The sequence below is a fragment of the Streptomyces sp. 3N207 genome, from assembly GCF_052246355.1.
In the GTDB taxonomy this organism is placed as follows: domain Bacteria; phylum Actinomycetota; class Actinomycetes; order Streptomycetales; family Streptomycetaceae; genus Streptomyces.
The window spans coordinates 1-56189 of sequence record NZ_JBQQBV010000033.1 but is presented as its reverse complement, the minus strand read 5'-3'; the positions used below and the strand labels follow the sequence as shown (position 1 = coordinate 56189).

At 68.7% G+C, this 56189-nt stretch carries 51 protein-coding genes and 8 pseudogenes (1 of these 59 running past the window's edge); 35 read left to right on the top strand and 24 right to left on the bottom strand.

The annotated features are described in order from the left end of the window. Nucleotides 1–664: the 3' portion of a DUF6973 domain-containing protein gene (locus tag ACTWP9_RS33595; RefSeq protein WP_443250110.1), read on the top strand. The gene continues 602 nt to the left of window position 1, outside the view; only the last 664 of its 1266 coding nucleotides appear in the window; its start codon lies off the left edge, out of view; the stop codon is at nt 662–664. 307 nt (nt 665–971) lie between these two features. Here ACTWP9_RS33595 and ACTWP9_RS33590 read toward each other — a convergent pair whose 3' ends face one another. Next, nucleotides 972–1103 carry an ATP-dependent DNA ligase gene (locus ACTWP9_RS33590; protein WP_443250109.1) on the bottom strand — a complete coding sequence of 44 codons (132 nt, stop codon included), beginning with the start codon at nt 1101–1103 and terminating at the stop codon, nt 972–974. 506 nt (nt 1104–1609) lie between these two features. On the opposite strand from ACTWP9_RS33590, the gene ACTWP9_RS33585 reads away from it, so the two are divergent. The 7 genes from ACTWP9_RS33585 to ACTWP9_RS33555 all read left to right on the top strand — a co-directional run bounded on the left by ACTWP9_RS33585 (nt 1610) and on the right by ACTWP9_RS33555 (nt 6619). Beyond that, the gene (locus tag ACTWP9_RS33585; RefSeq protein WP_443250125.1) at nt 1610–1810 is read left to right on the top strand and encodes a hypothetical protein; all 201 of its coding nucleotides are present in this window, start codon (nt 1610–1612) and stop codon (nt 1808–1810) included. Further along, a complete protein-coding gene (locus tag ACTWP9_RS33580; RefSeq protein WP_443250108.1) occupies nt 1735–2457 on the top strand; it encodes a competence protein CoiA family protein in 723 nt (240 codons plus the stop codon). The genes ACTWP9_RS33585 and ACTWP9_RS33580 overlap by 76 nt, the downstream gene beginning before the upstream one ends. A 642-nt stretch (nt 2458–3099) precedes the next feature. Continuing rightward, the gene (locus ACTWP9_RS33575) at nt 3100–3618 is read left to right on the top strand and encodes a hypothetical protein (protein ID WP_443250107.1); all 519 of its coding nucleotides are present in this window, start codon (nt 3100–3102) and stop codon (nt 3616–3618) included. 217 nt (nt 3619–3835) lie between these two features. Next, the gene (locus ACTWP9_RS33570; protein ID WP_443250106.1) at nt 3836–3964 is read left to right on the top strand and encodes a hypothetical protein; all 129 of its coding nucleotides are present in this window, start codon (nt 3836–3838) and stop codon (nt 3962–3964) included. Beyond that, a complete protein-coding gene (locus ACTWP9_RS33565; protein ID WP_443250105.1) occupies nt 3954–5117 on the top strand; it encodes a methyltransferase domain-containing protein in 1164 nt (387 codons plus the stop codon). Before ACTWP9_RS33570 ends, ACTWP9_RS33565 begins: the two co-directional genes overlap by 11 nt. A 204-nt stretch (nt 5118–5321) precedes the next feature. Further along, the gene (locus tag ACTWP9_RS33560) at nt 5322–6218 is read left to right on the top strand and encodes a hypothetical protein (RefSeq protein WP_443250104.1); all 897 of its coding nucleotides are present in this window, start codon (nt 5322–5324) and stop codon (nt 6216–6218) included. Beyond that, entirely contained in the window at nt 6167–6619 is a 453-nt protein-coding gene (locus ACTWP9_RS33555) for a hypothetical protein (protein WP_443250103.1), read from the top strand. Before ACTWP9_RS33560 ends, ACTWP9_RS33555 begins: the two co-directional genes overlap by 52 nt. 206 nt (nt 6620–6825) lie before the next feature. Here ACTWP9_RS33555 and ACTWP9_RS33550 read toward each other — a convergent pair whose 3' ends face one another. From ACTWP9_RS33550 to ACTWP9_RS33535, 4 genes are all read right to left on the bottom strand, one after another. Further along, complete coding sequence (locus ACTWP9_RS33550; RefSeq protein WP_443250102.1) at nt 6826–8121, bottom strand: hypothetical protein; 1296 nt, start codon at nt 8119–8121, stop codon at nt 6826–6828. Nucleotides 8122–8650: 529 nt separating this feature from the next. Beyond that, nucleotides 8651–9322, bottom strand: a complete 672-nt coding sequence (locus ACTWP9_RS33545; protein ID WP_443250101.1) for a hypothetical protein — start codon at nt 9320–9322, stop codon at nt 8651–8653. A 556-nt stretch (nt 9323–9878) separates the two neighbouring features. Beyond that, nucleotides 9879–10262 (bottom strand): GNAT family N-acetyltransferase, encoded by a 384-nt coding sequence (locus tag ACTWP9_RS33540; RefSeq protein ID WP_443250100.1) that lies wholly within the window; start codon nt 10260–10262, stop codon nt 9879–9881. Nucleotides 10263–10404: 142 nt separating this feature from the next. Further along, a complete protein-coding gene (locus ACTWP9_RS33535) occupies nt 10405–11175 on the bottom strand; it encodes a methyltransferase domain-containing protein (protein WP_443250099.1) in 771 nt (256 codons plus the stop codon). Nucleotides 11176–11203: 28 nt separating this feature from the next. Here ACTWP9_RS33535 and ACTWP9_RS33530 point away from each other — a divergent pair, with 28 nt between their 5' ends. Then, nucleotides 11204–11674 (top strand): MerR family transcriptional regulator, encoded by a 471-nt coding sequence (locus ACTWP9_RS33530; RefSeq protein WP_443250098.1) that lies wholly within the window; start codon nt 11204–11206, stop codon nt 11672–11674. Nucleotides 11675–11875: 201 nt separating this feature from the next. Further along, nucleotides 11876–12922 carry a S66 family peptidase gene (locus ACTWP9_RS33525; RefSeq protein ID WP_443250097.1) on the top strand — a complete coding sequence of 349 codons (1047 nt, stop codon included), beginning with the start codon at nt 11876–11878 and terminating at the stop codon, nt 12920–12922. On the opposite strand, the gene ACTWP9_RS33520 is transcribed toward ACTWP9_RS33525, so the two are convergent. Beyond that, a protein-coding gene (locus tag ACTWP9_RS33520) for an IS5 family transposase (protein ID WP_443250096.1) occupies nt 12906–13738 on the bottom strand; the annotation gives its coding sequence in 2 pieces (ribosomal slippage) (nt 12906–13381 and nt 13381–13738; 834 coding nt in all). The genes ACTWP9_RS33525 and ACTWP9_RS33520 overlap by 17 nt on opposite strands. 478 nt (nt 13739–14216) lie before the next feature. Then, complete coding sequence (locus ACTWP9_RS33515) at nt 14217–14726, bottom strand: hypothetical protein (protein ID WP_443250095.1); 510 nt, start codon at nt 14724–14726, stop codon at nt 14217–14219. Between the two features lie 263 nt (nt 14727–14989). Between ACTWP9_RS33515 and ACTWP9_RS33510 the strand changes: the two genes are divergently transcribed. Together ACTWP9_RS33510 and ACTWP9_RS33505 are read left to right on the top strand one after the other, a co-directional pair. Further along, on the top strand, nt 14990–16249 hold the full coding sequence (locus ACTWP9_RS33510; RefSeq protein ID WP_443250094.1) for a helix-turn-helix domain-containing protein: 1260 nt from the start codon (nt 14990–14992) through the stop codon (nt 16247–16249). Nucleotides 16250–16266: 17 nt separating this feature from the next. Further along, on the top strand, nt 16267–16752 hold the full coding sequence (locus ACTWP9_RS33505; protein ID WP_443250093.1) for a hypothetical protein: 486 nt from the start codon (nt 16267–16269) through the stop codon (nt 16750–16752). Between the two features lie 392 nt (nt 16753–17144). Here the strand turns inward: ACTWP9_RS33505 and ACTWP9_RS33500 are convergent, their stop codons facing one another. Further along, nucleotides 17145–17351 (bottom strand): hypothetical protein, encoded by a 207-nt coding sequence (locus ACTWP9_RS33500; RefSeq protein ID WP_443250092.1) that lies wholly within the window; start codon nt 17349–17351, stop codon nt 17145–17147. Between the two features lie 416 nt (nt 17352–17767). Here ACTWP9_RS33500 and ACTWP9_RS33495 point away from each other — a divergent pair, with 416 nt between their 5' ends. The 4 genes from ACTWP9_RS33495 to ACTWP9_RS33480 all read left to right on the top strand — a co-directional run bounded on the left by ACTWP9_RS33495 (nt 17768) and on the right by ACTWP9_RS33480 (nt 21584). Further along, nucleotides 17768–18310, top strand: a complete 543-nt coding sequence (locus ACTWP9_RS33495; RefSeq protein WP_443250091.1) for a hypothetical protein — start codon at nt 17768–17770, stop codon at nt 18308–18310. Nucleotides 18311–19421: 1111 nt separating this feature from the next. After that, nucleotides 19422–19928, top strand: coding sequence for a haloacid dehalogenase-like hydrolase (locus tag ACTWP9_RS33490; RefSeq protein WP_443250090.1), 507 nt, complete (start codon nt 19422–19424; stop codon nt 19926–19928). A 382-nt stretch (nt 19929–20310) separates the two neighbouring features. Further along, the gene (locus tag ACTWP9_RS33485) at nt 20311–21348 is read left to right on the top strand and encodes a methyltransferase domain-containing protein (RefSeq protein ID WP_443250089.1); all 1038 of its coding nucleotides are present in this window, start codon (nt 20311–20313) and stop codon (nt 21346–21348) included. A 29-nt stretch (nt 21349–21377) separates the two neighbouring features. After that, on the top strand, nt 21378–21584 hold the full coding sequence (locus ACTWP9_RS33480) for a hypothetical protein (protein WP_443250088.1): 207 nt from the start codon (nt 21378–21380) through the stop codon (nt 21582–21584). Between the two features lie 255 nt (nt 21585–21839). Here the strand turns inward: ACTWP9_RS33480 and ACTWP9_RS33475 are convergent, their stop codons facing one another. The 4 genes from ACTWP9_RS33475 to ACTWP9_RS33460 form a co-directional block, all read right to left on the bottom strand. After that, nucleotides 21840–22127 carry a hypothetical protein gene (locus ACTWP9_RS33475; RefSeq protein WP_443250087.1) on the bottom strand — a complete coding sequence of 96 codons (288 nt, stop codon included), beginning with the start codon at nt 22125–22127 and terminating at the stop codon, nt 21840–21842. A gap of 22 nt (nt 22128–22149) precedes the next feature. Beyond that, nucleotides 22150–22869 carry a hypothetical protein gene (locus ACTWP9_RS33470; protein ID WP_443250086.1) on the bottom strand — a complete coding sequence of 240 codons (720 nt, stop codon included), beginning with the start codon at nt 22867–22869 and terminating at the stop codon, nt 22150–22152. A gap of 176 nt (nt 22870–23045) precedes the next feature. After that, complete coding sequence (locus tag ACTWP9_RS33465; protein ID WP_443250085.1) at nt 23046–23306, bottom strand: hypothetical protein; 261 nt, start codon at nt 23304–23306, stop codon at nt 23046–23048. A gap of 520 nt (nt 23307–23826) precedes the next feature. Beyond that, nucleotides 23827–24300 carry a hypothetical protein gene (locus tag ACTWP9_RS33460; protein ID WP_443250084.1) on the bottom strand — a complete coding sequence of 158 codons (474 nt, stop codon included), beginning with the start codon at nt 24298–24300 and terminating at the stop codon, nt 23827–23829. Between the two features lie 262 nt (nt 24301–24562). Between ACTWP9_RS33460 and ACTWP9_RS33455 the strand changes: the two genes are divergently transcribed. Then, nucleotides 24563–24970 carry a peptidase inhibitor family I36 protein gene (locus ACTWP9_RS33455; protein ID WP_443250083.1) on the top strand — a complete coding sequence of 136 codons (408 nt, stop codon included), beginning with the start codon at nt 24563–24565 and terminating at the stop codon, nt 24968–24970. A gap of 460 nt (nt 24971–25430) precedes the next feature. Here ACTWP9_RS33455 and ACTWP9_RS33450 read toward each other — a convergent pair whose 3' ends face one another. Beyond that, nucleotides 25431–26009, bottom strand: coding sequence for a hypothetical protein (locus tag ACTWP9_RS33450; RefSeq protein WP_443250082.1), 579 nt, complete (start codon nt 26007–26009; stop codon nt 25431–25433). A gap of 79 nt (nt 26010–26088) precedes the next feature. Next, nucleotides 26089–27843 carry a hypothetical protein gene (locus tag ACTWP9_RS33445; RefSeq protein WP_443250081.1) on the bottom strand — a complete coding sequence of 585 codons (1755 nt, stop codon included), beginning with the start codon at nt 27841–27843 and terminating at the stop codon, nt 26089–26091. Nucleotides 27844–27926: 83 nt separating this feature from the next. Here ACTWP9_RS33445 and ACTWP9_RS33440 point away from each other — a divergent pair. The 3 genes and pseudogenes from ACTWP9_RS33440 (at nt 27927) to ACTWP9_RS33430 (ending at nt 29912) form a co-directional block, all read left to right on the top strand. After that, a pseudogene (locus tag ACTWP9_RS33440) lies at nt 27927–28773 on the top strand (IS5 family transposase). A 12-nt stretch (nt 28774–28785) separates the two neighbouring features. After that, nucleotides 28786–29016 (top strand): hypothetical protein, encoded by a 231-nt coding sequence (locus ACTWP9_RS33435; protein WP_443250080.1) that lies wholly within the window; start codon nt 28786–28788, stop codon nt 29014–29016. Nucleotides 29017–29054: 38 nt separating this feature from the next. After that, nucleotides 29055–29912 carry a hypothetical protein gene (locus tag ACTWP9_RS33430; RefSeq protein WP_443250079.1) on the top strand — a complete coding sequence of 286 codons (858 nt, stop codon included), beginning with the start codon at nt 29055–29057 and terminating at the stop codon, nt 29910–29912. Between the two features lie 150 nt (nt 29913–30062). Here the strand turns inward: ACTWP9_RS33430 and ACTWP9_RS33425 are convergent, their stop codons facing one another. Next, nucleotides 30063–30734 (bottom strand): hypothetical protein, encoded by a 672-nt coding sequence (locus ACTWP9_RS33425; protein WP_443250078.1) that lies wholly within the window; start codon nt 30732–30734, stop codon nt 30063–30065. 1135 nt (nt 30735–31869) lie between these two features. Here ACTWP9_RS33425 and ACTWP9_RS33420 point away from each other — a divergent pair. The 5 genes from ACTWP9_RS33420 (at nt 31870) to ACTWP9_RS33400 (ending at nt 35482) form a co-directional block, all read left to right on the top strand. Then, on the top strand, nt 31870–32502 hold the full coding sequence (locus tag ACTWP9_RS33420) for a hypothetical protein (protein ID WP_443250077.1): 633 nt from the start codon (nt 31870–31872) through the stop codon (nt 32500–32502). A gap of 80 nt (nt 32503–32582) precedes the next feature. Next, nucleotides 32583–33665 carry a hypothetical protein gene (locus ACTWP9_RS33415; RefSeq protein ID WP_443250076.1) on the top strand — a complete coding sequence of 361 codons (1083 nt, stop codon included), beginning with the start codon at nt 32583–32585 and terminating at the stop codon, nt 33663–33665. A gap of 92 nt (nt 33666–33757) precedes the next feature. Then, the gene (locus tag ACTWP9_RS33410; protein WP_443250075.1) at nt 33758–34060 is read left to right on the top strand and encodes a hypothetical protein; all 303 of its coding nucleotides are present in this window, start codon (nt 33758–33760) and stop codon (nt 34058–34060) included. Nucleotides 34061–34288: 228 nt separating this feature from the next. Next, nucleotides 34289–34711 (top strand): hypothetical protein, encoded by a 423-nt coding sequence (locus ACTWP9_RS33405; protein ID WP_443250074.1) that lies wholly within the window; start codon nt 34289–34291, stop codon nt 34709–34711. Nucleotides 34712–34828: 117 nt separating this feature from the next. After that, nucleotides 34829–35482: a hypothetical protein gene (locus tag ACTWP9_RS33400; protein WP_443250073.1), complete on the top strand. Its 654-nt coding sequence runs from the start codon at nt 34829–34831 to the stop codon at nt 35480–35482. A 572-nt stretch (nt 35483–36054) separates the two neighbouring features. Here ACTWP9_RS33400 and ACTWP9_RS33395 read toward each other — a convergent pair. Further along, the gene (locus tag ACTWP9_RS33395) at nt 36055–36669 is read right to left on the bottom strand and encodes a hypothetical protein (protein ID WP_443250072.1); all 615 of its coding nucleotides are present in this window, start codon (nt 36667–36669) and stop codon (nt 36055–36057) included. Nucleotides 36670–37676: 1007 nt separating this feature from the next. Here ACTWP9_RS33395 and ACTWP9_RS33390 point away from each other — a divergent pair. The 3 genes and pseudogenes from ACTWP9_RS33390 to ACTWP9_RS33380 form a co-directional block, all read left to right on the top strand. Then, nucleotides 37677–37967 (top strand): annotated as a pseudogene (locus ACTWP9_RS33390) (GmrSD restriction endonuclease domain-containing protein); the annotation flags it as partial. A 162-nt stretch (nt 37968–38129) separates the two neighbouring features. Further along, nucleotides 38130–39692 carry a hypothetical protein gene (locus tag ACTWP9_RS33385; RefSeq protein WP_443250071.1) on the top strand — a complete coding sequence of 521 codons (1563 nt, stop codon included), beginning with the start codon at nt 38130–38132 and terminating at the stop codon, nt 39690–39692. Between the two features lie 20 nt (nt 39693–39712). After that, nucleotides 39713–41293, top strand: a complete 1581-nt coding sequence (locus ACTWP9_RS33380) for a hypothetical protein (protein ID WP_443250070.1) — start codon at nt 39713–39715, stop codon at nt 41291–41293. A gap of 105 nt (nt 41294–41398) precedes the next feature. On the opposite strand, the pseudogene ACTWP9_RS33375 reads toward ACTWP9_RS33380, so the two are convergent. Both ACTWP9_RS33375 and ACTWP9_RS33370 read right to left on the bottom strand, forming a co-directional pair. Then, nucleotides 41399–42465, bottom strand: a pseudogene (locus ACTWP9_RS33375) (IS110 family transposase). Nucleotides 42466–42699: 234 nt separating this feature from the next. Further along, entirely contained in the window at nt 42700–44043 is a 1344-nt protein-coding gene (locus ACTWP9_RS33370; RefSeq protein WP_443250069.1) for a family 43 glycosylhydrolase, read from the bottom strand. Nucleotides 44044–45048: 1005 nt separating this feature from the next. Here ACTWP9_RS33370 and ACTWP9_RS33365 point away from each other — a divergent pair. From ACTWP9_RS33365 to ACTWP9_RS33355, 3 genes and pseudogenes are all read left to right on the top strand, one after another. After that, a pseudogene (locus ACTWP9_RS33365) lies at nt 45049–45768 on the top strand (IS6 family transposase). 89 nt (nt 45769–45857) lie between these two features. Next, nucleotides 45858–46097: pseudogene (locus ACTWP9_RS33360) on the top strand (SDR family NAD(P)-dependent oxidoreductase); the annotation flags it as partial. 39 nt (nt 46098–46136) lie between these two features. Further along, the gene (locus tag ACTWP9_RS33355; RefSeq protein WP_443250068.1) at nt 46137–46409 is read left to right on the top strand and encodes a hypothetical protein; all 273 of its coding nucleotides are present in this window, start codon (nt 46137–46139) and stop codon (nt 46407–46409) included. Between the two features lie 36 nt (nt 46410–46445). Here the strand turns inward: ACTWP9_RS33355 and ACTWP9_RS33350 are convergent, their stop codons facing one another. After that, nucleotides 46446–48596, bottom strand: a complete 2151-nt coding sequence (locus ACTWP9_RS33350; protein ID WP_443250067.1) for a tetratricopeptide repeat protein — start codon at nt 48594–48596, stop codon at nt 46446–46448. Nucleotides 48597–49019: 423 nt separating this feature from the next. On the opposite strand from ACTWP9_RS33350, the pseudogene ACTWP9_RS33345 reads away from it, so the two are divergent. Both ACTWP9_RS33345 and ACTWP9_RS33340 read left to right on the top strand, forming a co-directional pair. Next, a pseudogene (locus tag ACTWP9_RS33345) lies at nt 49020–49249 on the top strand (transposase); the annotation flags it as partial. Nucleotides 49250–49321: 72 nt separating this feature from the next. After that, nucleotides 49322–50257, top strand: coding sequence for a sigma-70 family RNA polymerase sigma factor (locus ACTWP9_RS33340; RefSeq protein ID WP_443250124.1), 936 nt, complete (start codon nt 49322–49324; stop codon nt 50255–50257). Between the two features lie 29 nt (nt 50258–50286). On the opposite strand, the gene ACTWP9_RS33335 is transcribed toward ACTWP9_RS33340, so the two are convergent. The 5 genes and pseudogenes from ACTWP9_RS33335 to ACTWP9_RS33315 all read right to left on the bottom strand — a co-directional run bounded on the left by ACTWP9_RS33335 (nt 50287) and on the right by ACTWP9_RS33315 (nt 54025). Beyond that, nucleotides 50287–51165, bottom strand: a complete 879-nt coding sequence (locus ACTWP9_RS33335) for an RNA polymerase subunit sigma (protein WP_443250066.1) — start codon at nt 51163–51165, stop codon at nt 50287–50289. A gap of 259 nt (nt 51166–51424) precedes the next feature. Next, nucleotides 51425–52171, bottom strand: coding sequence for an SDR family oxidoreductase (locus ACTWP9_RS33330; RefSeq protein ID WP_443250065.1), 747 nt, complete (start codon nt 52169–52171; stop codon nt 51425–51427). A 74-nt stretch (nt 52172–52245) separates the two neighbouring features. Then, nucleotides 52246–53358: pseudogene (locus ACTWP9_RS33325) on the bottom strand (FAD-binding protein); the annotation flags it as partial. Nucleotides 53359–53379: 21 nt separating this feature from the next. Beyond that, a pseudogene (locus ACTWP9_RS33320) lies at nt 53380–53428 on the bottom strand (hypothetical protein); the annotation flags it as partial. Nucleotides 53429–53533: 105 nt separating this feature from the next. After that, nucleotides 53534–54025, bottom strand: a complete 492-nt coding sequence (locus ACTWP9_RS33315) for an Ohr family peroxiredoxin (RefSeq protein ID WP_443250064.1) — start codon at nt 54023–54025, stop codon at nt 53534–53536. A 206-nt stretch (nt 54026–54231) separates the two neighbouring features. Here ACTWP9_RS33315 and ACTWP9_RS33310 point away from each other — a divergent pair, with 206 nt between their 5' ends. Both ACTWP9_RS33310 and ACTWP9_RS33305 read left to right on the top strand, forming a co-directional pair. Next, on the top strand, nt 54232–54594 hold the full coding sequence (locus tag ACTWP9_RS33310) for a helix-turn-helix domain-containing protein (protein WP_443250063.1): 363 nt from the start codon (nt 54232–54234) through the stop codon (nt 54592–54594). Between the two features lie 428 nt (nt 54595–55022). Beyond that, nucleotides 55023–56024 carry a hypothetical protein gene (locus ACTWP9_RS33305; protein ID WP_443250062.1) on the top strand — a complete coding sequence of 334 codons (1002 nt, stop codon included), beginning with the start codon at nt 55023–55025 and terminating at the stop codon, nt 56022–56024. Nucleotides 56025–56189 lie beyond the last annotated feature (165 nt).

The window sequence follows — 56189 nt, the reverse complement described above, 5'->3', positions numbered from 1 at the left end:
GCAGGACCTGGACCGGATCCTGCGCGACTATCAGGTCGACCCCGACCCGGGCGGCCTGGTCGAGTACCCCCGCAACTGGATCCTGCACGCAGGCGCCCTGGTCCTGGACATGAACGAGAGTGTCACCGCGCAGGAGGCGGACATACTCGACGGGCTGGGACTCAACGGCCTGAAAGACTTCAAAGACGTACAGGGCAAAGCGTTCGACACCGCCGACGATCGGTTCGCGCCCGAAATACGAAACGGCAAGCCGGACCTGAACGACAACCACAACGACGCCTTCCACCACACCTACTGGAACGCGCTGATGACGAAGAAGTACGGCGCCCAGTGGACCGAGAAGTACGCCACCACCCACGAGGCCAGGCCCGGCAACCACCCCGAGCGCGAAGCCATGGACCTCTACAACAACGAACTTGGCAGACGCATCGCCCAGGACCACCCCGACGCGAGCGAGGAAGAACTCGCCGACCTGGTGGAAAAAGCCGTGCGGGACGGCGACACGGTCGTAGTCGACCACGGCGGAGGCCGTCTCACCTTCAGCGACCGGATCAGCTCCCCCGACACCGGCGAACCCAAGCTCCGACCTCCCGAGGGAGGGCAACCCGACAAGTCCAGCAGCCTGGGTGGCGGCTCGGCAGTCGGTGAAGACAGCGGAAGCTGAATAACTGACTCGGCGCCAGCAGCAAAATTACTCGGGCGGTCGGGCTCACCGGCCGTACGGATACGCCGCAGGTCCTCGCCAACCGGCTCGCCCGGCGCCTGGACGACCAGATGCAGATGGCTGGGCCGATCAAGAACCCGGCGTGATGGCCTGGCCGACCGTGGAGTGGCCGGTGCTGCACGCGGCAGCGATCGCCTGGCGGCCGCCAAAGCCGGCGACCCGACACGGTCCTGTCGCTTGAGCCCGACTTGCATGGGGAAGCCGGCCTTACCCGTTGAATCCCACCCGACATCGCTGCGGCGCGCGGCTACTTCCCGAAGGTGGGCACTTCGTCGGGGGCCAGGTCGGGGCGTAGCCGTCGGACGCGCACCTCGTGCCGCCACCGGCCGGCGTCGACGGCGGCGTCGCCCTCGAACTCGACCACGACGGTCGGGTTCACGCACCGGTGCTGCAGCGCGTTCGCGGGTGCCCCAGCCTGCGGAGAAGGTGATCTCCCGCCAGGGGTGGCCTCGCGGGGCCAGGCCCAGGATGCCGCCGATCTGCTGTCGCAGCGCCGTGGGCAGGGGGGCACTGCGGGCGACCAGGCGCATGCGGCCGGCCTGGTCGTAGCGGGCCAGCAGGAGAGTGGTCGGCATGGTGATAGGGCCGGTGACGGCGCCGATCACCGCGCCATGCGCGGTACGGGACCGCAGCTTCTGCCAGCCTCCCCGCTCTCCGGGCCGGTAGGCGCCGGCGGATGGCTTGATCATCACGCCTTCCACCCCGACCGCAGCCCACTCCGCCTTGTGTCAGCGCATCTGGGGGAGTGGGAGGTGAAGGCGGCGCGCCGGCTCGCGTGCCCGCCCGACGCCTGATGGTTCCCGACCAGTGGTAGCCCGAGGAGGAACCATACGCCCTCACTTCACTCAGTGTGCATTGTCAGTGGCGATTCGTAGTTTTGTAGGCATGGCGCATGGGGTGTTTCACAAGACGCACGGGGAAATCAACCTCGACGAACTGGACCTGACCGTCCGCGAAGACCGGATGTTGTGGGAGTCGTTGTACGGCAAGACCGTCAAGGGCGATCTGGAGTGTCGGGAGTGCCGGGAGAACGATCCTGGTTGCCCACAGTGGATGTTCCTGCGGCTGCAGAGGGGCGGCCCGTAGCGGTGCACTACAGCGCAGCGGTACGCCACGCCACTGCTCCGGAAAGTCCACGTCACAGAGCATTGAAAGAGCGGATCGCGACGGCAGCTGAACGCGCCGGCTTCCCTGCTGAGCTCGAAGCCCGTGCTACAGACGGGCGCCGGCGAACGGATGTCCTCGTGCAGGGTGAGAACGGGATCCAGCTCGGGTGCGAGATCCAGCTGTCCTACGCAACGGCTCGGGCCGTGGCCAAATGCACCGACATCGCCCGAGCCGATGGGCTTCGCCCGCTGTGGACCACCGATGACAAGAGCGCGCCACTCATCGAGCGGACGCCGTGGGCCCGTATCGACAGGTTGCCGCTGGAGGCGTTCTCCAGCGGCAACGCCCTCTTGATGCGTGGCGGAGTCAAGGAGCTGAAACTCAAACGGTGCGACAGCCGCAACCCCCTGCCATGTCCCGACCGCGGCTACGGACGCTGCAACCAGTGGCACGGCACCTGGGCGCCTACGCTCGGCATCCACCTCGACCGCCTCATCCCTGAGACAGCGGCAGGCGACTACGTCCCCCTCTACTTACCCGCCCAGCCTGCCGCCGCCGCCCTTATCACATGTGGGTCACCGCTCAGGACCGCGAGAAGTACCTGGAGACCACCAGCGACGAGTTGACCGAACCCCAACCCGGCACCGTTGACGACCAAGAAGCCGAAGCTCCTGAAGGCCGCCCGCTCAGCCGTGACTGTTCCTATCAAGAGCGGCTGGAACAAAAAGAGCGGCCAAGTAGCACGCGCAACACCGACATGCTCATCCCCGCCGGCATCACCCTTCCCACGCCCACCCCACCGACCCGGCACGCAGCCCCAGCGGCACGGCCCTTACCTGTTCCTCCGCAACGGCCAGGCAAAGTGCCACCCACCGAGACTGCACAGGCACGCCCGACCGCGAAACCTCAGCCAACGCTCTCGCCTGCGCTGCGCGCCACTGGACCAATGAACCGCACGCCAGAAAAGCGTGCGACGGTGGCCGCACGACTGGGCTGCACGGTCACACAGATCGGACCCTGCGCGTCATGTCAGAAACTGACGCTCCGATATGGCCGCGGAGGTAACCCCCTCTGCGTCTCCTGTACACCACGCGGGCGGGCCCTTACCTGAGCCGGAAAGCTCGCTGCGCAGAGCCGCCGCTACCTACGCCGTCGCCCTTGTTGGGTGCATGCTCTGGGGCGTGCTGCTCAGCGGCTGGCGCGGCGCCCCGCTACGTCTTCTACTGTTCGGCTCCGTGATCAACGGAGCGTCGGTAGCTTCCCTCGGCATGAGCGCACATCGAGCTTCTCCGGGTGAGCCGTGGCCGGGCTGGGCGACCAGCCGGGCCGCACAAGCCGTGTACGGAGAGCACCTGGTTCGCATCGCCCAGCTCATCCCCAGCCTGCTCTACACCCAGCTCCTGGACCGACAGGTCCTGGCCACCGCGTACGAACGCGGCGACAAGAGCCGGGTGTTGGACGAGGTGCGGATGCAGGCGATGGAGTGCCGCAGCGACCTGCTGGAGACGGCGGTCGTCTTGGACGTGCTCGCGCTGTGCCACCCGCCCGGCGGCTACCTGCCCCGTCCGTACCAGGAGGAGCCAGGTGGGCCGGACAGGGCCGATGAACTGTGCACCGACACCTCCGACGTTGCCAGCGAGCTGGCGCTGCATGACCTGCAGTACGGCGCCAGCTTCACCGGTGACATCCCTCCGGCCCTTGAGGACGGTTGTACCGAGGCGCAGCGCGACGCGGTCCGCGCCTACGCCCGTCGGGAGTGGATCGCCTCCCAGGAGAGGTGGCCCTGACCCCGCTCTCGGAAACCGTGAACCTTGGGTGCTGGTCCAGGTAACCAACTCTACGGCGAGTCGAGGGGGACCAAGGAACTCGACCTTCGCTGGGCCTGAAAGCCGCGCACAGCTCGGTCGGTCTGTGCCGTTCCCAGGCCGAGCGCTGTCTACCGCCCCTGGCCGCCGGACGGCACCATTGATGAAGGCAGGTCGCCGTCGAGGTGAGGGAGCGGGTGTGGGACGACACGAGAAGCCGCCGCCGGACCCGGGCTCGGGAACCCCGCCGCCGGACAACGCCGACGGGCAGGTGCGCGAGCAGCCGCCCTCCGGCGGCCAGCACCGGCGGGACGAGGATGACGACTGACCCTGACCTCCACGCCGCGCTCCGGACCCAGTTGGAGGAGATGGACCGGCAGGACCTGTGGCCCCGGACCCGGTGGGTACGCGAGGCCATCGAGGCCCGGCCCCGGCACGCGTTCGCGCCCAGCCGGCTCTGGCAGTGGGACGGGCACGCCTACCGGCCCGTCGATCGCGACCGGGACCCCGGGGGGTGGGCGGGGCTGGTGTACGGCGACCCGCACGCCGCGGCCATCACCCGCCTGCACGACGGTGTTCCGGTCTCCAGCCTTTCGTGTACCGCCGTGGTGGCGGACATGCTGGCCGCGCTGCGTGTGCGGCCGGGCCAGCGGGTGCTGGAGCTGGGCACGGGAACCGGCTGGAACGCTGCCCTGCTCGTCTACCGGGCTGGCCCCGGATGCGTGGTCAGCGTCGAGCTCGACGACGAACTCGCCGCCGGCGCCGAACAGTCCCTCGCACGGGCCGGGGCCCAGGTGTCGGTGTGCCGGGGCGACGGCGCGATCGGCTGCCCGGACTCGGGCCCGTACGACCGGATCCTGTCCACCTATGCGGTCGAGACCATCCCCTTCGCCTGGGTGGCCCAGACCCGGCCCGGCGGGCGGATCGTCACCCCCTGGGGCCGCCTGGGGCACGTGGCGCTCACCGTCTCCGACGACGGCCGGAGGGCCAGCGGACATGTACGGGGCCTGGCGCAGTTCATGCCCGCCCGCGCCCACGCGGCGCGGCGCCCCGAGTTCCGGCAGCTGCGTGAACGCCACGAACTCGCCCACGAGTACCACCTCGTGCGCGATCTGCTGCCGCTGCACCGGGACTGGCACCTGAAGTTCGCACTCCGTGTCGCCTTGCCCGAGCTGCGGGTGCACACCGCCGTCGACGCGGACGGGTGCAACGCCTGGCTGCATGACGACGCCGGCCGCGCGTGGGCGTCGCTCACCGCCACCGGACCCGGCACGCTCCTGGTGCGGGAAGGCGGCTCCCGCCGCCTGGCCGGCGAACTTCTCAAGACCTGGGATGCCTGGCTGGCCGACGGGTCCCCGGAGCTGTACGAGTACGGGGTGACCGTTACCGAACGCGACCAGTACGCCTGGGTGCGGGACCCGGACACCGGCCCTCGCTGGACGCTGAAGGAAGCGGTCGCGACAACACGAGCGACCGTTTAGCTGTGATGAAGCCGCCGTACGGCTCGGTGAGTCCTTCACCGGAATCCTGCATGTAGGAGATCGCGATGAGCGCGGCGAAGGATCGAGTCCTGTCAGGCCGCGATTGAGTCGTGCCGCGCACGGAGACCATGAACGGTCAACTCCCTGGTGGCGTACGGGACTAGCGTGCACAGGCGGCAGTAACACGGCGGGAGGGGAGTGCTGGTGGCATTTCGACGTTCGGAGAAGCCGGAGGCGGTTCCGCAGCAACTGCTGTGGAACGCGAACGCGGTGGCCACCCGGCCCACCCGGTTCATGGGAGCCCAGCGGCGCACCGGCTGGGTGCTGTACCGGTGGGATACCCAGCTCGGAGAGGTTGTGCTCGCCCACACGGTGCGCGGGGAGATGGGGACTACGTTCCCGGGCCATGCTCTGCTGCGTGAGCTGGCCGACGACGCGGTGGCCCTGGCCGTGGTGGAACCCGACTACAACATCCCGCACGGCCCGAGCCTGGAGGCGATCGACGCGGCGGGCCCGGATGAGTACTACGGCACGACCTGGCGCCGCCTGGAACAGCTGCTCGGCATGCCCGCTCCCTACTGGCACGGGAATCTGCGTGATCCCGAGCTGATGATGGCCTGGAGACCGGGAGCGGCCACCGTGACGGTGCCGGCCGTCGTCGTCCCGGACCCGGCGCCACTGCTACGCCTGGCCGCCCAGGAGCCGGACGGCTCCCACGCGGCCGTGGCCGCGCTCGCGCTCGCACGCGAAGCCGTATGGGACAGCGCGGAAGACGCGCGCAGGGAGATCAACGAACACGTCGACACCAGCGACAGTACGCCTCGATCGCGGTTGCCGCCCGCCCGCTCATGCCACCCCCGCCGCAGCCGGTCGCCGAAGAGATCCTGCGCGACGGATGGCAGGCGATCCTGTCCCGCACCGACACACTCGCCGCCGAATGCGCCCACATCGGGCACATGCTGGGCGACACCACGTACTTCCCCGGCTCGTGCAAGGTCACCGTGGACCCGGATTCCTGCGCGCAGGCTGGGCAGTGGGTATCCCGGCTCATGCCCGCGCCTCGCACCGCGCTCGCCGTCGACCTCGGCGACGAATCGGTGAAGGACATCCTCGTCGACCCGGTGACCGGCATGCCCGCCGTGCGCATTGGTGACGAGACGATCGAGACCATTGCCCCGCATCGGCTGCCCACGCTCTCACCGCTCGCCGCGCTGACCATCGGCCGCGGCCACGGCTCGGTATGGGTGACCACAAAGGACAACACCGTGTTCCCGGCACCACAGACCGGCGCCAGCTACACCTGGGGCTACGCGGGCGGAGGCCCTGCCGCGCTGGCCCGGCTCATCGATCTGCTGTTGAAGGACATTACGCATGCCGGGCCCGGGTTCGACGCCCAGCGGCCCCCGGCCGGCCTGGACCGCGCCACCGAAGAAGGCTGGAAGGACCGCACCCCGCCCTTCACCCTCACCCGGGAGGAACTCGAAGCGCTGCGCGACGGATGACACATAATCCGTGGCGCGGCCGTGCTCACTGATGGTGGGTACCTGGGCGCGAAGACCCTGGGTTTGTCCCTGGTAGCTCGAACGAGCCGGCCACACGTGTGGCGGTAGGAGCTGTGCATCCGGCTCGACTGACGCCCACAACCCGGACACAGGGTCTGGCAGCGTCAGGCACCCGGCCGGAGTGCCGGGTGCCGCGCCGGGGCCATTCACGCAGCGGCGGCGCCGACCTCCTCGCCCGGGCCTGTGTCCTGCTCCGTGGAGGCCGGTGGGGTGCTGGTGTTCTTCGGCTCGCCGTCGGGCTCGGTGCCGCTCTCGGCGGCCAGGGTGTCCGGAGTGGGGAGGGTGCGGTCGTCGAGGGTGATGGTGACCGGCTTGCCGCTGGGGGTGAGGCCGGTCAGGCTCTCCTCGATCCGCTCATACAGGGTGGCGGCGAGCTCCTGGTCACCGTCGCCGTCGCTAGCGGTGTGCTTGATGGAGTGCAGGCTGATCAGCAGGGCGATCAGGGAGCGGCCGGAGAGCGCGGCGCGGATCCGCTCGTCTCCCTCGTCGGCGACCTGCGGCGGCACTCGGAAGTGCGGGTGCCGTCCGGCATGGGCGGTGATGAACTCCCAGGTGTCACGGTGACACAGCAGGCTGGCGGAGGAGACGCGGGCCGCGGTCTTGAGCAGGGCGCTGTGCTCCGCGCTCACCTCGGCGGCCGCAGTATCGGCGGCGGTGCTGGGCCGGGGCGGCAGCTCCTCCACGGCGGTGCGCAGGTCCGCGATCTCCCGCTGCAGGGAGGCGAGTGCGGACCGGGCTTCCTCCAGGGCGGTGCTGAGCTCCTTCTTGACCTCTCCGGCCGCTTCGCGCAGCCGGTCCGGGACGTCCTGCTGCTCGTTAGCCGGGCCGTCGTCATTGCTGTGCGGGGCGGTGAGTGCGGTGAGCGCGGGGGCGAGTTCCTCGGTGAGGACCTCGCGGACGGCCTGGCGGACCGCGTCGGCCGACAGCGCTGGGCTGGACGAGGAGTCATGATCGGCGGCGCGCTGCTCCGGGACCGCGGCATGGAGAGCGGACACTTCCGGGAGCTCGTCGGGCTCAGTGGTGGTGGTGACTGGTGCAAGTGCGGGACCGGTGTGGTCGCCCTCGGTACCGGATGCCTCCTGGAGGGCCGAGGCGGGGGAGGGCGGGCTGGTGAGCGGGGGCGGTCCGGGCGTGAGGTCCGCGAGCACGCCGCGGACCTCACGCAGTTCGGTTCGCAGCTGGGCGACGACGTCGTGGACGGCGGTGTTGAGCGCCTCTCCGTTGGAGTTCAGCTTGTTGTAGACCTCGCGAAAGTTCGCGCGCATCCGGTTGAGCTCGTCGACGACCTCCTTGGCTGTCTTGCTGTGGGCATCCCGGCTGGCCGACTCCAGTTTCTCGACGCTCTTGTCTAGCGCGTCCCGGAAGTTCTTGTCTGTGTGCACGACGGCGGTGTGGAGCATCGTCAGAGTGTTGGTGAGGTCCGGGTTCGGCTGGCGGGCCATCTTCCCCCATTTCGTCGCGGTTGGTAGTCGATCGAGTTCGTTTGTCCTCCGGGGTGGGTCACTTTCAAAAGAGGTGACCGTAGCTTCCCCTGGCCGCGGCGGCTATGAGACAGCCCTTGTCTGAGCAGGACTGGCTCAGGAGGTCGGGCAGCTGCGCGCGCCCCCGTGGTGGCACGGCAATGCTGGCGAGCACGTGTGCGGCAACCCGGCTGGTGGCACATGAGTTGGGTCGCAGTGAGGGGGTGTGCGTGTGGGTCGAGTGGCGGCAGATACCGATGGCGGTCCTGGGCAGCGCGAACTCGGATGAGCCGCTGATGCTTGGGTTGGAGGCGATCGAGCTGGATGCCTTTCGCCGACGGCACCAGGATGACTCATTCCGGTGTGGGCTGCTGCTTGGCAGTTGTGGTGCCCGGCTGACTGCCGGAGAAGCGGCTTCCGGGCCGACCAGGAAGCCGCTGGTGTCGCACCTTCGGTGCCGATGACCGGCCTGCCTGCTCCGGCGCTCAGGGATCAGGCCGTCCCCGAATCGTCATGGTGAGGTGCGGGAGGAGGATGCGGGGCCCCAGTCGTTGGGCGGAACCGGCACACGCCAGTACTCCTCGTTCGTGCCCTGAGGCGTCTCGAGGCTCAAAGCGTTCCAGTGGTTGGGGCCTTCGCCGTTCGGGGTGGTCCGCCGAAGGAGGGTGTTCATGGCGTCCCGGGGATGGATGGTGACTGTCCTGTGCGGCGCGCCACGGGGCGCCGCCCGCAGTGAGAACTGCTGGTTCGTGGCGGTCGGGCTGCATGGCGACAGCGTGACGACCCAGGGGCCGTAGCGGTCCCAGTCACCACCGGCCGCCGGCTTCGGACTGTGGGTCCAGCAGGTCCCCTTGGTAGTGCTCTTGATGCTGTAGTACCTGCCGTAATCCCGTGGGGTGAAGCTCCAGCTCTTGTCGGTCGAGGCCGGCCAGTGCGCATCAGTGAACGCGGCAAGTACCTGGCCGTAGTTGCCGTAGGTGCCGATGTGCCGGTCAGTGCTCGCGTTCCGGATCTCGCCGGTGTCGTCGGCCGTGGCGGCGGTGGCGGACGGCGCAGTGCCCAGGAGGCCGCCCAGCGCAACGCAGGCTGCGGCTGCGGCGATGGCGGTACGGCGCCACGACCGCCGTTGACGTGGGAGGGCGGCGGCGGGCGACGGCTCGTGGTGCCGGGAGGAAGAGTGCATAGAACCTCTTTCGATCCTTTCTCGTTGATTGCGGCAGAACAGATGCACACCTGCCTGCCCATGCCATGCACGACGTAGGCTGGTGATATGAGAACAAGGGGAGTATTTAGCCATTCAATCTTCTGGCTGTCGCTCCTGCCCAGCCGGCCCGCGCTCGCCCTCGCAGGTACTGCCGCCGCGGATCTGCACCGCCGCTCCGCCCCAGCGTGCCTTGGGGGTGAGCACAGGTCAGGGGTGCTCTGCTGATAACTGGGCGCAGGTTGCGCTGTGTTGGCCTGGCGGCCGTCGGGGAAGCCGCTGATCAGCGGATGAACAGCCATGGCGTGTGTTTGCGGGGACGGTGGCCGGAGGGCCGGGAACGTCTCATTCTTCTTCACTCGATCGGATGACTGACCTGCCGGTTCCTCTCCGGGCTCGCAAGAGCCCGACCGAGCAGGACGGGCACCTGCGGCGCGCAGGCGGGGGAAGGCGCGCAGGCGGGTCGGCGGGCTTCGGCGCCTGGATGCCGCGTCCGAGCCGAGACTGAGCTGCCCACCAGGGGAGTTGGTCCACTCGCTCACCAGCTCGGGCAGTGCGTGGCCAGCCACGCCAGGTCCTCCCGCCACTGCTGCGCCACGGGCTCGGCCCGCATGAGCTCGGTGACCGGCTGCACGTAGGGCCGATGACGGACGCCGACGGCGTAGGCCAGTTCGGCGTACGGGCCGCCCGGCCGGCGCCCGTCGGGGCCGGCGAAAAGCAACAGAATCTCGCCGAGCGCGGTATGACCATCGCTGGTGATGGCCAACTGGATGCTGCGGCCCTCGGCACGACGGGTGCGGTCCAGGTAGGCGCGGGCGGCGGCCAGATCGAACGGGTGGTGCAGGGGCATCCACTGGTCGACCTGGGGTTCGTCGAACAACTCCACCATCACCGGCGCATCGGCATCATCCCACTCCCGCAACTGAAGACCCAGGCCTGGTGATGCTCACGGCGGGGGGGCAGGCGGCGGAGTGCAGCAGGCGAAGGCCGTCAGGGCCGACGAGGACGGCAGAGCCCTCGTGGCCGGCGGCACCCAAGCGCATCCGCGGGTGGCCGGACAGCCCTCAGGCGGAGGCGGCGGCCACGAAGAACGGAATGGCGATGAGAAGGCAGTCGGCCTCGGCGCGCCGACGCTGCTCGGCGAGCCACTCGTCGGCCTGATCACGACCGACGGCACCGCTCGTGCAGGCCGGCTCCACGAGCCTGGTGAGCAGCGACAGCTTCGCGGGGTCGGTGAACACGCTGGTGTGCACCTCGACGGTGACGTCGTCGAAGCCGCCGTCCAGGAGAAGGTTGCGATACTGGCGGCCGGCTCGGGGAGTGCCCAGGAGGTCGGCGCGAGCATGCACGATCGTGCGGGTGAGCGCCGCATCGTCCGAGTCGATCATGATGGCGTCCCAGTCCTGCCCGACCAGGACGATCCTGCCGCCCGGGGTGAGGACGCGCCGGGCCTCCGCCACCGCGCGCCCTGGTTCCTGAAGTACGTGGAAGACCTTGTCGGCGCGGTAGCCGCGCACGCTTTTGTCGGCGAACGGCAGATCCTCCGCCCCCGCCTGGTGGAACTCGGCCGCCGACCACCGTTCCCGGGCCGCGGTCAGCATCCACGGGTCGGGGTCCACGCCCACCGCGTGGACGCCGCGTTCGGCCAGCTCGGCGACGGCGCGTCCGGCGCCGCAGCCGATGTCCACGACAGTCGAGCCCGGGACAAGAGACAGCAGTTCGTAGGAGCGGGCCCGCAGCCGGGTGGCGCTCGGCATCTGGTCCGCCGCGTCGAGGACGGCCAGCAGGGCCTGGGTGTCGGGGTGTTCGTCCACCGCTTTGTGGTTTCTGGACATGGACGCCAGGCTGCGACTTAATGTCGGCGTGAAGTCAAGCGAAGACAGCGGCGCCGCCGTGATGAGCATCGGCGCCCTTGCGGCACGGTTCGGCCTGGCCACGCATGTCCTGCGGCATTGGGAGTCGATGGGCCTGCTGCACCCGGGACGGGACGCGGGCGGGCGCCGCCGCTACGGTGCGGACGACCTCGCCCGCGTGGCGATCATCCTCCTTTCCAAGGAGGCCGGCCTCAGCCTGGACACCATCAGGAGCCTGTCCGCCACCGTCGACCGCGCCACCCGGCACATGATCCTGCGTCACGAGGCCGAGACCCTCCGATCGAGAATCGCGGCGGCCCAGGTCTCATTGGAGCTCATCGAGGGCGGCCTGAACTGCACACACGAGGACGTCGCCCAGTGCCCGAACTACCAGCGGCTCATCACCGAGCGCGTCGGCCCTCGAGTGCTGGCGCACGGGCGGGCGCGAGGCGGGAACCCGCCTGCTTCGCGGGACGATTGAGCACAGACTGGCGTGGACCGGGCGAGGGGTATACGGGTGCGACCAACGACGAGCCGGAACCGGCCGACGCGCAGTAGCGACCTTAAAGGTTGTTTCTGATGGTGGCTTGCGCCGGTGACTCCACGCTCGTGTGCCTGGAATGCCTCACAGATGGTGATACCGAGGTGATCAAGAGGCAGTCGTGCCTCTACTGTCAGCCGCATGAGGTCAGCTGCTTATCCGCCCAAGCTTGTGCCCGGCGACCGCATAGCGGTCATCTCACCTTCCTCGGGGCTCGCGGGCGTTCTCCCACTCCCGTACGAGCTGGGGCTCAGGCGGCTGCGTGAGGAGTTCGCCCTGGAGCCGGTGGAGTACCCGGCGACGCGGAAGATGGGATCGACACCGCAGGAGCGTGCTGATGACATCCACGCCGCGTTCGCCGACCCGACGGCCAAGGCGGTGATGGCAACCATTGGCGGTGACGATCAGATCACCGTGCTTCCGCTACTGGACCGGGAGTTGATCCGCGCCCACCCCAAGCCCTTCTTCGGCTACAGCGACAACACCAACCTGCTGCTCTTCCTCCGCAATCTGGGCATCGTCGGCTACCACGGCGCCTGTGTGATGAACGAAATCGGCCGCCCGCACTCTCTCCACCCCATGACCGCCGACTCGGTACGAACGGCCCTGTTCACCTCAGGCCCGTATGAGCTCCGCCCCGCCGAGCGTTACCGTGACACCGCCCGTGACTGGGCCGACCCGGCCACCTTCGACGCCGAGCCGCAGTCACAACCAGCCGGAGGCTGGATCTGGCACCGACCCGAGTGGATCGTCGAGGGCCGCTCTTGGGGCGGCAGCCTGGAGGTCCTCTCCTGGCTGCTGATGGCCGACCGCGAGGTTGAGCGCGACCCGGCCGCATACGAAGGCTGTGTTCTGTTCCTGGAGACCTCCGAAGAGATGCCCCAGGCGGAGGAGGTGTTCCGCATCCTGCGCAGCATGGGCGAGCGGGGCCTGCTGGCCCGCTTCCCCGCGCTGATGATGGGCCGCGCCAAGGCATGGTCCTTCCAGCAGCCCAATAGCGCCGAAGCCAGACAGCGTTACGCAGCCGAGCAGCGCGATGCAGTGCTGCGTGCGCTTGCGACATATGCTCCGGACACCATGGCCGTGTTCGACGTCGACTTCGGCCACACCGACCCACAGCTGGTCATACCCTACGGCGGTGTGGTGCACGTGGACGGCCCCGCACGGAAGATCAGCGTGACCTACTGACACTCGTCTCACTTGTGAGTCGGCGGTAGCCGATAAGGGCCGCGGCTATGCCGACGAAGGCGAGAAAGTGTTCGGCCTTGCGCTCATACCGACGGTGCAGGCGTCGGCATCCAGCCAGCCAGGACACGGTCCTCTCGACCACCCAGCGGTGACGGCCCAGTCGCGTGGAGGACTCGATGCCCTTACGGGCAATCCGTTGGCGGATGCCGCGTCGGCGAAGCCATCTGCGCAGCTGGTCGTAGTCATACCCCTTGTCGGCATGGAGCTTGGCCGGGCGTCGGCGGCGTGGGCCGCGCCGGGAGCGGATGGGCGGGATGCCGCGGACGAGCGGCCGAAGACCAAGGCTGTCGTGCATGTTGGCGCCGGAGATGCCAAGCGACAGAGGCAGTCCGTTGCGGTCCGTGATCAGGTGGATTTTCGATCCGCTCTTGCCGCGGTCGGTCGGATTCGGTCCTGTCAGCGGCCCCCTTTTGCCGCCCGGATGCTGACCGAGTCGATCGCGCACTGCGACCAGTCCAGCTCACCGCGGACGCCGAGTTCGTCGAGGATGACGCGATGGAGCCGGGCCCAGACCCGGTCCCGGCTCCACTGGGCGAAGCGCCGGTAGACCGTCTGCCAACACGGCCCGAAGACGGGTGGAAGCTGCCGCCACGTACAGCCCGAGGTCGCGACGAAGATGATCGCAGCCAGGGCCTCGCGGTCACCTGCCCGGCGCCGACCCCCGCCCTGCGGACGCTTCACTTCCGTCGGCGGCACCACTCGCCGGAACAGCACCCATAACTCGTCCGGCACCAGCCGCTCAAACAGATCCGTCATGACGTGTCCAACAACCGCCACGCACCAAAGGAAACGGCGTCTAAGACCTCATCCAGGGCCGGTAAGGCGGCGCGGTGCTCGCTGCGTTGCCGGGCACGCGTGCGGGCGATCGAGTCCGCGTCGGTCTCGCTGCGCTTTGCCAGCAGGGCAGCGGGCGCGGCGGCCGTAATGACAGCCGAGGGGAACACGACCGGCGGGCGCCGGAGCACGGCGCGGGGTGGGGTAGACACGTCAGTCCTCTCATGCGGTGGGGGGGGCCGGCCGCCCTCTCTCCCCGGTCAAGGGTGGCCGGGGCGCTGCTCCACGCGCTGCGCGCGCACGGGGTGAGCGGCGCCGCTTCCCCGGCCCGGGACTCTCCCGCGGCATGCAAGCGCGGAGGTCGCATCGGGCGAGGAAGTCGTTCTGACAGCCGCCTCGGCTCAACTGCCGGCGCGGGCAGCACGGGGCGGCCAGGTTCACCGGACGCGGCAGCGCGCCCTCACCGGGGGTCTCCCAAGAGGAGCAGACTGCGCTTCTGCTGCTCTGTGGGGAGGTGGGTGCGCAGCTCCCTCAGCCGCTGCGCCAACTGGCGTGCGTCGGTCGGCCGGTACCCGGCCCTCCTGCGGCTGTGAAGGTCATCCATGTGAGACGACATGGCCATGCAAGCCCTCCTGAGGCGGTGTTTCCTCTTGGGGGCTTCCAGCTTGTTTGCCTGCTGCATCAGGTCCTTGACCGTGCAGGTGGCTTCGGCCATCAGCACCAGGACGGTGATGGTGGAGTCCGCGTAGTGCCGGGACGTCGACAGGCGGGCCAATATGCCCATCGGGTCGGGCGCCAGCACCAGGCTGCTGCCCTTCGCCTCCCACTCAAGGCCGCCCCAAACGGGGCGCAGATAGTAGTAGAAGGTCCCTGCTTCCGCCGCCTGGGCGACTTCGCCAATGCGCTGAGCTGCGGTGTCGATGACCACCGAGCCCTTCGTCAGCTGCGGGCGGATCTCGAGGGCAGTCATCCGTCTGCCCTCCGGGGCCGGAAGACAACAAGGACTGCCGCAGTGGCTGTGTGCTCAGTACGCCTGTATGCCGCCTGTGAGCTCGTACTGGGCGTGCTGATCATCTTGTGCCCCTTCACGGTTACTGGCAGTAGATCGACCAAACCGCAGGGCATGCTGAGTAGACCAGCAACTACCCGGTAGCCGGGTCGAGTTACCCGGCTACCGGGTAGGAGCGCCCGGCCAAGGCGGGATTACCTGTACCAAGGGAGCAAGAGGCAGCCATGAATTGGTCTACGCAGGCGATCCGGGAGGCAGCCCGCCAGGGCAACTACGGCAGGGTCATTCGGCTGGCCCGGACGGAGGCTGGTGTTTCTCAGGAACAGCTCGCGGAAGCCATCGGCGCCAGCCAATCGGCAATCTCCCGGTTGGAACTCCGTGAGCGTCACGACGAGATGGTTCTCCTGGCGAGAGCCGCTACCTACCTGGGTGCTCCACCCCGGCTGGTGGGCCTCGCCGACGACGTTGCGTCGCGCGACGCACCCCCGAATGGAACGGAAGTGGAACGCCGAAAGTTGCTTGCTGGTGCCGCAGCAGCTGCCGCAGCACCAGCTGTCAGCGCCCTGGACCCGCCCGCTGCTCAGGCGGCCGACACTGGTCACGCCGCCACACTCCGTCTGGCTACTACTTCCTACCGCCGCATGGATGGCACCACGTCCTCGAGAGCGCTCGTGGAACCGGTGCAGGCTCACTTGCGGTTGACGCAAAGCACGACCGCCGAGACCCGGGATAAGGAGCAGCGGGCACGCCTGGCTGCGGTCAGCAGCGAGGTTGCGAGCCTGGCCGGATGGTTGGCGTGGGACATGGGCGATCACGGGTCTGCCCGTACCTGGTACGGAACAGCCGTCAAGGCGGCCCGCTCGTCGGGCAACCGGCTCCTGATCTCTTACCAGCTCGGTTCCCTCGCCCAGTTCGAAGCGCACATCGGGAACGCCGTGCAAGGACTTGAACACGTGCGGTCCGCACGTCGACAGCTGGGCGGGGAGGGCCCGGCGATTGCGAACGCTTGGTTGTCCACCACAGAAGCCCTCGCCCACTCCGCCGCGGCGGACGCGCGCTCGGCGGACCGGGCGCTCGTCGATGCAGCACGTACCGTGAGCAGCATGTCCCAAGAAGCTCCTCCGTGGCCGTGGGTCTTCAACTTCAGTCACAGCAAGGTGGCCGCCTGCCGCCTTGCCTGCGGGGCCCGGCTCGGCCGGCCGGAGTGGGTGTTCTCCGCCCAGGATGACGCGAGTGCTGCGCTCTCCTCCGGTCATGAGAAGCAGCGAGCGCTGTACGTGCTGGACGTGGCCGCTGCGCTCTTGGCTCAGGGCCGTCTCGACGGAGCTTTCGCGCTGGCCTTGTCAGCACTGGAGGCTGGCATGCGATACAAGTCCGGGCGGATTCTAGAGAAGGCGCGGGAGCTGCGACGTGGCTACGTCTCCGCGGTACCACCCAAGGTCGTTCGCGAGTTCGATGACCGCCTGTACAGCGCCTACCTGTAGACGACGGAGGAGTACACATGAGGCTTGGCATCACGGGGCACCGGGGCCTGCCCGCAGCGACGGAGAAGTTGGTCCGGGACGCGCTCGACGCCGAAGTGGAGCGCCGGGCGGCCGGCGGGTCTGACCTGGTGGCTGTCTCGTGCATCGCTGACGGTCCTGACGCGTGGTTTGCTCAGAGCGTGCTGGCGCATGGCGGGCGCCTGGAAGTTGTGATCCCGGCCAAGCAATACCGCGACGGCCTGCCAGTCGAGCACCACGGCATCTACGACGAACTGATGCGCCGCGCGAGCGAGATGCACTCGACCGGGCTGGTGGAGTCCGACAGCCAGGCCCACATGGCTGGCAGCGAGATCCTGGTCGGCCTGGCGGACGAGGTCGTTGCTGTCTGGGACAGTCAGCCAGCCCGCGGATACGGCGGGACCGCCGACGTCGTTGCCTACGCCAAGCGAACCGGCATTCCCGTCCACGTCGTGTGGCCAGCAGGCGCCTCACGGGATGGTTGAACGCGCGGTCGAATCTCCCTGGCGGCTGAGGGCGCGAGAGAATAGAACGCATGAGCGAATGGGTCAATGCCCGGATGATGCCGCCATGGCGTGCGGAGTGGGGACCGACGCCCTCATGGCGCGCCTACAAGCCCGGCCAGTCCCCGATGCTGAGCATTCGCATCGACGGCCGCTGGAAAGACTGCGTGGTCGTTGAGCGTTCTGACTGGCCAGATGGACAGACCGTCTACACAGTTGAGGTCACGTGGGGCCTGAGCACGTACTACCGCTCCTACCTCTGGGATGCGCGGGTGATGAGGGTCAAGGCCCGCCCGGGGGAGGGTGTGGAGCCCAAGCGCATCCCCAAGAGCCTTTGGCCACGGCTCGGACGCCGCGGTGACTGGGCTGGAGGGTCAGGGCATCCAGCCGATGTCGTGCACCTCCACGATGTCGTCCGGGCAGATCCGGTAGCGGGCCCAGCAGAAGTGTCCGAACGCGTCTCGGAACTCGCCGCCGGGAATCTCTCGTGCGTCCGGGAAACGGCGAGGGTGCAGCTGCACTCGCTCCAGCAACCCGGCGACCTCGTCGCGGGCCTCCTCATCGGGCAGTTCGGCCACCACCCGCGCGGCGAGATCACCCCGAGCGTTATCCAGGGTCGCAGGCGATCAGCGCAGGTCAGCGGCTCGCAGGGCGTTCTGTCACGTAAGGCACACTGCCGGGACGGTGATCACTGGTTCTGTGATCTCGAAGCCATCACATGTCGGGCTTTCGTCCAGAGCCTCCCTTTTTTACTGTCTCCCCCATGGGCCATTTCTGCGCCGAGTGCGGGCACCGGTACCCGGACGATGCGATTGAGTAGCCGGCGCCGGAGGAGCGTCAGTGCCCGCAGTGCGGGAGCAAGCGAGTCAGCGCGGAAGCACATCCTGGCCTAGCGACTGCTTCAATTCGGGTTCAGGGCCCCAGAAGGATTGAGGTCGCGGCCCGTCAATGGCCGCGCTGGGCCGGTATTGCGATCGACCAAGCGCTAGCCGCCCGCGTGGCTCGTGAGCGGGCTGTTGCAGCGAACGACTTCGCGGCGAAGTCTTCCGCACTCAATGAGGAGTTCGACGCTGCGCTGGTCGCCGTGGCCGCCTCAGCGCACACGCTGGATGCCCTCTACGGCTCGGTGGTACCGGAGTCACGCCGGGCCGAGTGGAAGGACAAGCGCACGCCGCGGCGCTCGGTGATCCGCGAGGGCCTGAAGCTCGTGTTCGCTACCGGACCTCGCAACACCCTCTGGGTTGACGAGTTCGAGTGGCTGTTCGATCTTCGGGGCGCTGCGGTCCACCACGGGGAAGAGCCCCAGGAGACGGTTCCCCATCCGTCCTTGGACACGCACACCGGCCCGGAGTACGTCGCCTACTCGACGGAGTCGGCAGAGCGGGCGGTCGGGTTGATGCTGGAAGTCCTGCGCTGGTGCGTCGACCCCCCAAAGCCCCAGACGCCCACGACCGGGCCCCAGGCACCCACGGCGGATCAGTGGGCTGAGGGCAACAAGCCGGTGGTTACTGACCTGGAGAGCCGTTGGGCGTCGGCGTGAGGCGTCGGCGGCCGGGACTTGGCGCACTTCCGGGCCCGCGGTGTGCGCTGCGCCGCCCAGCTGGATGAGCGCGCCGTCGACGTCCTCGTTGATACGCCCGCCTGACGGCCGGGCGTATCAACGGCGAGCCCCCGCAGCGCGCCAGCCATCGAAGACGGCTGCCTGCTGGTCAGCGTCGAGATCACTGGATCACCCGTGCACCATCGGTGACGCGGCCGACAACGAGCGGAGCGCGTCGAGTCGTGGCGGTAAGCCATGCGGGGCCTTGCCGACGGAGCTATGAAGAACCTGGTCGCGAGGCCCATGTGCTGGCCCCTGTGACTCGGCCTCGGACGCGCTTCGCCTCCAGGTGTCTCAGCAGTGCGTCCACCTCGGGTGGGACGCGTTGCGGTTCCACCGGGGCCTGCTGGCACTGCTGGCACCGGAACTTGTACAGGCCAGGGCCTGAGCCCTGTACTTCGACGTGGAGGGTGAGCCCGACGTCGGTGCCACAGGTCTCACACCGGGCTGGTACCGGCGGCAGCTGGCCGGTGTGCACGGCAGCGAGCAGCAGTACGCCCGCCACCAACTGCTCTGCAAGGTTGGCACGGAGACTCTCCGGGGTGACGAGGAAAGGCTCAGGCGGGCTACTGGACTGCTCAATCGGCCAGAACCACGCTTCTTGGCACAGCCAGGTCGCAAGACGGCTGCCTGGCGTGGTGGGAGGATGCGGCGCGTTCGCTGTCCGGGCTTTTGTCGCGAGGGCGGACAGCACTGCGGCGCGGTCTTCGGCCGCCGCTTGAGTCCACCGGTCCAGGAGCGCGCCGGTGCCGACGGTCTCGGGGTTTTGCACCGCGGCGGTAATCAGGCTGATCAGGCCGATGCCTCTGGAGTGGGCGTGGGTCACCAGGCCGCCGTCCTGGCTTTGGGCAGCGGTGTATGGCGCACGCCGCCCTTGTCGGATGCGTCAGCCCTCTCTGGGGTATCGGCGACCAGCATTCTCTGAGCGAGTTTGCAGCCGCGGGCCCAGGTCACGTGGGAGGACGCGCCGTTCTACGACGCGATGGTCCGCGAACTGCCCCGCTCACACACACAGTAGTGCCGCCAGCACCTCGCCGAGGGAGGGGCGGATATGGCCGGCCTGGTTCTCTGGGACATCGACCACACGCCGATCGACACACGAGGGGTGGGCCGGGCCCTTTCCGCAATCGCGTTCGAGGCAGTGACCAGCCAGCCGATGCGGCAGCAAGCCAAGATCGACGGCATCACCGAAGCCGTCATCTTCCGCGAGACTGCCAAACTCCACGGCCTCACCGCCAGCCGACAGGACTTTGAGAACTTCGCCGAAGCGCTCACGGATCAACAAATCCGGTGCGCAGCCGAGCTGCGCGAGCGCGGTCACGCACTGCCCGGTGCCGCTGTTGCGCTCAACGCGTTTGCCGCCGCCGGAGTGCGTCAGACCGTTGTATCCGGCAACGTCCGCCCAGTCGCGGAGATCAACCTCGCTACCTTCGGACTCGACACCCATCGAGTGGGACGCCGGCGCATACGGCGAGGACGCCGACACCCGCCCCGGCCTCGTCGAGTTGTCCCTCCAGCGGTCCGGCAGCATGGCCTGGGACACCGTCCTCATCGGTGACACCCCGACGACGTCGAAGGCGGCCGTGCCATGGGTGTACGCGTGATCGCTGGAGCTACCGGCCGCAGTTCCGTTGACGGGCTGCGGGCGGCCGGTGCTGATGTTGCACTCAACGACCTCACCGGCACGGAAGCTCTCCTTCATCTGATCACCGCTGACAGCCTCGACCCTGCCTAGACGCACCGCATGCAGACGCATCCGTGCGCTCTTGCGGTGCCGTTGCCCCCTTCGCCATCCTCAACCCGACTGGACAGCCGACGGAAGAAGGGCACACCGTGGACCGGCACAGGGGCGAACCTTCGGATCGACCATACGAACCGCCCGATCCCAGCCCGGACGGCTCCGGGCCCAGCCAGCCCGACGACAACGACGACAGCGACTGATGACCGGCGCACAACGCAACCGTGCCCTCCTGGACCATCTCCAGCACACTGGGCACCTCTCCCGTGCGTGGCGCCCGGCCCTGGAGGCCATGCCGCGCCACCGGTTCATCCCCGCCCAGGTGTGGCGCCACGGCGAACGCACCCCCGTGGACAGGGAGACGGACCCGGACTCCTGGTGGGACCTGGTGTACCGCGATGAGCCCGTCATCACCCAGCGCGCCCCCGACGGGACGCCCACCTCATCCAGCTCGATGCCGTCGATGGTCGCGGCGATGCTCCACCACCTCGACCCGCAGCCGGGCGAGGCGGTACTGGAGATCGGTACCGGCACCGGGTGGAACGCCGCCTTGCTCGCCCACCGTTCCGGCCCCGACCGCGTCACCACCCTTGAGGTCGACCCCGTCCTCGCGCGCTCCGCCGAGCAGGCGCTGCGCCAGGCCGGCCAGACGGCCCGGGTCGTGTCCGCAGACGGTGAGCACGGCTGGCCGGACACCGCCCCGTACCAGCGCATCGTCCTCACCTGCTCGGTGCGTACCGTCCCTGCCGCGCTCCTTGCACAGAGCTCACCAGGCGCGGTGATCGTCGCCCCGATCTGGGGAGCGGGTCTCGTCCGGCTCACCGCCGACGGGGACGGCAGTGCGCAGGGCCGGTTTGTGGCCGGCGCCGACTTCATGCCCTCACGCACGTTCGGGGACGCCGTCACCCGCCCCACCGGGCCGAGTTGGCGGTCTCCGACCGAGCTGGATACCCGCTGCGTGGCCGACCTCGGCTTCCAGGTGCACGTTCATATGCGGATGCCGGGCGTGCATCTGTCCGGTGAGCAGCGGGTCGGCAGCTACCAGGCGTGGGTCGAGGACGGCTGCGGGTCGGCCGCGCACGCCGACGGCACGGGGGCGGTGTGGGAGTGGGGCGAGCGGTCCCTGTGGGAGGAACTGGAGAAGGCCCACGCGGACTGGGAGCGTGAGGGTCGGCCCGGGCCGGAACGCTACGGGGTCACGGCCGAACCGGGCGGACACCGCGTGCGGCTGGCGAAGTAGGTGTCAGAGGGGCGCCATAACGTAGAGCCATGACCACCCCGCCCCGGGCCCACAGCCCTGCGGTGGCCGAGGTGAACGAAGCAATCCGACACCTGATGCAGCAGCCCGCCAGGTTCCCCTCCACGTCGTATGGACTGCAGGTGCCTCACGGGACGGTTGATCGCGCGCTCGAACTTCTCGCTCGCACCGCGCGCGACGACCTCGCGGTTGCGGAGATCGACGGGTATGGCCGGTGAAGCCGCGGCTGTCGCAGCCGCTTTCGACTCTGCGCTCGGCGAGGCGAAAGAAGTTGCGGTCATCTCCTTGCCGAATGACAAGACTGCCTGAGGGCGGCGCCCAGCCGCGGACCTGGCGTTACCGTCACTCCGCAACCAGCAGATGAGCATCCCCAAGGCCCCGGGCGGGCCGTCTTGCGGTCCGGCCCGGGGCCGTCTTCTTGGGGCCTGTTCCGCCGAAGGCCCTGTCGGCTGTGCCGAGGGCTGGCTGAAGGTTCAGAATCCGTCTTCGCGCTCGCAGCCGATGAGGCGGGATTCGGTGCTGAGAAGTGTGGGCTTGCCGCTGGCAGGGATGAGGGCGGAGGACTGGTGAATGTAGCTGGTCAGGAAGCCCGGGGCGCCGTCTTCTCCTACATAGATCTGTTCGGTTTCGTTCGGGTTGATGGTGTAGCCGGCCTCCATGACCCGGACGGTCCTGTCCACCGGCGCGTTGAAGACGGCAAGTGTCTGCCCGGAGCGCGTCTTCATGGCGTAGGTCTTGGTGTGCTGAGTGCCGCCGACCATCCGCGCATCTTCCCGCCTTCTCCTACAGAGGCTGCGGCTTCCCGGGCTGTCTTGTACAGGTCACGGGCCACCTTGTTCGGCTTGAACCCGGCAGCGGACACATCGGGCTTCGTGTACAGCTTCGTGAGCGTGTACTTGAGCTGGTCGGGGGCTGTGCGCTGCCCTGCTTGGCGGACTCCGGAACGGTCTGGAGGAATCCGTGCTTGTCCCTGGCCGGATTCAGGGCGCGGTCCTTGGGGACCTGGAGGCTCGCCACGATCTTCCAGGGCTCACCTTCTTCACGGTCGAAGACCAACAGGGTGGGGTTCTTGCTCTTTTCTCCGTCATCCTTGGTACGTGCAGAGACGGCAAACCAGCTGGCTGTTCCTTTTCTGGGGATGTAGTACTGGCGGTCGACGTAGTAGAAGGGTTCGCTGTACTCCTTCTTCTCCTTCGCTGAAGCCAGCGTGAACTGCTTGTAGTCGGCCTTGCTCTGTTCGAGGAGGGCTCCGCCTTCGACGGTGGAGAGCAGCTTGCCGTTCTGAGTCTTGTTCGCGCGGTTGTTGACTGCGACGTAGCGGTCGAGTTGCCGAGCCGCCGTTTCCGTGCTGACTACTCCTTCCGCGGCGTGCTGCGCGGCGGATTCTTTGCTGTTCTCGGAGTCCTGATCTTTGTCATTGCTGCTGCATGCAGCCGTGAGAGCAATCAGCGCAACGGCGCAGGCAAGGGATGCGGGGCGGCGCAGGGTTACTCGAAGTATCACGTGTTGCTCCAGACGCGTATTTCATGCGATGCAAGGTGGGAGAGGCGTTCATGGGTGAACGCCTTTGGTAGACGGTGGCTGTCAGCTGAGACGCCAGAGTGGAATCGCCAGAGAGGTGGAAGAGGGGCCAGGAGCTGTGCTCGGACCGCGCTCGAATGCAATCCCTGGGCCGGGGCTCACACCCGGGTGCACACCTTGCGGTGCCCGAGCTTGGCGCACACCAGCGTCTTGTGTGGCACGCGCACGTCCGGGGACCAGTAGGCGGCGGCGATGCCGCGGTGGTTGAACACCGGCATGCTCTTGCTCTTGTGGGTGCGGCCGCCGGGCTTGCGGTAGGCCCACCAGGCTCGCGCGTGGACGTGCTTGTGCCGGGGCTTGCGGATGTCCACGGAGAAGATCCTCGTACCGGGGCCCTTGTTGTCGACCGAGACGGTCAAGCAGGTGCGGTGCTTGCACGCGCGGGGTAGCTGACGTCTTTGGCTTCGGCGGCCGGCGCACCGCCCAGGAGACCGGCAAGAAGCACTCCCGCCAGGACGGTCAGGAGACGTGAAGAGGTGGAGCGGGTCATGGGCTCTGCCTTCCGGGAGCGGATTGATCAGTGCCCAACTCTTCGCCGGGGTCCTTACCGCCCCGCTTTCCACCGGCACCCGCGTGCGGTCACGGCTCCATCACGGATGCCCGTGGTAAGCGGCGTGGTAAGTCGGCGCGGCTGTGGTGAGTGGACGCCATCCGCTCTGCAACGGCGAGATCACCTACCGCGTCACGTCACATGGGCCCTTCCCCTCGCTCTGTGGGCGGCGGCAATGAGGGCTGCGCCGGATGCTGCTGTCCGGCTCAGCGGTCCGCTTCGCGCGGGCGCGCTGCAGGTACAGCAGTGCGGTCAGATCGGCCTGCAACTGGACGATCTGCTCCTGGGTGAGCCGGCGCTGGGCCGAGCCGATGCGGATGCGGACCTCTTCAGAGGTGACCGTGTGTCCGGCAGGTTCCCCGCAGCCGCGCTCGATGCGCTGGCCTGCGGCCAACTGCCGGTAGGTGCGTGCCAGGTGCGGAGGCGTGGAGGCAGGGGCCGAGCGTGTACCCGGTGGGTGCAGGGCGGCGCGGGGCGCCGATGGCGGTGTAGAAGCCGGTGATGGCCTCTTCCAGCTCGCGGCCCTCAGCGGGGACGGCGCCGACGAACGCCTCGACCAGCTCCCGGTGAGGGTGGGGAGCGTCGGGCCCGTAGGGGTGGTCGGCCAGCGGCGGCTCGTCCACCTCCTCCAGGAGCACACAGGCGGGAGGAATCAGAATGCGGGTGAAGCCGCGGCGCAGCAGGGCGGCGTGTTCCTGGCGAATCCGCGCAATTTGGGCATGAACTGGGTTCTGTCCGAAAGGCGGGGAGGGGCGGCAGACCGTGCCGGGCTTTCCGTACGGGCCATGCGCGGCGCTGATCACAGCGGCAAACCTGACCTCGCGTCAGCTTCCCCGCTACTCGGCCTCGGGATGTCGACGTGGGCGGCCGACCGGCAACGGAGAAGGCAGCAGGCAATCTCCAGCATTCCGTGGCTCAATGGCCGAACATCCCTTAGAGTCCTCCTCGCCGGGCCGTTCGAAATCTCTTCGAACTCCGCCCGTCGGCACGCGGGTTCGCGGCGGCCACGGCGGTGGCCCGCGCCCCTCTTGCCGGAATTTCCCCTCGCAAACGAAGGTGACGTACGTGAAGCGCACCCTTGCCATATCGGCCAGCGTCCTGACGCTGAGCACCGCGGGCCTGGTCGGCCTCAGCCCGACCGCTCAGGCGGCCGACTCCAAAGCTCGCTGCGGAGCCAATCAAATCTGCCTGTACGAGGGCTACAACTTCGAGCGTGGTGTATACCGCCACACGCACGACTCGAGTTCCTGGCCCGACGTGAATCTGCCGTCCTCCATCAACAACAAGGCAACCTCGATGGTGAACAACACCGAGTACACCGTGACCCTGGCGCCCGACCGCGGCTGCCGCGGTGACGTCCTTGACAAGTACGAGGCAAAGCCCAAGTCCCGCGACGGGAACCTGAGGGAAAACTCGGGTCCCAACAAAGGCAACTTCAGCAACCGGGTGAGCTGCATCACCTTCTCTAGGTAGCACCACGAGGCGGGGTGCGGTGCCCTTACATTCGGCACCGCACCCCCACCGTTAGCGTCCGTAGCCGCCGTAGCGGCGTCAGGACGTGCGGCCCCTCCGCCGGGCCCCGTGCCGCAGGCCGTTGTGCGTCACGATGAGCGCCTGCTGGCGGCCGGTCTCATCCTTGCCGAGCCTGAACCCCACGACCGTCGTCGGCATCCGCCCTCCCCAGTGCGCCGCACGAAGCGACGTTACTGCCTTTCGCCGCACCAAGCGGGTGACTTGGATATGGGACGCCCGACCGTGCATCAGGAAGCGGCCGCACCTGCGGGCTCCGCAGCAGGACGCCGCCCGGGGTGATCGCTCTACAGCAGCGTCACCGGGACGGTGCCGGCCAGCAGGCGGCCTTCCCGCAGTGCCTGTCCGTAGGACTTCCAGGGCGGCTCGGCCGCGTACAGAACGTCGTGGTCGAGCTGGCCCATCAGCAGGGTGACTTCCCCGGCGGGGCGAGCAGCGACCGCCAGGCCGCGGGGGCGGTCATCCGGCCGTCCTCAAGATGCCGATGCCCGGGCACGTCGACCTGGAGAGCGTCGGCCGGGCCCTGGCGAATGAGCCAGCCGTTCGAGGGTGGAGGGACCTTCCCCAGGGATGAGAGACGGTGCAGCCCTTGGTCGAGCAGGAACTGCTGCACCGGCGAGATTGGGCTCTCTCCCGCGTGAGCCAGAAGCGTGACCGCCTCTTCCCAGGCCAGCAGCAGCGCGGGCCGGATGCCGCCGGGGCTGGGAATGCCGAGGGCCCGGGGGATGAGATCGGTGCGGGTTACGGGCTGCAGGTGTCCGCTCGGGTAGCGGCGGATCACCTCTGCCGGTACGCACCGCTGGTGAGCGGCGCCCAGTGAGGAGAGTTCGGGGCTGACGGCGAGGGTAGCGACGGCCTGCTCCGTGCCCGCATCACCCCGTGCGCCGCACTCGGTGCAGGTGAAGACGCGTGAGCGGGCGAACCGGTCAGCCTGCTCGGCACCGACATGCTCGCGAATGTCGCTGCTGACATGGACAGACATCAGGCACTCCTGGCTGGGCGGGGCAGAACACGAAGGCCCCCGCAGGCGCCGCCAGGTGGCGACTCCTGCGGGAGGATCCTCACGCGGGGGAAGCGGTACGGGCAGGGGAGTCGAGGACGTCTTCGATGACCGCCTCGGTCTCGGGCAGCAGCTCCACATCCAGGCGGCGGCAGACCGCGTTGATCTGCTCGATGGCCTGGCAGACACCGGCGCGATTGCCCGCAGCGGCCTCCACCCGCATCCAGTCCTGGTAGAGCACATCCGCCGTGTCGTCGACCGCCAGCCCGGTGGTGACGGCACGCCGGGCCGCGTCCAGATCGGGGCGGGGCGCTGTGCGGTGCCAGGTGGCGACGGTGTGGGCGACGTCGATGATGCGCGAGAGCATCTCCTGAATCAGCGGGGTGGCCCACGGCAGATCAGCGCCCGACGCCCCGGACAGTGGACGGCCACGCACCAGCGCCAGCGCCGCCTCCAAGTCCGGCAGACCCACCGGGGATCCGGCTGCCAGCCCCCGGCGGGCCAGGCGCTGGAACTCGGTCCAGTCGCATCGCATCTGGGGTGAGAAGCGGTACAGCCGATTTCGGTCGCGCGGCAGGTAGGGGGTGCCGTCCGGAGCGGTGCCCAGCCGGGCGCGCAGCTCGCTGACCCTCGACTGCAAGGTGGCCTTCGACCACGGTTTGTTCGGGTCCATCGCCTCACACAGCTCCAAGGCGCTGCGGCCCGGGCGCAGGTAGAGCAGGGCTGCCAGTGCGGCGATCTCGTAGCCGTGGCCGGAGGCGGTCACGCCGGTGACCTCGACTGGGCCCAGCACGTTGATCTGCGGGGCGTCCGGATCTTCTTCGGAATCGACGCCCGTCTCGTTAGCCGCAGCGCTCGCATCGACCGGCTTCGCAGGGGCCTGGGCAGACTGGCGTGCTTCGTCCAGCGGTTTCTCCACGGCGGCCGTGGTGTTGGTCCCCTCGTGTGGCTGGGGGGCGGCGGGGAGGCGCCCGGGGTCTTTGACAGCAGCCAGCAGAGCGGGGAAGGGCGCAGCCTCGGCTGCGTCGCTCTTATGGACCGCGGAGTGCGTGCCGTTCGCCTGCACGGTCACCGCCGGTTCGGTGGCGTGCTGATCTGGTACGGCGACGGGGGGTTGGGCTGAGGCGACATCCGGCTGGGGCGGATCTGCTGGGGGGACGTGCTGCCACTCGGCTTGCGCCGGATGCGCGGGCTGGTCGGCGACCTGTAGTCCGGTGAGGAGCTCGTCGTATTCCCCGTCGGTGACACGGCCAAGACGCAAGGGAGCCCCGGCCAGTCCACAGGGCTGGGCCTCGTCCTCGGCGGCGTCGAGCCGTTCGGCCTGCGGGAAGACGGCGGTCAGCTGGTCGGCGGGCAGCACCAGAGCGACCGGCGTACCCCGGGCTGCCGACAGTGCGTCGGCCAGGGCCCATGCCTGGTCGGGATCGGCTTCGGCCGCACACACCAGCAGCCACGGCAACGGCGCTTCCGCGCCCTCCTCGGTGGCCTGCTGGTGTGCTTCGAGGAGCACTTCGCCCAAATCCCGGGTGGCGGCCGCCAGGTCGGGCACCGCGCGTACGCGGCCCTTGGGCAGCAGCGCGGGCATCTCGACACCGAGGCCGACGGTGAGGATTTCGGTGTGGTCGCTCCACGCGCAAGTGGCCGCGTCCAGCGCCACGGCGCGGGCCACCTCCCGCACCCGCTCGGGCGGGCCGTCCAGCAACAGCACCTGAACGTGGGGCAGGTTCAGCAGCAGATGCTCGCCTTCGGCGCCGCTGCCGAGGGCGACCAGCCCCGGGTAGGGGGCGAGGACGTCCTCCAGCCCTTCGGCCGGCACCTCGGCGCCTGCACCGACCTCCCACCACCCCTTACAACTCCTAACGAAATGATCTTTGAGGTGGTTGGATCGCTTCGGGACCGATGATCCGGGGGTGCGGAGTGGCGCGGCCGAAGCCATCGGAAGTCGACGACGAGCTGTGCGCGGTGATCGAGCCACTGCTGCCAAGGTCGAGCGTCGGGCCCGGAACCCCGGGCGCAAGCGGCATCCTGACCTGCTGGTGTTCCAGGGCATCCTGTTTGTGCTGCACACCGGGATCTCCTGGGAACATCTGCCGCAGGAACTCGGCTTCGGTTCGGGCATGACGTGCTGGCGTCGGCTGACTGAGTGGACCGAGGCCGACGTGTGGCCCCGGCTGCACGAGGTCCTGCTCGCCAAGCTCCGCGGCGCAGGCGTGCTGGACTTCTCCCGGGCGGTGGTCGATGGCTCCCACATCCGGGCGTTAAAGGGGGCACCAAGACCGGACGAAGCCCCGTCGACCGGGGCAGGACGGGCAGCAAACACCACCTGATCGCCGACGCCACCGGCATCCCGCTCGCCGCCACCTTGACCGGTGGCAACCGCAACGACGTCACCCAACTGGTCCCACTCCTCGAAGCGGTGCCGCCGGTGCGGGGCAAGCGCGGCCGGCCTCGACGCCGCCCCGACGTGGTGCTGGGCGACCGCGGCTACGACCACGACAAGTACCGCCGACTGGTCCGGGATCTCGGCGTGAAGCCTCTGATCGCCCGCCGGGGCACCGAGCACGGCTCCGGCCTGGGCACTCAACGCTGGGTCGTGGAGCGAGCATTCGCCCACCTGCACTGGTTCCGCCGCCTGCGGATCCGCTGGGAGATCCGCGACGACATCCAGGAAGCCTTCCTCACCCTCGGATGCGCACTCCTATGCTGGAGACGTCTGAACTCGCTCCGAAGAGAGTTCCAAGCCTGATTCACTGCCGTCATGAACGAGATCGACACAGTCGGCGAGGCTGACGGCACCGTTGTCCCGCCGCCTCCGGAGGATTCCTCCGCTTGGCCTTCGTACATCGAGCAGTTGCTGGCCATTCCGTTCTCTGACGGCCACCACGAAGAGTACGAGGTGTACGAGCTCACGCCGAGGTGCATCCAGGTCTTCCTGCACATCAGCGAATACTTCTACGACGACGAATCCTACGCCTACCAGGCCCCATAGGAGAGCGCTTCGAGGCGGAACTGGACGAGTTTGCCGCCGTGCTGGACGAGCGCTGGGGAGCCCACTACAACTCACTCGACGCGGACCCTCCCGACTTCTCCGTCGCCCTGCTGGAGTATCTCCAGGCGTGGCCCGTGTACGCCTGGGTGCACGGCGACCGGGTCGTGCTGCTCGGCATCCAGAAGATCGAAAAGGAGCACCCCTTTGAGCTCTGCGTCGCCGTCGCACAGCGATGGTGTGGCGGTCCACCCGTTGACGAGTTGCTGTGGCCGCTCTTCGTCAGACAGCTGTGCGAGCGGTCCTCCGCCCCGACCGGCCCCGCCATCGTCCCGCTGTGGCAGAGCGGTGAGAAGCCGACCTTGCTGCGGGAAGACAGGGAATACCGGGAGGACCTGTGGGCGGGGTTCGCGGAGTACCGGGAGGAACTGCTCGACGAGCTGGAGGAGGTCTGGGGACCGCCCCTGGCCCCACGCCCCGCTGGCGAGGACCCAGTGACGCCCGCGCTGGACGGGCTCGGCATCCCCTCCCGGGAGTCCGTGGACGCGGCGATCGGCTCGTCGCGACCGGGGTCATCTCCGAGCAGGACGACTCGCTGGTGCTGTTCGCCGCCGTCATACCGGACTCGGCGGCGCCGTAACCCGGCCCCGCGGCACCGCGGATGTGGCCAGAACCAGCAGAGCCTGCCCGCATCCACTTCCGACGGTCTCGGCCATGCTGCCCCACCCCCGGATCGTCCGCTCTCGGGCGACCCCCACCACCTCAGAGGGCATTTCGTTAGGTGTTGTAAGTGCCATCGGAGATCGGGGTTGGTTGCGGTCGCGGTGTTCGGTCGCTCGGAGCCCCGGTCTCGCGCGGTGCAGCAACCGGTGCGCACCGAGCGGGACCGGGACCTGTGAAGGGGCGAGATGTGCTAGGCAGCACGCTCTTCCCCGTATGCGCGCCGTCGTCCGGAGCCGTGTGACTGACGTCGTGTCGGACCGTCGCTGCGCGCGCGCCGCGCGTCGGGTCTGGTGCCCTGCCCTCTCGCTGGCTCGGGGCGAAGGTCTTCAGCTCGTGACTTCCTGCGGCTCCGGCGGCGGCTCATTCTCGCCGTGCGCGGCGGCCGGCTCTTCGACTTCGGCTATGGCCCGGTGCGTAGGGTGGATCAGGTCCAGCCGCTCGGGTATCTCCGGTGCGTCAGGCACCGGCAGCCGGACACGGTCGCCCAGGACCCACACCTGGCGCGGGTCGAGAAAGTCGATCAGGTCGATGAGCGCGTTGTGGATGAGAACGAGGCGCCTGTGCATCGCCGCACCGTCCACGCCTGCGACGCCGTCGATATAGTCGAGCACCGGCTGGAACCGCCGTGCGAACTCCGGATCCTTCTCCAGCTTCGTACGGAACTCCAGGTATCCCAGGCAGCGCCGGTGTGTCTGGTCGAGCTCGTCCGGCACCGCCATGAGCTCCCCGCAGAGCCGTTGTTCACCGCCCTGCAGGATGCCCGTGTGCCCATTGTCGTCATGGCCCGCGATCGCACTGTTCACTGCGCTGATCCGCTTCATCAGGCGGCGGTTGCGCCGACGGCTGCCCAGGTCTAGGAAGCCCGCTTCCTGGAAGAGGATGTTCACCCAGCCCTGGTAGACGGCCGCCCGGTAGAGGCTCTCGTATCGGATGTACTCCGCCTGCCGGTCAGTACCGGGGGCAATCTGAGTCGGTGTCCCTCCGGACAGCCACCCCACGGCGTTGCCCAGGCGCCTGGAAACTCGATGCCGCCTGAAGCAGCGGATCGCGGTAACGGCTCGCGTGTGCCCGGCGGGCGAGTTCGAGTTCGGAGCGCCGGCGACGCCACTCGAACAACCCGCCCAGCACCACGGTCACCGCCGCGCCCGCCACTGAGACGGCCGCCGAGACCAGCGACACCGTATCCATCGTCGCTTCACCCCCGATCGACACCCGCTGAGCGGTCCGTCAACCTACTGCGGAGCGGGTGCGATGTCACTTATGAGAGTGCCCTTGCTGTGGGGTGACCTGATCGGGATGGCCCCCTTTCACATCACGCCGTTCCCACGCATGAGCGGCTGATCTACGGGGACTGCAGCTCAGAAGTAGGAAAGGAACACGGACTGAGGGCATCCGATGCGCATGGAGAGCCTCGTTGTCGGCAGACCGGTGCGCAATTGTGCGTGGGGCGAATGCGCACGCCGGAGAGTGCGCATCGCATGCATGCGCACTGGCCGCACCGGATGCGCACCACATGCCGTGGCTCTGTACATGAGAACGGTGAGAACGGCCCTCGCCCGGGGCCAGGAGTTGGAGCCGCGCGCGTGCAAGCGTGCATCGTGCCCGTGCACACGTGCACACAGACGCCGCCGGCCGGGCATACCTTTCAGAGAGACCGGAGCCTGTGTCGGAGTGCATCGGCCGGCCATTGGCGCGACAGGAGCCGATCAGGCCCCATTGCTGACCTGCGGAAGCCAATGGATCCAATCAGCCAGGCCGCCACCGTAAAAGCGCTGGATGGGCCGGGGTTGCGGGGCTAGCCCTCGCGGCCATGACCCTGTCCAGGCCGCTGACTGATCTGCATCTGAGCTTCGCCTCGGTCTGCAAGGCGTTCGAGTCCCTACAGGACATCGAGGCGGCCTTTGCCGCGCAGCGCGAGGCACGCCCAAGTGCGCGCGTACGCAACGGCACTGGTCGGGCGGGGTTGCGGGGCTTGCCCTCGCACCAATGACCCTGGCGCCGCCCCTGCCACGGGCCGCTGCCGAGCCAACACGTGCCGCCGCCCTGGCTGTCGCCACTCCGCACGCGGACCGTCCGTGCGCCTGATCCCGAATCCCGAGGGGGAACCCATGTCGATGCTTGCTCTGTTGGCCCATGTCCGCGTCCGCACAGACGGATTCACCGCTGAGTACCACCACCGTCCCCGACTGGGAGGCTGCTGAGGCGTATCTGGCGGAGCACACCAGCTCCAGCGCCTACCGTCTCGCGACTCTCATCACGCAGATGGGCAGCGAGTACCACGAGTTGGTCCTGGACCCGGAGAGCCGCACGGTGTGGTGGGCCTGGGACGGTGTACCGCTCGACAAGGAGGGATGGACGGTCGAGCATCTGACGCCGGCAGCCGCGGCCGACCTGCTGGAGACCTACGTGGACCTCATCGAGGATCGCCGGGAGGACCCCTCCCTCTACATGCGCCCTGGTGAGGCTGATGAGGATATGGACGCCATGGACGAGTACGCGGCCGTGCTGCGTCTCACCGTTCCCGAGGACCCGGCCGACGCCGCCAGCGCAATCCGCCACGAGCGCCGGCGCCTCGCCCGCCTGGACGCCCGCTGGGGCTGGACGTACGCCGAGTTGATCCGGGACCTGGTGGGCACCGAACGCGGCGGGAAGGCCCGCGTCGCCCGCCAGCTCGGACGCTCCGAGGTGCAGATCGGCCGGATCATCCGCGAAGACGACCAGCGCCGCACCGCGTGGGCCGACGCTGTAGCCGCCCAGTTGCCGTGACCGGGCCCATTGTGTGAAGACCTCATCCAAAGCCGTACGGGCGAAGGCGCCTGCGTGCTGCTAAACGTCGGAGCCACCTGATGCAACTCACCCCGCACCCCTTCCAGCGCCTGGGCGCACACGCAGCTGCCGCTCTCTCGGGCCGCGACCATCCCGCCGACCTGATTAACAGCGACCTTGACGCCCTGGTGGACACCATCGCCCAGGCAGCCGGAGCAGCCGCCACCGCGGTCAAGGGCGGCCGGTACTGGGCCTGGCAGCAGAAACTTGCCCCGATGTACCCCAACTCCCCGCCCACCGCCCCGCGCCGCGCCGAGTTCCAGGCCAAGGGGCACGAACCGGCCGAGCAGGTCCGCGACCTGCTCGGCCCCGACGACACCACAGACGACGACGTCTGCCTCGCGTGCGGCGCTCCCGCTGGTGTGCGCTGGGGCAAGAGCCTGTGGCCGCTGACGGATTCCGCCCGCTACATCAACAACTCACCCGGCCGCAAAGGTGGGTATCCGGCCTGCCGACAGTGCCGTATCGCCCTGTGGTGCCTGCCCTGGGCGGTGGCCTACGGCAAGGGAAGAATCACCAGCATCGAAGGACCCGAGGACATCGAGGCCCGCTTCGTCCGCCGCATGACCGACCTGTCCACGACCGCACTGCACCAGCAGTGGACGGACTGGTCACACGCCCCCGACGTGTGGGACACCATCGCCGACCTACTCACCGACCAGCCGAGCGACGTCACCCTCAATACCTGGACCAACGACAACAAAGCCCCGCAGCTCAAACAGCGGCACATCCCCTACGGGCCTGCCCACTGGCTGAGCCGCATCAGCGCCCGCGGCTACCTGCCCCACCTGAAGGCCCTGCTCCAACAGGCCAAGGGCAACCCCCACCTGCTGCACCTGGTCATCACTGACACCGGTCTAGACAGTTGGTCGGCGGGCGCTTCCAGCGGCGCGGAAAGCATCACCAGGGCCGTCACCACGATCTGGGACGAAGACGACCAGGCCCCCTCCCACGCACGCACCCCGGCTGACCACGTCCAGATCTACGCCCGCATCGCGTTCTCCCGGGCCCTCGCAGACGACGAAATGGACGCAGTCGACACCGAACTTGCCGCCTTCCCCGCTCACCATCACAAGCCATGGCCCGTTCCGCTGCCCCGTTAACGCTAGGCCAGGCAGCTGAACCGGGCTGCTCCTGGGAGCTGGTGGCGTGCTGGGGCCGTTGCCGCACGGGATGCTGGATCGTTGGGCAGCAGGTGACGACGAACTCGCTCGCCGATGCCCTGCGCCGGGACAGGGCCGCCCTCCTGGAGGCGTACGACTCCGGTCTGTGGGCGCCGCGATCGGCCGAGCGGGAACTCGCCGAGGACCTCGCCCGAAGCCCCTGGAACGGGACGGTCTTCCGCGCTTCGCTGCGTCATCTCCCGCCGACGGTCCGCTCGGGGCGGCTCATCGAAGTTCTCGCCCCGGCCGCCGAGGTCCTGGACCAGGCAGACGTGGACCAGGAGCTCGTGCTCCGGCTGCGCGTCCTGCTCGATACGCTCTCGCCGACCGCCTGATCCCTCCGCGCACCCGCGTCACCACCCGCTGGAGCACGCGGAAGGTCAGGGCTTCCCGCCTCATGGGTTCATCGCCACCAGGCCGTTGGCTTCCACCCATCGCTCCTTCCCTGCTTCCCCAAGACGGGTGATGACCGGGCCGGAATCGCGCACGGGTAGCCAGCGGTCGGCTATACCCCTGTGTGCCGGGGCTGTGTGCGGGGCCCCTGAACCGGAGGGGACTATCGGGTGAGCGAAGAGACCACCTCGTCGGCGGCGGCCCGTACCTGGCGCGTGTTGTCGATCGCCACCTTTGCACTTGAGGCCGCCTACATCGGCATGTGGGCGTACATCTCCCTCCGGCTGCTGCCGCCCTTCCTCGCCACCCAGAGAGTCGACCCCCCGTTCCTCGTTGCTGTCGGAATGATTGGCGGCCCCTTCTTCTTCTGGGCGTTCATCGGTTCGGGCGGACGGATGTCTGTCCTGGGCTGGGTGGACGGATGCGTTGTCACCGGCGGTCTCGCCACCCTCAGCTTCGCAGCCCTTGCCGCGGTATCCGCAGGCCACGGCTTCACCTACTGGCTCATGCTCGGTGCCCTCGTCGTCAGCCAGTTCCGGGCGTTCTGCCTGCTGCCCTACGCCAGCACCCGCTGCCTGGCCCAGCGCCGCTGACTCACGCCAGCCCGCCCACGCGCCCCGTTACGGCCGAGCACCGCCAACTGGCCGGATCGGCGACGGGCGATAACTTGTGCGGCAGCACAGCAGGTCGGTCGACAACGGGGGATCCATATGCGGTACCGCTTCACGTCCTACCAGCCGGCGAGTGACGCCGAGGCAGCCGTCACGGACGGCACCAGACTGGGTGGCCTGCCGCACTGGCTGGAGGAGCCGCAGTGGCCGGTCGACCCGTACGAGAACGATCTCGCCCCGTTCATGGGGCAGTTCCGGGTGCCGGCGGCGGACGGCAGCGGGTACCGAATGGTGTACCTGTTCGCCATCGGGTTCTCGGGTGAACACGCCACCGTCGTCCAGCCGGGCGGGCAGGTCACCGAGTCCTTCGAGACACGGTCGGCGGCCACCGGGCCGACCGACCTGGACCGGGTCCACCTGCTCCGGGTGGAGGAGGAGGTCGACTTCTCCCACGTCAAGCGGGAACTGGAGCCGGTCGAGGATGAGGACGACAGGGAGGAGCGGCTGGAGGAGCTGCTCGAAGAGCGCCAGAAGGATGCCGCAGGCAGCATCCGGATGAACCAGCTCGGCGGCCCCGATGTGGTGCCGGTCTGGTTGCAGGGCGACGCCCTGCCGGGGGAGGGCTGGCAGATGGTCGTCCAGCTCGACTCCTGCCAACTGCCCTTCGAGGTCAACTTCGGTGATAGCGGGGTCGGTTACCTGTTCCTCTCGCCGGGTGGCAAGAACGCCGAATTCTTCTTCCAGAGCTGCTGAGGGGGCGGGCATGGGGCATCCCGGTTCCGCCCCGTGGTCTTCGAGCCCGCCCCGCTTCCTGTCCTCGACCCGGCCGCCACCCGGCTGGGCGGGGCAGTGGCTCGTTCAGGAGCTGGCTCGCGCCGGCCACACCTACCCCAGCCGACGATGTCGCCGCATGCGCTGCCGCTGCGGAGAACATGGGCTTCTCCGAAATGCTCAACCGCGCCGCCTACACCGCTGGAGGAGTGCGGTACTGAGCCGCGCATCTCCGCTCTGCCTGCGGCCGTGCCTGATCGCCGGCACCGAGATGTCCCGCATGTGAGACGCCCGCCCGGCTGCCGCGGCCGCGCTCGACTGTGGCCTGTCCCAGCGCGCTCCGATCGCCGTCTCCGGCCGTACCGGCGACGTCGCGGAGCCCCTGATACCCGCAGACTTGCCACGCTCGCCCACAGCGGCCTTCAGGCCCTCAATGAGCCCACGGTGCGCGCGGGGGTCCGCCGCAGGAGGACACCTACTCGCACTCTCCGGCCTCGACAGGCGAACCCCTGCTGTGGGGCCGGGGGCTGCGTGACGCCGGGTGGGCAGAGGAATCAGCAGTAGGGCGATACGTTGCCGTTCTCGACGTTCACCCCAAGGCCGCAGGCGCCGTGGTAGCCATTGTTGAACCGCCATTCGCGGTCAGCTGTTTCTCCCCCTTCTTCGTCATATGGGCGCACCAGCGCTGTGAACTGATACTTGCTGTCCGACTCCGCCTGCTTGAGCCGTTCGAAGGCTTGGTCGAGGGTCATGCCCACACGTGTGGTTCCGATAGGTGCGACGCCCCAGAAGGGATGGTCGTATTCCTCGGGTTCCTCCATGGTGCCGTCGATGTCCGCCAGGACACGAACGGAGGCGGGCCCCTCTTCCTCCATAGTGTTGTAGACGAAGATCCACTTGGTCATCTTCGACATGTCGCGGGTCGGCCCCTGCGGTGACTCACCGGAAGCCACCCAGAGAACAGCATCGGGATACTTCTCCTGGACCTTCCGCGTTGCCTTGTCTGCGAGTTCGTCGAGCGCCGTGGCGGCATGACTCGGAGGCTGGGCAGGACCAGCCGCAGCCGGGGACGGAGTCGGCTCTGTTGTCACGCTCGCTCCTACCGCCGAGGCCGGCATCGAGAGCCCGCAAACCACCACAGCCGCGACCACAGCAGACTTCATCTTCAAGATGCGCTCCTTCTACGCCACGTCACTGGACTGCTCCGCAGACCTGTCTTCGAACCTGCGGAATGCGGCAGCCGTCCCAGTGCTACCCGCGCTCTTGGTCGGAGGGGCCACGCAGGAGCGCTCTTCGCCCGGAGGGGAAGGCAAACCCATCTTTAGAGGTCGTTTTCACCTGGTTCACTCCGCTCCACATGCCGCAGGGCGATAGCCACGTCTCCCGAGTGTCAGTGTCGCCAGCGGCTCAGCGAGAGAATTCGCCGATACCGATACCTCTTGGAGTGAGACAGGCTTCCAGTGATGAGTCTGGCAATGCAGACATTCGGCGGATCCCGCTGGACACGTTGAGGCGCCAATGCCTCAGAAGTCCCTCTTGCCACCGGGAAGAGTTGGGATCGAACAGACTCCACCGATGAAAACGGTCTCTTACGGCCGAGCAGGTCTCAAGCGGTCACTGCCCGGATGCCGCCGCTGTTGGGGTGAGGGTGGTGCATGCCGGGCCGGGGCGAGTGCTCTGGTGCGCTCCTGGTGCGCCGGGTGGGGTCTGCGGGGGCTGTGGGGATGGTGACCGCGTCTGGGTCGTCGTAGATCGGGAGCGGTGGATGTCTGTGCGGATGAGGTCGGGTCTGGCCGGTGTGGTGGCCGTGCTGGCGTGTGTGGCGGCTGCGCCGCCCGTATCGGGTACCGCAGTCGCCGCCGCCACAGCGGCGGGGGTACCGGGGCCGGTGGGGGTGCGGAGTTTGCCGAACGTGCCGTCGAAGGCGGTGGCGGTGGCGCAGCTGGGGAGCCGGCAGTGTCGGGGGGTATGACCGCACCGAGTTCCAGAACCCGGGGGAGGGGGCGTGGAAGGTGTGGCCGGGCGCGCAGAAGTGCACGACCCGGGATCTGGTGATGAAGCGGGACGGGCAGCAGGTCAAGCAGACGAACAAGAAGAAGCCGTGCGAGGTCACCTCCGGCCGGTGGGACAGCCCGTATGACGGCAAAGAGTCAGCTACACCAAGGACGCGGATGTCGATCACATCGTGCCGCTGAAGAACGCCTGGCAGTCCGGAGCCTCGAAGTGGACCCGCACCAAGCGGGTGGAGCTGGCCAACGACGTGGTCGACCCGCAACTGCTGGTCGTCTCCAAGACCAGCAACACCGCCAAGGGCTACAAGGGCCCCGAGGCCTGGAAGCCGCAGGCCGACTTCCAGTGCACCTACGCCAAGGCGTGGACGAAGGTCAAGCACACCTACGCCCTGACCGTCACCTCCGCCGAGCGGACCGCGCTGGAGGGCATGCTCCACACGCCGGGCTGCTCCTGACCCCGTTCGGGCTGTTTCAGATCCCTGTGCTGCCGGGGAGAGCTGCACAGCCAACGGCGGGCACTGCCGCACTGCCTCTTCCTCTTCCGGGCGTGGCGATCAGCTTCGGCACCCCCCCGGCCCCCTTCTCACCCCCTCTGTCAATCGTGCAAGGAGCAGACGATGGCCGTCATCAAGGACCTGCTGAAGACGCTCAGCAACGAGGATCAGAAGAACAAGGCGAAGTTCACCCTCGGGGTGCTCCAGCGGCTCGCGACGACCAAGATGGATGAGTTCAACCAGGAGGCGATGCTGCTGCCCACTGCGTCGTTCGGCCCGGTCCGGGTCAAGGCGGAACCGTACGACTTCCGCACCCGGATGTACTTCAAGGTCTCCGAGACGCCGAATGAGAAGTTCAAGAACATCTTCGACAGCATCTTCAACGGCACGGACCCGGACTTCAAGAAGATCATCGGCGATCTGCTGAAGACCGGTCTTGATGTGCTGCTGGGCAACGTCAGCGCGGGGGAGTACCGACAGACCGACAGCTTCGTCACCCTGGACGGCGAGAACATCATCCGTGTCGACTCGCTGCTGTGGAACTACAACTTCAACTCCTACGGGCTGACCGCGGCGGCCGAGAATGCCTTCGCCTACGGCGTGTGTCTCTCGACCGTCAAGGCCGAAGAGGTCAGCGACCACCTGCTGCATCAGATGATCGACCACATGGTCAACAAGATGACCGGCCTGACCCCGGAGCAGAAGAAGCAGAAGAAGAAGGAGCTGTGGGAGAAGTTCCGGCCCCAGAAGGAGGCCATCGCTGCCAAGCGGCTGAAGCTGAACGCTCTGACGGCGCTGGTGAATGAGAAGGTGTCCGACCCGAGCGGGATCGCCCGGGACCCGAAGAGCGGGATGCTGTACTTCGCCTGCCCCGACAGCGGCCAGGTCTGGCAGGCCGCCGGCGATACCGTCCAGCAGCTCCCAGGGGAGCTGAAGTTCGACCGGCCGACCGACGTCGCATGCCACCCCGCCGGCAGCAACGCCGACTACGTGCTGATCGCTGAGCACGGCGGCGCACGCGTCCGCCTCTTTTCCAAGGGCCTGCTCAATACCGTCTTCGACGGAACCAAGCAGGCGGGCGGGGGCGCTCAGGCGCCGGTCCGGCCGTCCAAGGTGACGCTCAACCGTGAGGGTGTCACGTTCGTGGTCGCCTACCAGGACGGCGACTCCAAGCCCCTGCGGATCATCACCATCCCTCCGGGCGGCGGGGAGGTCACCGTCCACAAGCAGGAGGAACTGAAGTTTGACGACACCGAGATCTCCTCTGAGGTCCACGGCATCATCCCCTCGGGCACAAGCGATGTCATGGTGGCCCTCTCCGGTACCGGCGTGGTCGGGAAGAAAACTCCCACCGTCCCCAAGATGACCCTGGCGTGCGGCAGGGGCGAATACCACGGGGATGGAGAGCAGGCCCTGGAGGTCCGGCTGCGCTACCCGTGCGGTCTGGCCGCCGACCACGAGAACAACCTTTACATCGCCGACGCGCACGACGGGCAGGAGCCGGAGACCTCGCGCGTGCGCAAGCTCTCCCCCCAGGGCGTGGTGACGACCGTGGCCCGCGGCGCGAACATCCACGCCGTGGAGGTCGATGGGCCCGGCCGCGTGCTCTACACCCTCTCCGACAGCCACGACGCCCCCCGCCGCCGCTTCAAGGCCCACCCCCTGCCCGCCCCCCTCCCCAGCTGACCCCCGGAGGGAGTGCAGCGGTGGCCAGCATCCACGAGGTGATCAACAGCTTCGCCGGATCCCCCGGGGACAAGCAGCGGCTGGCATTCGTCCTCGGCGCCCTCGACCGCCTCGCCCGCGCGAAGACGGAAGCCTTCCGCCGCAGCGTGCGGATGCTGCCCACCGCCCCCTTCGGCACCATCAGGATCAAAGCCGACCCCACCACCGTGCGCGCCCACACCTACGTCAGAGTCGGCCAGGTGAACCAGGCCCAGTTCCAGCGCGCCTTCGATGAGGCCCTCGCCTCCACCGACACCGACTTCCGGGAGGCGATGGCGGCCATCCTGCGCGACAGCCTCGACGCGCTGCTCGGCAACACGGCTGCGGGGGAGTCCCGCCGGGACGAGAGCCTGATCACCATCGACGGCGATCACATCGTTCGCGTGGACGCCATGCTGTGGCTGTACACCTTCGACGGCGCCGGCCTGACAGCGGACGTGCACAACGTCTTCGCCTACGGCATCGCCCTCTCCGCGGTGAAGCTGGATGAGGTCAGCGACGAACTGCTGCGGCTGATGGTGGCTCACATGGTCAACCGGATGAAAGGCCTCACCCGCAGCCAGCGGGAACAAAAGCGCAAGGCCCTCTACAACCGGCTCCAGAAACACAAGGACGGCACGGCGGAGAAACGCAAGCGGCTGGCCGCCCTGGTCCGCGACGTCAACACCAGGGTGCAAAACCCCTTCGGGATCTCCGTCGCAGCCGATCGCACCCTCTACCTGGCCTCACCTGATACGGGCCGCATCTGGCGCATCGCCCCCGGAGAAGAGGCCACCCCGGCCGCCGGAGGCGGCACCAGCTACCAAGACGGCATCCCCGCCCTCAAAGCGAAACTCGACCGGCCCACCGACGTCATCGCCCACCCCACCACAGGCGGCTTCGTCATCGCCGACTACGGCAGCGCCCGCCTGGTCAAGGTCGAAGCCGACGGAACGCTCCACACCCTCGCCCACGGCTCTCAACTCCCCGGCGGCAGCGAGCAATACCCCCTCGTACCCGCCCGCCTGGCCGCCGACCCCCACGGCGTCCTCCACGTCATCGCCTACCAGGGCGACACCCCCCAAACAGACCTCCGCCTCCTGCGCCTCCCGCCCCAGGGGGAAGCCTCCGTCATCAAGCAGCAAGACCTCACCTCTCCCTGCCCTTTGCTGTACGCCGTCTTCGGCGTCACCGTGCGCCCCACCGGCCGCCCCCTGTTCGGCTTCTCCGCCTGCGGCACCGTCGACGACATTCCCCCCGGCAACACCACCCCCGTGCACGTGGCCGGCGGCGGCCAGGACACCGGCGACGGCGTACCCGCCCTCACGGCGCGCCTGTTCGCCCCCTGCGGACTCGACCTGGGCCCGGACGGCACCCTGTACATCGCCGACGGCTGGTCCGGAGAATCCTATGAAGAGGTCTCCCGCGTACGCGCCGTCACCCCGGGCGGCACGATCACCACACTCCTCAACGGCAGGAACTTCTTCGCCGTCGCCCTCGACAGCCCAGGCAAGACCATCTACGCCCTCGACGACCGTGACGACCACGGCCGATACCTCCTCGCCCACGCCCTGCCCCGCTGACTCGGCCAGGCTGGCCTGTGGGTAGGGGGTCGAACGCGTGGCAGGTCGGTTGTTCCCCGGCGCGGGGAGTGGCCGGCGCCGTGTCGCTGAAGCTCCTATAGATCGTCAAGCGGTCTGTGGGAGTGGTTTGGTGGGGTGGGTGACATAGGGTAGGTGCCGGTAGATCTCGCGGGCGACGAACCGTTTCAGGCATCGGACGATGTCCTTCTTGGCCATCCCTTCGGCGGTGCGTCGGGCGACGTAGTCCTGGGTGCGCTGGTCGTATTTCATGCGGACCAGCACGATGGTGTGCAGCGCGTTGTTGGCCTGGCGGTCTCCGCCCGGTTGAGACGGTGGCGGTTGGTGCGGCCGGAGGACGCGGGCACGGGGGCGGCCCTGCAGAGGTGGGCGAAGGCGGCTTCGGAGCGCAACCGATCGGGGTTGTCGCCCGCGCTGGTCAGCAACTGGCCGGCGGTCTCGGGGCCGACGCCGGGCAGGGTAATGAGCCTGGGGGTGGCCTGGGTGACCAGCGGTCCGATCTCCCGGTCGGCTTCCTTGATCTCCTCGTCGAGCACCTGGTAGCGGCGGGCGAGCCGCCGCAGCACGGTCTTCACCGCGCAGGCCGGATCAGCCAGTTCGCCTGCCGGACGCGAGCGGGCCAGCGTGTCGACCAGCTCGCGTGCGGGCAGCCCCCGCAGCTTGTCCCGGACGTCGGAAGGGGCGGTGACGATCAGGGTGCGGATCTGGTTGATGGTCTGGGTGCGGGCCTTGACCGCGCTCTTGCGGACCACCCGCAGGGCCCGGATCGCCTCCACGATCCCGTTCCGGGTCTTCGGCGTGCCCGCGGCCCGCCCCGACAGGACCGCGGTCGCGGCCGCGTAGGCATCGATGGAGTCGGACTTGCCGTTCTCCCGCCTGGCCTTGCGATCGGGCCGGTCCACCTCCACCACTGTGACCTCGTTTGCGGTGAGGAACCGGGCAATCTCTGCGCCATAGGCACCGGTCCCCTCGATCCCGACAGCCAGGACCTCGCCGTGCGAGCGCAGCCAGTCCAGCAGCCTGTGGTAGCCGTCCGGGGTGGTCTCGAATTGCTGGGTGGCCAGATGCCGGCCAATGCTGTCGATAGCCGCGGCCTGGTGGAGGTCGGCGTGGGTGTCGATCCCGCCGACCACCGCTATGTCCTGTGCTGCCATGCTGTTGTGAGCTGCCCTTCCAGCGCGCGCCGATGGGAGGGCGCGGGCCGGTCGGGCAGACGGACAAGACAGTGATGGGACCTCTGGCCGGGCTCCTATGAAGTCACGGACGCCCGACCGGCCACACGCCAGGCGGCACCGCCCGGCAGGCCGACGATTCCAGCCAAGGACAGCCGAAGCGTCAGTCAGTCGGAGAGCCAGACCCCCGAGCGGTGCCATGGCCAATCCTCACTGTCAGTCGCCGATCATGCGATTCCGGTTCCGTCGCTGGACGTACAGGCGATTGCCGTCCGGACCGGTCCACTCCAGCCGCACGACACCGGGCACGGCGGCGTCGGCGATGCGCGAGGGGTGGGACCAGTAGCCGAAGTTCGGGTTGCGGAAGAAGGTTGCCCACGGTTGGCCGTTGCGGTCTGTGAAGAAGTTGTTGTGGCCGATGCCGACGCCCGCGGTCCACCGCTGGGAGTAGGGGCCCTCGAGGTTGTCCGAGACGGCGACGATCGCGTCGTATTGGTACTGCACGCGGCCGGGGCCTGGCGGGTCGTAGGCGTGGCGAGTGCTGCCGTCGGGATTGGTCGAGGTCCGGTTCCACGCGGCGTGCAGGAGGTAGTACTTGCCTCCGTACTTGAACATGTACGCGCCTTCGAGATATGGCTCGGGCGAGTACGGGGTCTGCTGGAACTCCGGGAGGTTCGTCGGCGGGAGGATGTCCTCCATGTCGTCCCGGAACCTCGCGTACAGGTCGTTGTGCAGCACCAGCCACGCGTCGCCGCCCTCGGTGTAGAGGCTGCCGTCGATGTGGTGGTAGGCGCCGGGCTCGATGAACTCCGTTCCCCTGGCGACCGTGTCGCCGAAGGGCTTGTTGAGGTTGCCCTCGACGAGTCGGTACGGGCCTTCGAGCCCGCCCTCGCTCACCAGCATGAACGAGCCGACCTTCCGGGAATGGTCGCCCATGCACGCGACGATGTACCACCTGCCGCGGAAATGGTGCACCTCCGGGGCCCACGCCTGGCCGCGTTTGCCGAACCGCTCGTCGTGCCAGTACTCCTGCCACTCGGCGACGACCGTACATCCGGGCCGGTTCTCGTCGGCGAACTCGGGTGACCACACCTTGCCCCGCTCGGCGCTGGGCCGGATACCGGTCGTGTCGACCAGTCTCCACGGTCCCCGTAGCGACCGGGACACCCACACGAAGATGCCGTCGTTCCACGGGGCGGCTGCCTCGAGGCCGGGCACGCGGGTGGTGCCGGTGGCGACATAGAGGGGGAAGCCGTTGACGACGAAGCAGTTGACGTAGGTGTCCCGGATCCAGACCCGGCCGCGCTCCTTGTCACGGGCGCGCAGCTCGAGCGGGAGGATGAAGGAGTTGTCCTCACGCGGCCACAGATCCGACCCGGTGTCCGCAAGGCCGTAGGGGCTCAGGTCGGACCTGTTCGACGGGTACCGCCGCATCGGTGCGACCTCCTTCGGTGTCGCCTGTGCAGCGGTCGCGGGCAGCGCCGCCACTCCCATGGAGCCGGCGACACCGGCCAACAAGGAACGCCGGGCGATGTGCGTCCCGTTCTCGGAGCTGATCATCAGTCACGTCCTTCTTCGTATTTCAGGACGCCGGTGCCCATGTCTGGGGGGAACCGGCGGCGGGAGGTGGCTTCTTTTGCCGCTCGCGCGCCGTGCCGATGACTTCGTGTGCGGCGTTGACGGCGGCTGTCCCATGGGCGAAGTGGCGGGCGAAACCGATGCAGACCGCCCCGCCTGCCCCCAGGGGTGAGGGTCAGCTTCCCTGCCGGACGGCCGCGTTCGAGCTGGGCGGCATAGGGCGGGGAGGCGACCAGGGCGCCGCTGGTAATGGGCTTGACGATGCAGTACAGGTACGCCCAGGAGAGCCCGCTGAGGTCGTTGAGCCTGCTCCGGCTGAGCGGGCCGTGTTCTGCGCAGCGGTGAGTCCGAGCACGAGCTTTCTGCGTCCCTGCCCGGGGTGTGTCAGAGGGCCGTCCTGGGATGGCATGCCGCACAGCATGTGAATGGCCGACAGTTTTCGTCAACAGAACGGAAAAATAATCCGGAGCCTTCCGCGCTCCGACTGATCCCCATGCCGCAGCTATTTCCGCAGGTCGCAAAGAAGGTCGGGAGGCAAGTCAGGGCGTTACGATTGCGTAACGGCTTTGCGTGGTCGTGCGTCATGGCATGACCATTTCCGTCAGCAGCAGAAAGGGGCGGGCCAGCCCTTGCGGAGCGTTGCCAGCTCGCCGGCCGGCTCGCCGTGGCCACCTACCAGGTCATCCAGGGTGTGAGTGGGTGGTGGGGTGGCATCGGGTTGGGTGTCAGCCGGTCTTGTCTGGATGATGGCTTACTGAGCTGGTCTTTTTCTGGTTGATCTTGGCTGTCGTGGGGTGACCAAGCGGCTGTCGCGGGACGCCTGTTGGGGCTAGCACACCTGGATGCCGGCTGTCGTGGGATTGCTCATTCCTGTGTCCGTGTTACGGGTGGGGGAGTGGGGTGGTGTGATGGCTGCCGAGGGCGCTGTCACGTTGGCTGGTGGGATGGGATGATCTCCGGGTTGATCATGGTGGAGGGGAGTCGTCCATGGGGAACCCGGTGCCGTCGTACAGGGGTCACCGGTACCCGGTCGAAGTGATCTCCCACTGTGTGTGGCTGTACTTCCGCTTCCCGCTGTCGTTCCGCGAGGTCGAGGAGCTGATACTCGAGCGCGGAATCGTGGTCTCCTACGAGACGATCCGCCGCTGATGTGTGAAGTTCGGGCAGCAGTACGCCAACGCACTGCGCCGCAGGCAGCCAAGGTCTGGCGACAAGTGGCACCTCGACGAGGTCTTCATCAGGATCAATGGCGAGCTGAAGTATCTGTGGCGGGCCGTCGACCAGGACGGCATGGTGCTCGACATCCTGGTCCAGAAGCGGCGGGACAAGGCCGCGGCCAGGCGATCCTTCCGCAGGTTGATGAAGAAGACCCGAGCGGTGCCGCGGGTGGTCGTCACCGACAAGCTCCGCTCCTACAGCGCCGCCCACCGCGAGGTCATGCCCTCCGTCGAACACCGCTCCCACAAAGGCCTGAACAACCGAGCCGAGAACAGCCACCAGCCCACGAGGCAGTGCGAACGGGCCATGAAAGGCTTCCGTTCCGCGAGCGGGGCGCAGCGGTTCCTCTCCGCCTTCAGCGGCATCTCACCCCACTTCCGGACCCGGCGGCATCTGATGACCGCCGCCGAACACCGCCTCGAAATGAGCGTTCGCTTCACCATCTGGGACCACATCACCCAAGGCACCGACCTGCCAGCAGCAGCCTGACCTTGGACCCCAGACCCGGCCCCACCCCATCCCGACACGCCCTCAGACGATCACGCACCCGCTAACGTGACAACGCCCTCCTCGTCAACAATGCCGGTACAGCCCGGCCGGGCCCGTTCTCGGCGGTGCCCACCGAGGACGCCATGGCCACGATGCGGCTCAACTGCGATGCCGTCGTCATGCTGGCGCATGCCTTCCTGGCGCGCGCCCGGCGCGGAGACGTGCTCGTCAACGTCTCCTCGGCCCTCGCCCCCACCCCCGGGCCCGCGGTCTGCAGCACCGGCAACGCCTTCGTCACCGCGATCTCCGAGGCTCTGTGGCACGAATAACAGGGCCGGGGCGTCTACGTGATGGGCCTGTGCCCCGGCATGACCTCGACCGAATCGCAGGCCCCATCGCACGCGCACGCCCTGAAGAGCCTGGCCCAGACCCCGGAGGAGCTGGTGGCCGCAGCCCTGAAGGCACTGCAACGGCGCCGGCGGCCCACCGTCGTCTCCGGCATCGGGAATTCCCTCTTCGCCTTCGCCGTCCGCGTCCTGCCCCGCCGCACCATCCTCTCCATGACCGGCGAGCCGATGCGCGGCAAGGCAGCGGCGGCACCAAGCGAGCCGGGCCGGACCGGTCAGCGGACGACGCGGTGAAGCGGAACTCGTCGGTCGTGGGCGGATGGACCTCCTTCAGCGGCCACCGGACCGACGCAGGTCGTCGAGCAGGGCGCGGGCCCGCCGGGCGAACTCGGGGTGGCCGGAGTCGGCGGCGCGGAGCAGACAGCGCCTGGCCAGGTCGGTCTCGCCCGCCTCGCGGCGGATCTCGGCGAGCCGGCAGCACGCTTCGCCGACCAGTTCGGCGTCGCGCGTCCCGGTGGCGAGGGTGAACTCGTAGAAGCGGGCCGCGGTGTCGTACTCGCCCAACCAATAGGCCATCTCGGCCAGGTGCGCCGCCGCCAGGGGGCGCTGGCCAGGATCGCCCAGGTCGAGGACCGCCTGGTACCGACGGCGGGCCTCGGGCAGGTCGCCGGCGGCCTTGGCCCTCCCCCCGAGCAGGCAGGTGATGCCCGCGAGCGCCGCGGTGTCCGGCTCGCCGGGGGCTTCGAGGGCACGCCGGTACCACGCGTGGGCCTCGTCGCCCTCGTCCCTCCGGTTGTAGCTCTCACCGATCCGGGACAGGGCGCGGCACACGAGACCGGTGTCGAGGTCAGTCACGCGGTGGAAGACGGAGCGCGCCTCGTCGATCTCACCGGCGCGCAGCAGCCGCTCACCGAGTTCGAACTCCGCGACCGGGACGCCGGTCCGGGCGGCCGCGCGGAACAGGCCCAGGGCCTCCGGCCCGTCACCGGCCCACCGGATGTCGGCGAGCCGGCCGTGGAGCAGCGCCTGCGCCGCGGGCTCGTCCCCGGCCTCGCGCGCCGCCGCGAGCAGCCGCTTGCGGGCCAGCAGGCGTACGGCGAACGAGGGGTGGTCGGTGAGCTGTTCGTAGCGGTGCCGCGCGCGCGTGGACTCTCCGGTGGACCGGAGCCGGTCGGCGGCGCGCAACTCGGGCGGGCCGGTCTCGGCGGGCGCCTCCAGGGTTACCTCGGCGTACCGGAACGCTCCGGGGCGATGCCCCATGGCCGCGCGGGCCTCGGCGTAGCTCGATGCCGCCTCCAGCGCGCGCTGCTGAGAGCCCGCCCCGGCGGCGCGGGTGAGCGCCCGGGCTGCCACCTCGTCCTTCTCAGCCTCGTACGCCTGTGCCGCGAGGGCCAGTTGCTCGTCGGCGTCGGTTACGGGGACCGCAGGCGGGGGCGTGGCGTCGTCGTGGGTGGAGCGGTAACCGCCGTGTGGGAGCGCGTAGTAGCGGGTGCGGTAGCCGCCGAGGTCGTCCGCGCTCGCGTGCAGGTTCAGCCCCGTGGGCGCCTCGATGCCGAATGCCTTGGCCGTGTCCACCAGCAGGCGGGACAGCGCGGAGGCCCCCGCCGCGCCCGCGCCGTGTGCTTCGGAGTGGTGGCTCACCGGCCCCTCGCCGGCGTGCCAGTGGTCGCAGGACGAGGCCAGTGCCGACTCCTGGATCCAGCCGAGTGCGGCCAGCTCTTCGTCACGGGGCCGGCCACTGCGCGGATACAGCGCGAGCTCCAGCTGGGTTCCGCAGGCCAGATGGAACGTGACGGGCCCGAAGGTTCCGGGGATTGCCGCGTGCAGCGCGAGGGACAGCTCCACGTCGAGCGCGCGGGTCGCGGCGGGGAGGGGGGCCAGGAACGCGCCGAGCGAGTCGGCGAACTCGTCCCAGTCCTCGGTGCGCGCATAGCCGGGGAGTCCAAGGCCGTCGTTGGCCGGGTCGTTCGGAGAGTAGGCCAGGAACGCGGTGATCGGCCGAGGTGCCTCGCCAAGCTTTTCCAGCCAGTGCTCGCTCGGGGCCTTGGGCTGGAGCACCAGCTCCGGGCCGTCCTCACCGGCGCTCAGTTCGAGAGAGTTCGGCCCGTCGGGCCGGTGCCAGCGGCGGAACGGACTTCCCCAGGCGGGCGGTGCGGTGGAGAACGGCGCCTGGTCCCCCCAGCAGCCCAGCAGCGCGGCGGGTCCGAGCACGCCGGTCACCACCTCGGCCGTGTGCCGGAACGCGTCCGCCTTGGCACCTGGGCCTGCGGGCGCGGTCAGGGGGATGTGCAGCGCGGCGTGGTCTTCTGTGCCGAACCAGTGCCGCTCGTCCGGCGCCACCGGGCGGAGGCGGGCGGCGGGCAGTTCGGCCAAGGAGGTCAGGTCGCCCTCGCGCCATGCGCCGGTATCGGCGGTCCACAGGCGTCGCACGAGGTCGGCTATCACCTCGTCAGCCGGCAGCGGTGTCGCTTCACTCGACATCGCGGTTCTACTCCATCAGGTCCCTCGTCATCAGTGCACGGTCACGATGTCACGCCGGTCTGCGGGGGCCTCCTGCGGGGTTGCTCGGTGTCACCTTCCGGCGCGCACCTGCGGTTGCTTCGTGATCCTCAGGTACCGCAACGGCCGTCGGGTAGTGGCTTCCGGAGGACACCCGGGCCCGGACCCCGGATTTTGGACATCGGAGAGACCTGGATCTTGATGGTCCAGGAGAACGGAGTCCCTGTGGGGATGAAACACTATCCCGCCGAGTTCAAGGCGGACGCGGCCGCGTTGTACCGGTCGAGGCCAGGAGCGACGATCAAGTCGGTCGCGGCTGATCTCGGGTGAACACCGAGATGAGGCTGATCCTTTGGAGTGGACGCCCTGACAATGGATCTTGATGGTCCAGGGAGGGATGTCCAGGTGGGACGTAGGTCTCCGTATCCGGAGGAGTTCAGGAAGGACGCTGTCGCGCTCTACCGCGCTGCGGCCGGGCAGCGGCGTACGTGGCGGTGGCCGCGGATCTCGGCATCACCGCGGAGTCGCTTCGGACGTGGGTACGCAAGGACGAGGCCCAGGCCGTGCCCGAGGGCCGCGACGGCAGCGTGAGCGCGGCCCAGGAGCTGGCCCGGCTGCGTGCGGAGAACGCTCGGCGGTTCTGTCACAGTGAAGAGACGGACCGGTCAACGAAGCAGGTGAAGCAGAGCAACGGAGACCAAACGATCATGCCCCTCGAACCCTCCCGCAGGCCGGACAACGACCTCGACGCGGCTGTTTCCGTCTTCGTGCAGCACCGGAGGCGTCTCTTCGGCATCGCCTACCGCGTGCTGGGCAGCGTCGTCGAGGCCGAGGACGTGGTCCAGGAGGTGTGGCTGCGGTGGCAGCTGACCGACCGCTCGGTGGTGGACAACCCGGCTGCCTTCCTGTCCAGCATCACGACCCGCCTGGCCATCAACGTGGCGCAGTCGGCGCGTGTGCGCCGGGAGACCTACGTCGGGCCGTGGCTTCCGGAGCCTGTCGACACGAGCTCCGACCCGGAGGTGGGGGCGCAGCGCGCGGAGGCCCTGGAGCTGGCGCTGCTGCTGGTGCTGGAGAAACTGCCCCCCACCGAGCGCGCCGCATACGTCCTGCGCGAGGCGTTCGACTACTCCTACGCCGAGATCGCCGGCATCCTCGACCTCACCCCCGTCAATGTGCGGAAGATCGTCAGCCGGGCCCGTAAGCACCTGTCGGACGAGCCACGGGAAAGCGTGGACGCGGCCGAGCACCGACGCCTCCTCACCGCCTTCGTCTCAGCGGCCCGGACGGGGGACGTGGCGGCGCTGGAGGCGCTGCTCGCCCCCGATGCCGTGAGCCTGTCGGACGGCAACGGCATGAGGGGCTGCGCTCGGGTACCTGTGCTGGGCCGCGAACGCGTCGCCAGGCTGTCGTCCTACCGGCCGTTCTGGCGGGGAGCGGACTTCATGCTGGTCGACGCCAACGGAAGTGCCGGGGTGATGGTCGGCAAGGGCGGCAGGCCTTTCGCCTTCCTGACGGCGGCCGCCTCGAAGGACGGCATCCACCAGCTGCTGTGGGTGATGAGCCCGAGCAAGATCGCCGCGTTCCTCGACTCGCGTGCCCGCTTCGAAACCACCTCCGGCCCTGCGCCGGACGGTGAGTGACCGCGGCAGCGTGACAGCCGCCGCCACGGTCACGGGCTCCGGCCCGAGCCGAGGGCACCGTGTGTGCGACGTCGGTTCCAGGACCGCAGCTTGTCGGGGTTGAGCGTGACCCAGACCTGGGCGACATGGTCGTCGGCGACGTCGAGACTGATGACGGCGGCGACCTGACAGCCGTAGCGGGCGACGAGGCCGGTACGGCCGTTGACGGACTGCGCGGTCAGACCGGCGCGTGGGCGACCGGCCAGGAGTGTCAGCAGGCTGTCGGCGACCGGCCGGCTGCCGTGGACCGGACCGGTCAGCGCCCGTACCTTGCCGCCACCGTCGAAGAACGCGATGACGTCCGAGCACAGCAGAGACGCAAGCAGGTCGCCGTCCTGCGCTGCGCATGCCCGAAGCACCGCATGGGCCACGGCATCGTGCTGCTGCGGTGTCGTGGGCTGCGAACGCCGAACCCGCAGCCACTGCCTGGCCCGGTCGGTGAGTTCGGCGACCTCCGGCTCCGTACGGCCCACGATGTCGGCCACCGTGCCGGGGGCCATCCCGAAGGCGTCGAGCACGAACGCCGCCCGCTCGGCCGGCGACAGCGACTCCAGCGCGTCCAGCACGATCCGGCCGGCGTCCTCCGCCACGCCCGTCGACCGTGCCGCGTCCTCCTCGTGCCCGGACGTCCCCCCGCCGGACAGTGCGAGCCGGCTCAGGCAGATGGCACCCGAGGTCTTCGCCAACCACGCCCGGGGAACGGTGATCCACCGACGCACCGCATCGGGAAGTTCGTACCAACGGCGGTAGGTCTCGCCGACAACGTCCTCTGCCTGCGCCAGGTTGCCCAGCATCCAGTTGGCAACCTCCAGCAGAAACCGACGTTCCTCCAGCAGCTCGGCGATCGGCACCGCCTCGCCCCGGTCCATACGCCCTCCTCTCCCACACCGCCTGCTCGCATTGATGCCGTCGGTCTTCGGCTCCGCCTCCGAGACGCGCCTCGACTGGGCAGTGCGGACGGGACAGGCCCGGGGGGTGGGGCGGAATGACGGACGGTGAACGCCGTGCGGCACGAGGGCGCAGAACCCTGCCCGGCACAACTCTGAAGGTCAGCCCTGGCCGCTCGGCGCCCGCTCCCTCACGGGGGCAGGGGTGGCCCTCTCCTGTCGGCAAGGGCCACCCGCTGGGTCACGACTGCTGCGCGCGCCAGTCGTCATACCCGGTCTCGGCGATCTGCGCGTCCGGCCCCGGCAGGAGGGTGGTCTCCTGCAACGGGGCACCCCAGTACCGGGCCTGCGGGTCCGTGACGACCGTGCGGGGGTCGTTCTCGGCGTCGAGTACCTTGCGGATCAGTTCGTCGAGCTGGAACGCCTCCGGACCCGCGACCTCGACCACGCCGCCCACCGGGTCGCCGATCGCGGTGCGGCCGACGGCCGCGGCCACGTCGTCGGAGAGCATGGGCTGGATCTTCACCGGAGCCAGACGCACGGTGTCGCCCTCGGTGGCCGAGTCGGCGATCCCCTTCATGAACTCGAAGAACTGGGTGGCGTGGACGATGGAGTAGGGGACGCCGGAGTCCTTGACCAGGTCCTCCTGGGCCTGCTTGGCGCGCAGGTACCCGCTCTCCTGGAGGCGCTCGGTACCGACCACGGACAGGACCACGTGGTGGGTGACGCCGGCCGCGGCCTCCGCCTTCAGCAGGTTGGCCGTGGAGGTGCGGAAGAACTCCATGACGGCGCCGTCCTCGAACGAGGGGGAGTTGGACACGTCGACCACGACCGACGCGCCCTTCAGGACCTCGGCCAGCCCTTCGCCCGTCAGCGTGTTGACGCCGGTGTTGGGCGCGGCCGCGACCGCCTCGTGCCCGTGCTCGCCGAGCCCGGCGACCACCTTCGAGCCGATGAGCCCGGTTCCACCGATCACTACGACCTTCATGACGACATTCCTTTCGGGTTTCCTGGTGCCTGTACCAGTAGAGACAGGACCGGGGCTCTATCTGTGACAGGGGTTTATTCGACGAGTTTTCCCTGGGCCGAGACCTCTTCAATCAGGGCGGAAATCTCGTCGGGGACGGGCGGAATACTCTCACGGGTGATACCGGCGGTCGGGGACCACACGAGGTTGACCCTCAGTTCGGGATCCAGGCTGGGATGGTCGCTGCGGTTGTGGCAGCCACGGGTCTCTCGCCGCTCCAGCGCGGATTCGAGGGTGGCCCGCGCGGCCAGTGCCGCGGACTTGAGGTCGAAGGCGTGCGCGAGGTCCTGGTATCCGGCGATGTCGGGGTGCACTCCGACATCCGCCATCCGCTCCTCGATCACCGAGAGTTCCGCGAGCCCGGCGCGCAAACCCGCTTCGTCGCGTACGACTCCGGCGTGTTCGGTCATCGTGTCGCGGATCGCGCGCTGCAGGGCACGGACGTTCTCCGGTCCGTCGGCCGCCAGCAACTCGTCCATGTCGGCGCGAGCCTCCGCGACCGCCGACGCCGACCGCGGCTGGGCGCTCAGCGACTGCGAGTAGGCGGCGGCCGCCCGGCCCGTGAGACGACCGAAGACGAGCAGCTCGATGAGGCTGTTCCCGCCCAGACGATTGGCGCCGTGCAGCCCGCTGGATGCCTCGCCGATGGCATACAGGCCACGCACGTCGGTGCTGTGGTCCTCCGGGTGCACCCACACCCCGCCCATCGAGTAGTGCGCGGTGGGCGCGATCTCGATCGGTTCGCGGGTGATGTCCAGCATCTGCAGGTCGAGCAGGGTCTGATAGACCCGGGGGAGCCGGGTCATGATCGTCTGCCGGGGCAGGTGGGAGACGTCGAGCCAGACGCCGCCCTTGGGGGTGCCGCGTCCCTCCTTGATCTCCGTGTACGAGGCCGGGGCCACGCGGTCGCGGGTGGACAGCTCCATGCGTTCGGGGTCGTAGCGGGTCATGAAGCGTTCCCCGAGCGCGTTACGCAGGACGCCGCCCTCACCCCGGGCGGCCTCGCTGACCAGCGTGCCGGCCGCGTTCTCCGGCTCGATGATCCCGGACGGATGGAACTGCACCAGCTCCGCGTCCCGCAGCCTGGCCCCGGCCTCCACGGCCAGACGGAAGGAGTCGCCCGTGTTCTCGTCGCGCCGCGAGGACGTCGACGCCGGCCTCGGCCAGCTCGATCGCCGCCCGCAGACCGGCACCTCCGGTGCCGATCACCAGCACCATGGTGGCAAGACGTTGTTCGTTGACGGCCACGGTCCACTCCGATCGCCTGGGTCTTCACTCACTACGACCGGACGGCCCCGCGATCTGTGACAGCCGGCCGTGGCATCAGGAGGCCAGTGTGATGGTGGTCGGCGTACCCCGCCACGCCATCCTCGCGTAGGGGCAGAGCGAATCTGCCCGCTCCAGGAGCGGGGCGGCGGCCTCGGGGGTGACACCAGGCCACCTGACCACCAGGTCGACCTGTAACAGGTAGCCGCCGTCTTCGGGGTCCCGGCCGAACGCCACGGTCGCCTCGACGGCGATCGCGGTGGGATCGGACACGGTCTGTCGTGCCACCAGGCTCAGCGCCCCGTGGAAGCATGCGGCGAACGCGGCGGCGAACAGCTGCTCGGGATTCGTTCCCTGGCCGTCTCCTCCCAGTTCGGCAGGGGTGCGGAGATCCAGATCGAGGACTCCGTCGTCCGAGCGGGCCTTACCCGAGGCCCGCCCGTGTGCCGCTGAACCGCCGGTCACCGTCACCGTCGTCGTGTAGAGGGGAGCGAAGGACTCTCCGTCGAAGTCCTTCTCGGCGGGCAGGTTGGGCTGCTGAATCGCCATGATGAGGGCACCTGCGCGTCGTGGCGTCGATCCGGACGACTGGTAGACCGGAGAGTCCCGTCTCTTGTGACGCCCGTGCCTGTGCGGTCACCCGTGCCATCCGTACCACTCGCGTGCCTGCGCGACCGTCGCCGCGTGGACCGCGCCGACACCCGTGCCACCGTCACCGCTGTCACCGGCCTGGCCGGCTGACCCTGGGAGCCCATGTGACAACACCCCCTCTCCACGCCGTTGAACCCTTGGCCCCGCCGCCCCAGGTGGAGTGGAAACTGCGCATCGCCGCAGCACAGCGCGGCATCTGGACCGGGACCCAATTGCGCCGCCTCCTGGCCGAGCGTGCCGGTATCGAACTGTCCGCGGCATCGGTGTCCGCGCTGCTCACCAAACAGCCCTCCCAGGTGAAGCTGTCCACCCTGGCCGCACTGTGCACCGCCCTCGACTGCACCCCCGGCGACCTGCTCACCATGCACGAACCACCCCCAACCCCCTCGCTGCCCCCTGCCCCCGACCCGGTCCCCACGCCCCCACAACAACCCCCACCCCACCACCGCTCTCTGCCACCGCTGTGACCGCACCCCGCCCCGCCCCGAACCCACCCACACCCACCGCCGTCACGTCCCGGACGACCAAGGACACCTGCCCGGCCTGCCACCGCCTGCGCCGGCTGCGCCCCGACACCGGCCGCTGCGCCTGGTGCTCACGCACCTGCACCCTCTGCGGCGCTCCGCGACGGTCCACCCAGGACCTGTGCGCGGCGTGCCGACGCCGCTCCGCCGGACGACCGGCCCTGGGCCCGTGTCAGCACTGCGGGCGCCGACGTGTCCTTAACGCAGCGACCCAGCGCTGCCGGGCCTGTACCGATTCCGCCACCGCACCACCCCCAGCACGCTGTGAGGGCTGCGGTACCAGTGGCCAGTGGGCCAAGGGCCTGTGCAAGCGCTGTTACGAGTACTCACCGCACACCGTCACAATCCGCGCGGTCGGCTGGGCCGAGCGCATGCCCGCCCCACCACCCTGGTGGAGCGACTTTGCCGAGCACCGCCACCCCATCTACGGGGCCGACGTCGTCGCCACCACCGCACGCCTGATCCTTGCGACCACGACCGGCGACCCGGGCACACTGCTCGCACACGCTCACAGCAACGCACCCGAACTCGTCGGAGCACTCACCGACTTCTTCCACACCCACGGCCACCTCGACCCGCCACCAGGCCTCACCGACCGGCGAGCAGCAGCCCGCCGCACTCGCCGTATCGAGGCTGCCCCCGCCCCATTGCGCCGCCAGGTCGAGGGATTTGCCGACTTCCTGCTGCTCCAGCGCGAGCAAGCCCAGCAGCTCGGGCTACACCCCAACCAACTTAAGACCATCGAGATCCGCCTGGAGGCCATCCGCGACCTGGCCCTCCACCTCCACAGCGAGGGACATAAGAGCTGGACGAGCGTCACCACCGCCCACCTGGAGTCCTTCCTCGCCCTCGCCCCGGCACGCCGCGCCTCCCGACTCGCGGGCATGCGCCAGTTCTTCGCCTACGCCCACCGCTCCAAGGCCATCCTCCACAACCCAACCGACCCGGTAACCGCAGTACAGCAGAGGGGATTTCACGGACCCACCCTCACCCCAGCCCGGCAGCGCACCCTGTACAGGCGGTGGGCCACCAACCACGAGATCCACCCACACGAGGCCTTCATCGGCCTCGCTGCTCTCCTGCACGCAGCAACCATCACCGAGCTGCGCCAGCTCACCGATGCCGGCATCGACCCCCACCGCCAGAGCGTCCGGTTCCCCGGCAGGTCAGTGCATCTCCCGCTGGACGGCGCGACCTGGAAGGCGCTGCAACGCTGCCAGGAGCACCGACACCGACTCAGTACGGACAACCCCCACCTGCTCGTCACCAGGCTCACCCGAACACACCGCGGACCCGCCGGCGCCGCACACATCCGCGACAGTCTTGCTCCCGTCGGCCTCCTGCCGCGCATCCTGCGCTCCACGCGCCTGTGATGTTTGGCGTTTGGTTTTCAGTGGTTCGGCGTGAGGGGTTCAGTGCGGCTTGTGGCCGCGCGGCCTGGGGGGTTGCTGATGGGCGGCTGCGCGCACTGAAGATCAGATGCCGAGTTGACGCTGAAGGCTGCCGTCGAATCTCGATGAAGACCAGGCGCTGAGCGT

Bases quoted from the DNA above. Each gene is read 5' to 3' on its own strand.
- ACTWP9_RS33585 (WP_443250125.1), top strand. From the start codon at position 1,610: ATGGCGCATGGGGTGTTTCACAAGACGCACGGGGAAATCAACCTCGAC.
- ACTWP9_RS33575 (WP_443250107.1), top strand. From the start codon at position 3,100: ATGAGCGCACATCGAGCTTCTCCGGGTGAGCCGTGGCCGGGCTGGGCG.
- ACTWP9_RS33565 (WP_443250105.1), top strand. From the start codon at position 3,954: ATGACGACTGACCCTGACCTCCACGCCGCGCTCCGGACCCAGTTGGAG.
- ACTWP9_RS33555 (WP_443250103.1), top strand. From the start codon at position 6,167: ATGCCCGCGCCTCGCACCGCGCTCGCCGTCGACCTCGGCGACGAATCG.
- ACTWP9_RS33550 (WP_443250102.1), bottom strand. From the start codon at position 8,121: ATGGCCCGCCAGCCGAACCCGGACCTCACCAACACTCTGACGATGCTC.
- ACTWP9_RS33545 (WP_443250101.1), bottom strand. From the start codon at position 9,322: ATGCACTCTTCCTCCCGGCACCACGAGCCGTCGCCCGCCGCCGCCCTC.
- ACTWP9_RS33535 (WP_443250099.1), bottom strand. From the start codon at position 11,175: ATGTCCAGAAACCACAAAGCGGTGGACGAACACCCCGACACCCAGGCC.
- ACTWP9_RS33525 (WP_443250097.1), top strand. From the start codon at position 11,876: ATGAGGTCAGCTGCTTATCCGCCCAAGCTTGTGCCCGGCGACCGCATA.
- ACTWP9_RS33515 (WP_443250095.1), bottom strand. From the start codon at position 14,726: ATGACTGCCCTCGAGATCCGCCCGCAGCTGACGAAGGGCTCGGTGGTC.
- ACTWP9_RS33510 (WP_443250094.1), top strand. From the start codon at position 14,990: ATGAATTGGTCTACGCAGGCGATCCGGGAGGCAGCCCGCCAGGGCAAC.
- ACTWP9_RS33505 (WP_443250093.1), top strand. From the start codon at position 16,267: ATGAGGCTTGGCATCACGGGGCACCGGGGCCTGCCCGCAGCGACGGAG.
- ACTWP9_RS33490 (WP_443250090.1), top strand. From the start codon at position 19,422: ATGGCCGGCCTGGTTCTCTGGGACATCGACCACACGCCGATCGACACA.
- ACTWP9_RS33485 (WP_443250089.1), top strand. From the start codon at position 20,311: ATGACCGGCGCACAACGCAACCGTGCCCTCCTGGACCATCTCCAGCAC.
- ACTWP9_RS33480 (WP_443250088.1), top strand. From the start codon at position 21,378: ATGACCACCCCGCCCCGGGCCCACAGCCCTGCGGTGGCCGAGGTGAAC.
- ACTWP9_RS33475 (WP_443250087.1), bottom strand. From the start codon at position 22,127: ATGGTCGGCGGCACTCAGCACACCAAGACCTACGCCATGAAGACGCGC.
- ACTWP9_RS33450 (WP_443250082.1), bottom strand. From the start codon at position 26,009: ATGTCTGTCCATGTCAGCAGCGACATTCGCGAGCATGTCGGTGCCGAG.
- ACTWP9_RS33435 (WP_443250080.1), top strand. From the start codon at position 28,786: ATGAACGAGATCGACACAGTCGGCGAGGCTGACGGCACCGTTGTCCCG.
- ACTWP9_RS33420 (WP_443250077.1), top strand. From the start codon at position 31,870: ATGTCCGCGTCCGCACAGACGGATTCACCGCTGAGTACCACCACCGTC.
- ACTWP9_RS33415 (WP_443250076.1), top strand. From the start codon at position 32,583: ATGCAACTCACCCCGCACCCCTTCCAGCGCCTGGGCGCACACGCAGCT.
- ACTWP9_RS33400 (WP_443250073.1), top strand. From the start codon at position 34,829: ATGCGGTACCGCTTCACGTCCTACCAGCCGGCGAGTGACGCCGAGGCA.
- ACTWP9_RS33385 (WP_443250071.1), top strand. From the start codon at position 38,130: ATGGCCGTCATCAAGGACCTGCTGAAGACGCTCAGCAACGAGGATCAG.
- ACTWP9_RS33370 (WP_443250069.1), bottom strand. From the start codon at position 44,043: ATGATCAGCTCCGAGAACGGGACGCACATCGCCCGGCGTTCCTTGTTG.
- ACTWP9_RS33355 (WP_443250068.1), top strand. From the start codon at position 46,137: ATGACCTCGACCGAATCGCAGGCCCCATCGCACGCGCACGCCCTGAAG.
- ACTWP9_RS33350 (WP_443250067.1), bottom strand. From the start codon at position 48,596: ATGTCGAGTGAAGCGACACCGCTGCCGGCTGACGAGGTGATAGCCGAC.
- ACTWP9_RS33340 (WP_443250124.1), top strand. From the start codon at position 49,322: ATGCCCCTCGAACCCTCCCGCAGGCCGGACAACGACCTCGACGCGGCT.
- ACTWP9_RS33335 (WP_443250066.1), bottom strand. From the start codon at position 51,165: ATGGACCGGGGCGAGGCGGTGCCGATCGCCGAGCTGCTGGAGGAACGT.
- ACTWP9_RS33330 (WP_443250065.1), bottom strand. From the start codon at position 52,171: ATGAAGGTCGTAGTGATCGGTGGAACCGGGCTCATCGGCTCGAAGGTG.
- ACTWP9_RS33315 (WP_443250064.1), bottom strand. From the start codon at position 54,025: ATGGCGATTCAGCAGCCCAACCTGCCCGCCGAGAAGGACTTCGACGGA.
- ACTWP9_RS33305 (WP_443250062.1), top strand. From the start codon at position 55,023: ATGCCCGCCCCACCACCCTGGTGGAGCGACTTTGCCGAGCACCGCCAC.